Origin of the sequence: Cellulosimicrobium sp. XJ-DQ-B-000 (assembly GCF_031119065.1) — a bacterium.
Taxonomy (GTDB): domain Bacteria; phylum Actinomycetota; class Actinomycetes; order Actinomycetales; family Cellulomonadaceae; genus Cellulosimicrobium; species Cellulosimicrobium funkei.
Genome location: NZ_JAVHYN010000004.1, coordinates 169,173 through 226,843 on the forward strand (window position 1 = coordinate 169,173; position 57,671 = coordinate 226,843).

General features: G+C 72.6%; 44 protein-coding genes, 1 pseudogene and 1 other annotated feature (2 of these 46 cut by a window edge). Of the genes and pseudogenes, 25 read left to right on the top strand and 20 right to left on the bottom strand.

The genetic code is table 11. The annotated features are described in order from the left end of the window. From RDI86_RS08595 to RDI86_RS08635, 9 genes are all read right to left on the bottom strand, one after another. A protein-coding gene (locus tag RDI86_RS08595) for a carbohydrate ABC transporter permease (RefSeq protein WP_168945006.1) crosses the window boundary here: on the bottom strand, positions 1 to 947 show its 5' portion. It extends 43 nt beyond the left edge of the window; only the first 947 of its 990 coding nucleotides appear in the window; its start codon is at positions 945 to 947; its stop codon lies off the left edge, out of view. A 100-nt stretch (positions 948 to 1,047) separates the two neighbouring features. Further along, positions 1,048 to 2,331, bottom strand: coding sequence for an extracellular solute-binding protein (locus RDI86_RS08600; protein ID WP_308821174.1), 1,284 nt, complete (start codon positions 2,329 to 2,331; stop codon positions 1,048 to 1,050). A 292-nt stretch (positions 2,332 to 2,623) separates the two neighbouring features. Next, on the bottom strand, positions 2,624 to 6,220 hold the full coding sequence (locus tag RDI86_RS08605; RefSeq protein WP_308821175.1) for a family 20 glycosylhydrolase: 3,597 nt from the start codon (positions 6,218 to 6,220) through the stop codon (positions 2,624 to 2,626). 310 nt (positions 6,221 to 6,530) lie between these two features. Next, on the bottom strand, positions 6,531 to 10,856 hold the full coding sequence (locus RDI86_RS08610; RefSeq protein ID WP_308821176.1) for an endo-alpha-N-acetylgalactosaminidase family protein: 4,326 nt from the start codon (positions 10,854 to 10,856) through the stop codon (positions 6,531 to 6,533). 103 nt (positions 10,857 to 10,959) lie between these two features. Beyond that, a complete protein-coding gene (locus RDI86_RS08615; protein WP_251177207.1) occupies positions 10,960 to 12,783 on the bottom strand; it encodes a beta-galactosidase family protein in 1,824 nt (607 codons plus the stop codon). Continuing rightward, positions 12,780 to 13,724, bottom strand: coding sequence for a carbohydrate ABC transporter permease (locus RDI86_RS08620; RefSeq protein ID WP_168945010.1), 945 nt, complete (start codon positions 13,722 to 13,724; stop codon positions 12,780 to 12,782). The genes RDI86_RS08615 and RDI86_RS08620 overlap by 4 nt, the downstream gene beginning before the upstream one ends. After that, positions 13,721 to 14,671 carry a carbohydrate ABC transporter permease gene (locus tag RDI86_RS08625; RefSeq protein WP_076404189.1) on the bottom strand — a complete coding sequence of 317 codons (951 nt, stop codon included), beginning with the start codon at positions 14,669 to 14,671 and terminating at the stop codon, positions 13,721 to 13,723. The genes RDI86_RS08620 and RDI86_RS08625 overlap by 4 nt, the downstream gene beginning before the upstream one ends. Positions 14,672 to 14,760: 89 nt before the next feature. Then, entirely contained in the window at positions 14,761 to 16,068 is a 1,308-nt protein-coding gene (locus RDI86_RS08630) for an ABC transporter substrate-binding protein (protein ID WP_076404188.1), read from the bottom strand. A gap of 243 nt (positions 16,069 to 16,311) precedes the next feature. After that, a complete protein-coding gene (locus tag RDI86_RS08635) occupies positions 16,312 to 19,320 on the bottom strand; it encodes a family 20 glycosylhydrolase (RefSeq protein WP_308821177.1) in 3,009 nt (1,002 codons plus the stop codon). Positions 19,321 to 19,918: 598 nt separating this feature from the next. Between RDI86_RS08635 and RDI86_RS08640 the strand changes: the two genes are divergently transcribed. Both RDI86_RS08640 and RDI86_RS08645 read left to right on the top strand, forming a co-directional pair. Further along, positions 19,919 to 20,950, top strand: a complete 1,032-nt coding sequence (locus tag RDI86_RS08640; protein WP_241005657.1) for a LacI family DNA-binding transcriptional regulator — start codon at positions 19,919 to 19,921, stop codon at positions 20,948 to 20,950. 216 nt (positions 20,951 to 21,166) lie between these two features. After that, complete coding sequence (locus RDI86_RS08645; protein WP_009861914.1) at positions 21,167 to 21,598, top strand: hypothetical protein; 432 nt, start codon at positions 21,167 to 21,169, stop codon at positions 21,596 to 21,598. 67 nt (positions 21,599 to 21,665) lie between these two features. Here RDI86_RS08645 and RDI86_RS08650 read toward each other — a convergent pair whose 3' ends face one another. Beyond that, positions 21,666 to 22,325, bottom strand: coding sequence for a GntR family transcriptional regulator (locus RDI86_RS08650; protein ID WP_308821178.1), 660 nt, complete (start codon positions 22,323 to 22,325; stop codon positions 21,666 to 21,668). A 90-nt stretch (positions 22,326 to 22,415) separates the two neighbouring features. Here RDI86_RS08650 and RDI86_RS08655 point away from each other — a divergent pair, with 90 nt between their 5' ends. Beyond that, complete coding sequence (locus tag RDI86_RS08655; RefSeq protein WP_308821179.1) at positions 22,416 to 23,501, top strand: DUF1080 domain-containing protein; 1,086 nt, start codon at positions 22,416 to 22,418, stop codon at positions 23,499 to 23,501. On the opposite strand, the gene RDI86_RS08660 is transcribed toward RDI86_RS08655, so the two are convergent. The 4 genes from RDI86_RS08660 to RDI86_RS08675 form a co-directional block, all read right to left on the bottom strand. Beyond that, positions 23,498 to 24,313, bottom strand: coding sequence for an ABC transporter permease (locus RDI86_RS08660; protein WP_076404184.1), 816 nt, complete (start codon positions 24,311 to 24,313; stop codon positions 23,498 to 23,500). The genes RDI86_RS08655 and RDI86_RS08660 overlap by 4 nt on opposite strands. Next, positions 24,310 to 25,269, bottom strand: coding sequence for an ATP-binding cassette domain-containing protein (locus RDI86_RS08665; RefSeq protein ID WP_076404578.1), 960 nt, complete (start codon positions 25,267 to 25,269; stop codon positions 24,310 to 24,312). The genes RDI86_RS08660 and RDI86_RS08665 overlap by 4 nt, the downstream gene beginning before the upstream one ends. Before the next feature lie 119 nt (positions 25,270 to 25,388). After that, positions 25,389 to 28,805 (bottom strand): GH36-type glycosyl hydrolase domain-containing protein, encoded by a 3,417-nt coding sequence (locus RDI86_RS08670; RefSeq protein WP_308821180.1) that lies wholly within the window; start codon positions 28,803 to 28,805, stop codon positions 25,389 to 25,391. After that, entirely contained in the window at positions 28,802 to 29,539 is a 738-nt protein-coding gene (locus RDI86_RS08675) for a TetR/AcrR family transcriptional regulator (RefSeq protein ID WP_082774551.1), read from the bottom strand. Before RDI86_RS08675 ends, RDI86_RS08670 begins: the two co-directional genes overlap by 4 nt. 141 nt (positions 29,540 to 29,680) lie before the next feature. Between RDI86_RS08675 and RDI86_RS08680 the strand changes: the two genes are divergently transcribed. The 5 genes from RDI86_RS08680 (at position 29,681) to RDI86_RS08700 (ending at position 35,173) form a co-directional block, all read left to right on the top strand. Then, positions 29,681 to 30,970: an extracellular solute-binding protein gene (locus tag RDI86_RS08680; protein ID WP_061268126.1), complete on the top strand. Its 1,290-nt coding sequence runs from the start codon at positions 29,681 to 29,683 to the stop codon at positions 30,968 to 30,970. Positions 30,971 to 30,985: 15 nt separating this feature from the next. Continuing rightward, on the top strand, positions 30,986 to 31,909 hold the full coding sequence (locus RDI86_RS08685; protein ID WP_021481814.1) for a carbohydrate ABC transporter permease: 924 nt from the start codon (positions 30,986 to 30,988) through the stop codon (positions 31,907 to 31,909). Between the two features lies 1 nt (position 31,910). After that, the gene (locus tag RDI86_RS08690; RefSeq protein WP_168945015.1) at positions 31,911 to 32,804 is read left to right on the top strand and encodes a carbohydrate ABC transporter permease; all 894 of its coding nucleotides are present in this window, start codon (positions 31,911 to 31,913) and stop codon (positions 32,802 to 32,804) included. A 23-nt stretch (positions 32,805 to 32,827) separates the two neighbouring features. After that, on the top strand, positions 32,828 to 33,997 hold the full coding sequence (locus tag RDI86_RS08695) for a family 1 glycosylhydrolase (RefSeq protein WP_308821181.1): 1,170 nt from the start codon (positions 32,828 to 32,830) through the stop codon (positions 33,995 to 33,997). Positions 33,998 to 34,156: 159 nt separating this feature from the next. Next, positions 34,157 to 35,173 (top strand): LacI family DNA-binding transcriptional regulator, encoded by a 1,017-nt coding sequence (locus RDI86_RS08700; protein WP_308821182.1) that lies wholly within the window; start codon positions 34,157 to 34,159, stop codon positions 35,171 to 35,173. A gap of 36 nt (positions 35,174 to 35,209) precedes the next feature. Here the strand turns inward: RDI86_RS08700 and RDI86_RS08705 are convergent, their stop codons facing one another. Continuing rightward, complete coding sequence (locus tag RDI86_RS08705) at positions 35,210 to 37,162, bottom strand: glucoamylase family protein (protein ID WP_308821183.1); 1,953 nt, start codon at positions 37,160 to 37,162, stop codon at positions 35,210 to 35,212. Between the two features lie 213 nt (positions 37,163 to 37,375). On the opposite strand from RDI86_RS08705, the gene RDI86_RS08710 reads away from it, so the two are divergent. From RDI86_RS08710 to RDI86_RS08775, 14 genes are all read left to right on the top strand, one after another. Further along, the gene (locus RDI86_RS08710) at positions 37,376 to 37,678 is read left to right on the top strand and encodes an urease subunit gamma (RefSeq protein WP_043654671.1); all 303 of its coding nucleotides are present in this window, start codon (positions 37,376 to 37,378) and stop codon (positions 37,676 to 37,678) included. 43 nt (positions 37,679 to 37,721) lie between these two features. Then, positions 37,722 to 38,096: an urease subunit beta gene (ureB, locus tag RDI86_RS08715; protein WP_308821184.1), complete on the top strand. Its 375-nt coding sequence runs from the start codon at positions 37,722 to 37,724 to the stop codon at positions 38,094 to 38,096. A gap of 3 nt (positions 38,097 to 38,099) precedes the next feature. Then, the gene (locus RDI86_RS08720) at positions 38,100 to 39,818 is read left to right on the top strand and encodes an urease subunit alpha (RefSeq protein ID WP_308821185.1); all 1,719 of its coding nucleotides are present in this window, start codon (positions 38,100 to 38,102) and stop codon (positions 39,816 to 39,818) included. Position 39,819: 1 nt separating this feature from the next. Beyond that, the gene (locus RDI86_RS08725) at positions 39,820 to 40,617 is read left to right on the top strand and encodes an urease accessory UreF family protein (RefSeq protein ID WP_308821186.1); all 798 of its coding nucleotides are present in this window, start codon (positions 39,820 to 39,822) and stop codon (positions 40,615 to 40,617) included. After that, on the top strand, positions 40,610 to 41,455 hold the full coding sequence (gene ureG / locus RDI86_RS08730) for an urease accessory protein UreG (protein ID WP_308821187.1): 846 nt from the start codon (positions 40,610 to 40,612) through the stop codon (positions 41,453 to 41,455). The genes RDI86_RS08725 and ureG overlap by 8 nt, the downstream gene beginning before the upstream one ends. 20 nt (positions 41,456 to 41,475) lie before the next feature. After that, positions 41,476 to 42,306, top strand: coding sequence for an urease accessory protein UreD (locus tag RDI86_RS08735; RefSeq protein ID WP_308821188.1), 831 nt, complete (start codon positions 41,476 to 41,478; stop codon positions 42,304 to 42,306). A gap of 1 nt (position 42,307) precedes the next feature. Further along, positions 42,308 to 43,297 carry an energy-coupling factor ABC transporter permease gene (locus RDI86_RS08740; protein ID WP_308821189.1) on the top strand — a complete coding sequence of 330 codons (990 nt, stop codon included), beginning with the start codon at positions 42,308 to 42,310 and terminating at the stop codon, positions 43,295 to 43,297. 198 nt (positions 43,298 to 43,495) lie between these two features. Continuing rightward, positions 43,496 to 44,761: an urea ABC transporter substrate-binding protein gene (gene urtA / locus RDI86_RS08745; RefSeq protein WP_308821190.1), complete on the top strand. Its 1,266-nt coding sequence runs from the start codon at positions 43,496 to 43,498 to the stop codon at positions 44,759 to 44,761. Positions 44,762 to 44,962: 201 nt separating this feature from the next. Further along, the gene (urtB, locus tag RDI86_RS08750; RefSeq protein ID WP_043653602.1) at positions 44,963 to 45,847 is read left to right on the top strand and encodes an urea ABC transporter permease subunit UrtB; all 885 of its coding nucleotides are present in this window, start codon (positions 44,963 to 44,965) and stop codon (positions 45,845 to 45,847) included. Continuing rightward, the gene (gene urtC, locus RDI86_RS08755) at positions 45,844 to 47,067 is read left to right on the top strand and encodes an urea ABC transporter permease subunit UrtC (RefSeq protein WP_308821191.1); all 1,224 of its coding nucleotides are present in this window, start codon (positions 45,844 to 45,846) and stop codon (positions 47,065 to 47,067) included. Before urtB ends, urtC begins: the two co-directional genes overlap by 4 nt. Further along, positions 47,064 to 48,032 carry an urea ABC transporter ATP-binding protein UrtD gene (gene urtD / locus RDI86_RS08760; protein ID WP_021483531.1) on the top strand — a complete coding sequence of 323 codons (969 nt, stop codon included), beginning with the start codon at positions 47,064 to 47,066 and terminating at the stop codon, positions 48,030 to 48,032. Before urtC ends, urtD begins: the two co-directional genes overlap by 4 nt. Next, complete coding sequence (gene urtE / locus RDI86_RS08765) at positions 48,032 to 48,724, top strand: urea ABC transporter ATP-binding subunit UrtE (protein ID WP_061268117.1); 693 nt, start codon at positions 48,032 to 48,034, stop codon at positions 48,722 to 48,724. Before urtD ends, urtE begins: the two co-directional genes overlap by 1 nt. A 61-nt stretch (positions 48,725 to 48,785) precedes the next feature. After that, the gene (locus RDI86_RS08770; RefSeq protein WP_308821192.1) at positions 48,786 to 49,529 is read left to right on the top strand and encodes a GntR family transcriptional regulator; all 744 of its coding nucleotides are present in this window, start codon (positions 48,786 to 48,788) and stop codon (positions 49,527 to 49,529) included. A gap of 166 nt (positions 49,530 to 49,695) precedes the next feature. After that, positions 49,696 to 50,511, top strand: a complete 816-nt coding sequence (locus RDI86_RS08775) for a CPBP family intramembrane glutamic endopeptidase (RefSeq protein ID WP_308821193.1) — start codon at positions 49,696 to 49,698, stop codon at positions 50,509 to 50,511. Between the two features lie 736 nt (positions 50,512 to 51,247). On the opposite strand, the gene RDI86_RS08780 is transcribed toward RDI86_RS08775, so the two are convergent. Then, a complete protein-coding gene (locus RDI86_RS08780) occupies positions 51,248 to 51,769 on the bottom strand; it encodes a hypothetical protein (protein WP_308821194.1) in 522 nt (173 codons plus the stop codon). 91 nt (positions 51,770 to 51,860) lie between these two features. Here RDI86_RS08780 and RDI86_RS08785 point away from each other — a divergent pair, with 91 nt between their 5' ends. Continuing rightward, positions 51,861 to 52,649, top strand: a complete 789-nt coding sequence (locus RDI86_RS08785; RefSeq protein ID WP_308821195.1) for a hypothetical protein — start codon at positions 51,861 to 51,863, stop codon at positions 52,647 to 52,649. Here RDI86_RS08785 and RDI86_RS08790 read toward each other — a convergent pair. Then, positions 52,646 to 53,470 (bottom strand): DUF5677 domain-containing protein, encoded by an 825-nt coding sequence (locus RDI86_RS08790; RefSeq protein WP_308821196.1) that lies wholly within the window; start codon positions 53,468 to 53,470, stop codon positions 52,646 to 52,648. The two genes, RDI86_RS08785 and RDI86_RS08790, sit on opposite strands and share 4 nt — an antisense overlap. Before the next feature lie 108 nt (positions 53,471 to 53,578). Next, positions 53,579 to 53,692 (top strand) — a sequence feature (AL1L pseudoknot). Between RDI86_RS08790 and RDI86_RS13855 the strand changes: the two genes are divergently transcribed. Both RDI86_RS13855 and RDI86_RS08800 read left to right on the top strand, forming a co-directional pair. Continuing rightward, positions 53,621 to 53,845 (top strand): hypothetical protein, encoded by a 225-nt coding sequence (locus tag RDI86_RS13855; RefSeq protein ID WP_374990526.1) that lies wholly within the window; start codon positions 53,621 to 53,623, stop codon positions 53,843 to 53,845. (Overlaps the previous feature by 72 nt.) 432 nt (positions 53,846 to 54,277) lie before the next feature. Beyond that, positions 54,278 to 55,187 (top strand): annotated as a pseudogene (locus RDI86_RS08800) (ISL3 family transposase). 431 nt (positions 55,188 to 55,618) lie between these two features. Here RDI86_RS08800 and RDI86_RS08805 read toward each other — a convergent pair. The 3 genes from RDI86_RS08805 to RDI86_RS08815 all read right to left on the bottom strand — a co-directional run. Further along, a complete protein-coding gene (locus tag RDI86_RS08805) occupies positions 55,619 to 56,533 on the bottom strand; it encodes an ATP-dependent Clp protease proteolytic subunit (RefSeq protein WP_308821197.1) in 915 nt (304 codons plus the stop codon). Next, positions 56,533 to 56,709, bottom strand: coding sequence for a hypothetical protein (locus tag RDI86_RS08810; RefSeq protein ID WP_308821198.1), 177 nt, complete (start codon positions 56,707 to 56,709; stop codon positions 56,533 to 56,535). Before RDI86_RS08810 ends, RDI86_RS08805 begins: the two co-directional genes overlap by 1 nt. Before the next feature lie 355 nt (positions 56,710 to 57,064). Next, a protein-coding gene (locus RDI86_RS08815; RefSeq protein ID WP_308821199.1) for a Wadjet anti-phage system protein JetD domain-containing protein crosses the window boundary here: on the bottom strand, positions 57,065 to 57,671 show its 3' portion. 566 nt of this gene lie beyond the right edge of the window; only the last 607 of its 1,173 coding nucleotides appear in the window; the start codon falls outside the window, past its right edge; the stop codon is at positions 57,065 to 57,067.

Here is a 57,671-nt window from a genome sequence, read left to right on the forward strand (position 1 = left end):
GCGACGATGACGAGCACGACGATCGCGAAGTTCACGACCGACAGGGCGGACGCGAGGTCGACCCGGCGGTCGGACTGGATGAGCTTGAAGATGAGCGTCGTCGTGGTGTCGGCGTCGTAGCCGGGGATGGACCCGGTCATGATCCGCAGGATCGGGAGGGAGTTGAAGACGTTGATGATGTTGATGAGCGCCGCCACGGACAGCGCGGGCTTGAGCTGCGGCAGGATCACCGAGAAGTAGGCGCGGGCGCGGGAGGCGCCGTCCATGCGGGCCGCCTCGACGATCTCGTGCGGGACGGCCTGGAGCCCGGCGAGGATCGTGTACGTCGTGAACGGCAGGGACACGAACACCGCGACGACGATCGCCACGAGGAACGCCGACGTCGCGTTCTTCGTGAACCCGTAGTCGGCGACCTCGAGGATCCCGACGTCCGCGAGGAGCTGGTTGAAGATCCCGTAGTTGGGCTGGAGCCCGTAGTACACGACCGTCGTGGTCATGACGACGCTCGCCGCCCAGGGGACGATGACGGCGAGGCGCACGAGCTGGCGACCGGGGAACTGCTTGTCGAGGAGGTTCGCGAGCGCGAGCGAGATGACCACGGTCAGCCCGACGACCACCACGACCCACACCACGGTGTTGAGCAGGACGCGCGGGAGGGCTTCGATCGCGAGGACGTCGGCGTAGTTCTCGAGCCCCGCGCTCCCCCGGTCCACGCCGGACTGGGAGATGTCGCGTGTCGAGTTGACGATCATCACGCCCGCCGGGAAGAGCACGATCAGGGCGATGAGGGCGAGGCTCGGGCCGATCCACGGGAGGGCGGAGAGCGTGCCGCGCCAGGTGCGGCGCGAGCGGTCGGCCGCACCGGGCGGCGCGGCGTGCTGGTCCGACGGCGGCGCGGGGCTCGCCGTCGCGGCACCCGCCGGGGTGCCGGTCGTGTCGGTGGTCATCGGGGTGTCCTCCGGGTGCCGGGGAGAGGTCGCGGACGGGAGCCGACGGCGGCCGAGCGGCGGGAGGGTGTCCCGCCGCCCGGCGGCGGTCAGCGCGTCGTCACTGGTCGGCCTTCGCCTGGATCTCCGTCAGGACCGCCTGGGCGTCCTTGCCCTGCGCGACCTGGCCGACGAGGGACTGGACCGCGCCCTGCGTCGCCGACCACTGCGGGTTGGTCGACGGGTAGAACTGCGCGTCGGGCAGCAGGTCGAGGAACGGCGCGATCGACTCCTTGGTGGCGAGCTCCTCGCCGCCCGACTTCGTCACCGGGATGAAGCCCTCGGCGTCGACCCACGGCACGTAGACCTCGGGCGAGTAGAAGTAGTCGAGGAACGCCGTGATCGCGTCCTGCTTGTCGCCCTCGTTCGTGAAGGCCATGAGGTGGTCCGCGACGCCCAGCGTGACGGGCGAGCCGTCCTTCGTCGGGACCGGTGCCGTGCCGTAGCTCAGCTCCGGGTTCTTCTCCTCGATCTGCCCGATCGTCGGCGGGAGACCGACGATCATGCCGATCTTGCCCTGGATGAAGACGTCGATGAGCGGCGTGCGGTCGGTCGCCCCGGCGTCGGGCTGGGTGAGGCCGTCGACGGCGAGGCTCTGGAAGAACTGCGCGGCCTCGACGTTCTCGGGGGTGTCGACCGTGATCTCGGACGCGTCGCCGTAGCCACCGCCGTTGCCGAAGAACCAGATCGCCGTCTCCGCCTGGGCCTCCTCCGAGCCGAGCGGGAGCCCGTAGCCGTACGTGCCGCCGCCGAGCGCGGAGATCTTCGTCGCGGCGTCCTTGAGCTCGTCCCACGTCTTCGGCGGCGCCTCGGGGTCGAGGCCGGCCTGCGTGAACAGGTCCTTGTTGTAGAACATGGTGCGCGCGGACGCGATGAGCGGGAGGCCGTACTGCGTGCCGTCCATCGACGCGTTCTCGACGAACGACTCCTGGAAGTCGGCGATCGTGTCGGGCGAGAGCACCTCGTCCGCGGAGTACAGCAGGTCGTCCTCCACGAAGCCGGCGAACGCGTCGATGTTGAGGATGTCCGGCGCCTGGTCGGACTGGACCTTGGTGCGGACCACGTCGTTGATGTTGTCCCAGGACTGGACCTCGAGGTTGACCGTGATGTCGGGGTTCTCGTCCTCGAAGCCCGCGATGACGTCCTCCCAGAGCGACTTCGTCTGGTCCGAGTACGTGGGGACGAGCAGGTCGATCGTCGTGCCGTCGCCCTCGCTCTCGCCGCCGCCCCCCTGGCCGCCGAAGCCGCACGCCGAGAGCGCCAGCCCCGCCAGCGCCGTGAGAGCCACCAGACGCAGGGGCCGGCTCGCCGTCGAGGTCGTGCGCCGCGTGTTCGGGTCCTTCATGTCCTTGTCCTCCGCTTCGTTGCCATGAGGTCGATCGGTCCGGTCCGCGTGAGGCACACGGCCGGCAGGAGCGACCGGATCTGTCATCACCATTGATAGATCACGATCATTTCCCGCTCGTTACGATCACATAGAAGCACGTTACGGCAGATTGCGTCCAGAGTCGATCAGACTCCGTCATCGAACCGTCACCTTCGAGCAACTGCCTCGCCGCGGGCATGACGACGCCCCGGGCCCGCCGTTCTCCACGGGTCGCCGGGGCGTCGTCGGCGGCGGTGTCGGCCGCCCGTCGTCAGCAGCTCAGCGCGCCGTACGGCACCACCACCCGCGTGCCGGCCACGACGACCGCCGCCTCGCCCGCCACGACGGACGAGGAGCGCGTGCTGAAGGACCCGGACGCCGCACGGCCGGGCGCGACGGCCGCGACCTCGCGCGTGCCGTGGGCGGTCTCGATCGTCATGTCGACGGGCGCGTCGCCGTCGTTGTCCGCGCGGACCGCGACGTACGCGGTCCCGGCGAGGCACCGGGACACCGCCGTCGCGGTGACGGGGACGTCCCGGACGGGCACGCCGCCCACGGCGATCTCGGCCGCTCCGCCGAACGCGTTCCCCGAGACCGAGCTGAGGCCCACGAGCCGCAGGTACCGGCCCGTCCCCGTGAGGTCGACGGTCTGCGGCGCGAGCGTCGCGGTGAAGGACCCGCTCGCGACCGGGTCGCCCCACTCGACGCCGTCCGCCGAGACGTAGACCTCGTACGCCGCCATCCGGCCGTTCGCCGCGTCCTGCCGGGTCGTGTACTGCAGGCCCGTCACGTCGTACGCGGCCCCGAGGTCGAGCGTGACGTGGTGCGGGTACGGCTGCGCCGCCCCGGACCACCTCGTGTGCCAGAACGTGTTCGGGTCCCCGTCGATCGCGTTCGTCGCCGGAGCCTGCTCGGCCGCGGTCTCCTCGCTCGAGACGTCGTGGACCCGCAGCGTCGACCGGTCGATCGGGTTCGCCAGCGGCCGCTGGTCCGAGTCGACGACGCGCGTGGTCGAGACCTCGCGCTCGCCCTGCCGCGCCGTGAACACCCGGTCGCCCGCGAACGTCGCCGCGGGGACGGGCACGTGCCCGGTGAAGGTGCCGTCGGCGAGGGCGCGCACGGTGAACTTCACCGCGCCGTCCACGAGGAGCTCGACGTGGCCGGGGGCGAACCCGGTGAGCGCGAGCGACTCCCAGGCGCCGGCCTCGACGCTCGCGCCGGAGCCGAGCGACACGGTCGGGTCGCCGGGCTCCGCCGTCGGGCCCGGCGGCAGCGGGTGCCCCGGGTCGACGTCGACGCGCACCCTGCCCCCGTCGCCGCGGGACGTGACGAGCTCGCACTCGGCGTCCACGTCGAACGCCGCCGCGACCGTCGCGGTGTACACGCCCGCCGGGTGCAGCGCGTCGCGCGGCGCGTCGGTCGTGAACGTCACGGGCAGCGTCCGCGCCGGGCAGACGAGCTCGGCCGTGAGGGGCCCCGTGAGCACGCTGCGCGTGGCGGGGTCGCCGTCGGCCGCCGTCACGTCGGGCGCGATCCGCGCGCCGTCCGCGGCGAGCTTGGTGCCCGGAGCGGCGACGTAGCCGACCGGCCATGCCGCGGTCGCGCCCGAGCGCGCGTCGACGTCGGCCGAGACGCTGGTCGCCGCCCACGTGGTGCGGGGCGACTCGTAGAAGCCGTGCCCCTGCACCGTCAGGCGCGGACCGAGGTCGCCGAGACGCTGCATGAACGAGGCGACGTCCTTGTCCTCGCGGGCGGTCCACCCGGTCTCGAGGACGGACGCGGCGCGCGGCAGGAGCAGGAACTCGAGCTGGTCCCCGCCACGGACGGTCTCCGACCACAGCGGAGCCTCGACGCCCAGCACGGACTCCTCGTCGATGCCGCCCGGCACCGTGGTCGTGGGCTCCCAGTCGTAGTAGCGGTCCGCGTCGCACGTGCCGCCGCACGCCCAGCTCAGCCCGATCGGGGTGTCCGAGGTGTACTTCTGGTCGAGGTAGGCGCCCGTGGCGTTCGAGACGATCGCCTTGCCGCCCTTGGCCACGAAGTCGCGCAACGGGTCCGCGGAGCCCACCCAGTACTGGGCGATCGAGCCCTCCCAGAAGTCGTCCGGCTGCCCGGCGCCCGCAGCGGCGTACTCGTTCCAGCCGATGACGCCGCGGCCCGTGACCTCCTGGACGTCCGGGACGGCGCGCGTCACGAAGTCCACGAAGCGGTCGTGGCCCATGGCGTGGGTCTCGTCGCCGCCCATGTGCACGTACGGCCCGCCGGTCATCTCGGCGAGCTGGCGGAACACGTGCCGCACGAACGTGTACGACGCCTCGTTCCGCTCGTCGAGCGCGGAGTAGCCCACGTTGCCCGTGCCGTTCCACGGCACGACCCCGGTCGCCGGGTCGGGCGCCGGGAGCGAACGGCTCGTGTTGAGCTCGGGGATCGCGTGCAGGGCGGCGTTCGTGTGGCCCGGGACGTCGACCTCGGGGACGACGGTGACGAAGCGCTCGGCGGCGTACGCGACGATGTCGCGGTACTCGTCCTGCGTGTAGTAGCCGGTGCGCCCGACCTCGTCGCGGTAGCCGCGGCTGTCCATCGCGGTGCGGCCGGAGACGTCGACGAGCCGCGTGTAGTCGATCGTGTCGCCCTCGACGCGACCCTCGTTGGTGATCTCGATGCGCCAGCCCTGGTCGTCGGCGAGGTGCAGGTGCAGGACGCTGAGCTTGAGCTGCGACAGGACGTCGATCTGGCGCTTGATCGCCTCGACGGTCTGGAACGACCGAGCCGGGTCGAGCATCACGCCGCGGTAGGCGAAGCGCGGGGCGTCCTCGACGTGGATCGCGGGGACGGCCCAGTCGGCGGCGACCGGGACGTCGGACTCGACCCATGCCGGGAGGAGCTGGCGCAGCGTCTGCACGGCGTTGAACGCGCCGTGCGCGGTGGTGGCGACGATCCGGACGCCGTCCTCGTCGACGTCGAGCACGTACGACTCGTCCGCCGCGGGTCCGCCCTCGACGGTGTAGCCCGCCTCCGGGTCGACCGTGACCGCGATCGCACCCCGGTCGTCGCCGCCGTCCACGACGGGCAGGGCGTAGCCGGTGGCGGGACGCAGGAGCTCCGCCACGAGGTCCGCCGTGCCGCGCCCGGCACCGTGCGCGACCACCGCGGTCTCCGGGGTGATCCGGAACGCCGACGCCGTGTCGCCCTGCTCCACGAGCGCGGGCCGCGGGACGAGGGCGGGCTCGCGCTGCGGGGTGGGCTCCGTGCCGTCCCAGACCTCGAGCTCCCAGAGCGACACCCCGTACTTCTGGTTCCCGACCGGGGTCCGCTCGATCGTCTGCATCCGCACGAACCGGTAGGCGGCCGCCGGGTCGGCCTGCGCCCCGACGGTCTGCCGGTCGAGAGCGCCGCACGCGGGCGACACGGTCGGGGTCGCGTCCGTCCACGAGGTCCCGTCGTGCGAGACCTGGAGCACGTACCTCGCCGCGCACGCCGTCTCCCAGTAGATGTTCACGTGGTCGATCACGGTGGGCTCGGCGAGCTCGACCGTGAGCCAGGCCGCGTCGGAGGCGTCCGAGGACCACCGGGACGTGTGCTGCCCGACCGGTCCGCTCGTGATCCCGTCGATCGCCTTGTCCGGCGTCCAGCCGTAGGTGCCGCCGCCCTCGCTCCCGGACGCCGTGACGACGCCGCCCGCCGAGGCGAGCGCGACGTTCGACCCCGGCGCGGCAGCCGTCGCGGCGGCCGCGTCGTCGGGCGGGGCGACGGACCCCGTCGCCGGGGTGGCCGTGGCGAGCGCGAGCGCCGCCCCGGCGAGGGCGACGAGCCGGCGTCGGGCCCGGCCTCGGTTCGCTGGTGAAGGACTCGCTGGTGAAGGTGGCACGGCGTCGCTCTCCTCGTCATGGTGCGGTCGTGGTCCCGCTGCCTCGGGGGCCCGGCACGCCGTGCGGCGTCCCGGTGCGCGGCTCGTCGCGCGGGTCGTGGTTGCAGCGCCGTCGCTCCCCCTCCGATGTCCGGCAGCGCCTCGTCGCGCTCCCGTCCACGGCCCGTGCGTCCCTGGCAGACACCCCATCGTGGCATTTCATGATGTATTTGGGAAGGATCCAGCCAAACTCTTTCAGAAATCCTGCCGGGGAGACGGCAGAGCCCTGCCCCGCCGTCGCCGGCGGGACAGGGCTCCGGCCCGACGACCGTCAGGCGCAGCCCAGCGCGTCGTACGACGCCTCGACGCTGCGGGTGACCTCCCGCCCGCCGACCGTGCCGACGACGTCGACCGTCACGCTGCCGGCCTCGACCGCGCCGGCGCGGGTCGCGAACGACTGGTAGGCGGCCTTCCCCGGCTCGACGGCGTCGAACGCCTTCTCGCCGAAGCCCGTCACCAGGCGCGCCGACACCGCGACGTCCGCCCCGTTCGTCGCGCGCACCGCGAGATACGCCTTCCCGGCGAGGCACCGCGGCTGCGCCGTCACGTCCACGGGCAGCTCCGGCTCCGGCTCGCCCCCGCCCGAGCACGTGACCCGCGCGGACGCCCAGTCGGCGTGGTCGTTGCCGTTGCCGTCGCCGCCGTCAGTGACCTGGAGGTCCAGGTAGCGCACCCCGGTCACGTCGAGCGCGAGGTCCTGCGTCGCGCCGCCCCCGCGGAGCACGGGGGTCCGGACGAGCGACGTCCCGTCGCCGAGCACCTCGAAGGCGACCGAGCCCCGCGTCCTCTGGACGTCGTCGACGCCCACGGTCGCGGTGAACGACTCGCAGCGCTCGCCGAGGAAGAGCCGCACGGTGCTCGTGGCGTGCGTGCCCAGCCCCTTCTCGTGGACGGTGCCGCGAAGCGTCAGCGGCGTGCCGTCACCCTCGCCCTGCTCCCCGTTGGACAGGTCGCGCTCGACCGGCCCCCACCCGTTGCCGGACGACACGAACGGCAGGTCGGAGACCCAGTGCTCCCCCGCGGACGGCGGCACGACGACGTACACGTCGCGGGACGCGTCGACCGAGCGCCCGCCGACGGGGTCGGCGGTCGTGGCGTAGGTCGCGCCGGCGTCGAGACGGTAGGCCTGCGCGGACAGCTCGCCGCGCGGGGTGACCTGCCACGTCGTGGTGAGCACGCCGCCGGACGGCAGGCTCTCCGCGGTGGTCGCGCCGGTGGCCTCGACCTCCCAGCCCTCCGGCACGTCGAGCCGCACGACGACGTCGCGCACCTCCGCGGGCTCGAACACCTGGAGCCGCGTGGTCACGGTGTTGGCGGTGTCCGGCTCGAGCGCGGACGTGCCGCCCGAGACGGTGAGGGACGCGCACGCCGGGACCGTGCCCGCCGGGCCGAGGTCCTCGACGAGGAAGTCGTCGACGACCAGGTCGGCCTGGTCGCCGCCGCCGCTGCCCTTGCGCAGACCCACCCAGGTGTCGCCGCACGAGCTCGCCACGACCTCCTCGGAGAACCGTGCCGTGGTGCGCTGCTCGCCCAGCGGCGTCGCGCGCGTCTCGACGGAGACGGGCGTGCCGCTCGCCACCGAGTCGTAGCCCGTGACCCACGTGTAGAGGCCTCCACGCCCGCTCTGGTGGTCGAAGCTCACCCGGTAGCGGTGCCCCGCCTCGAAGCGCACGGTGTGCGGCACCGTCCGGTACACGAGGCCCTGGTTCTCCTCGTGCGCCTTGAGCGACCGGTCGCCGGTGATCACGTCGTCGACGAGCTTCCCGTTCCAGCCCGCCTGCGTGTACGGGGCGTTGCGCTTCGCGAGGTGGGTGCGCGGGTCGGTCACGCCGCCCGCGTCACCCTTGACGAACGGCCCCCAGCCCTGCGGGACGGACTCGAAGTCCTCGAACGCCACGACGTCGGCGCCCTCCTCCAGGAGGTCCGTCGGCACGTCGGCACGCACGGTCGGCACCACGCGCAGGTCGTCCACGCGCACGACGGCGTCGCCCGACCCGGCCTCGACGCTCAGGACCGGTCGGGTCGTCGCGGTGACGTCCACCTCGACCTGGACGCGCTGGAAGTAGCGGCTGTGCTTGTCGTCGGCCGCGACGAGGTTCTTCGCCGTCGACCGCTCGACGACGACGCTCGCCTCGACCACACCGTCGCCCCTCACCCGCAGCGTCGTCGGGCGGGACGCGCCGGGCGCGACCTCGACCCACGCGCTCGCGGCGTAGGTGCCGGGCTCGAGCTCGCCGAGCTCCTGCGACAGCGTCGCCTCGCCCGCCCCGAGCGCTGCGACGTGCTGGCCGTTGGAGAGCCGCTCGACGCTCACGGCGCCCGTCGTGCCGTAGGCGTCGAGGTCGCCCGCGTTGAAGCCCGGGTCGACGATGCCGGTCCCCTGCCCCCAGCCCGCGTCGACCGCGTCGGCCTGCGGCACCCCCACCGGGTAGAGCACGTACGGCTGGCCCGCGTCGGCCTGGACGGTGACCTCACCGTCCGCGACCGGGACGGACCCCACCTCGACGCGACCCGTGTCCGTGAGGCGGTACTGCACGAGCGAGGTCGCACCCGCGAGGGACGCCGGGAGCGTCCAGGTCGTCGCACCGCCGGTGGGGTTGTAGTGGTAGAGCTTCTGGCCGTCCGCGGCCTCGCCCTCGACGCCGGGAGCCTCGGCGGCCGACCACGGCAGCAGGTACGTCCCGCCGCGCGCGACGACCGCGTCGCCCACGAGGATCTCGCGGTCCGCGGCGCTCGTGCCGCGCGCGGTGACGTCGTCCGTGAAGGCGATCTCGTCGTCGGCCCACCGCAGGATCTCGTGATGCTGGAGGAACTTCGTCGGGACGTTCGTCTGCCACACGTTGCGGTAGAACGCGTTCCAGTCGACCTGGCCCGTCCAGCCCTCGAACTCGACGATGCGCGCGTTGCCCAGGAGCGGGTGCGGGTTCCACGTGTCCTTCTCCGCGTTGCGGACGAAGCGCACGATCTGCGAGTTCAGGCCCTTGTTCGTCGCGCCGCCGTAGTTCTCGTCCGCCGACCAGTGGCTCCACAGCGAGTCGGCCTCGAACTTGTCCGACCACTCCGTCGCGAGCTGGAAGTCGTTCGCCCGCGCGGTGTCCGCGAGCGCCCGGGCCTGCCAGCCGTAGTTGTAGTAGACGTCGACGTACAGCAGGTCGAGGTCGCCGCCCGTCTCGTCGGCGAGCTGCCCGATGCGCGCCGCGAGGTCGCCGCTGGTGATGTCCCGGCGCTGGTCGATGTAGTACGACTGCCCGAGCCAGTTCCAGCCCTTCGCGCCCGCGTCGACGAGCTCGTCGGAGAACGCGTCGGCCTCCGCGTAGGCCTCGGTCGCGTTGACGTGCACGCCGAAGTCCGCGTTCCACGCGCCGCCCTCGGCGAGCAGCTCCCGCAGGTCCTCGAGACCGCCCGCACGCTCGTTGTAGTTGCCGCCGTAGTCCGGGTGCGCGGAGTCGTGCCCCTCGGAGCCGTAGCCCTTGAGCAGCGCCATCTGGCCGAGGCCGTCGGTCGCGAGCGAGATGCGCTTCACGTCGTCGAGCGTGCGCAGGAACGGGTGGGTCGCCTGCGACGCGAAGTTGAACGGGATGTGCGACACGACGCGGTCCGGGACCTGGTCGGCCCCGAGCGCCTTCGGCGCCACCGTCCGGTAGGCGATCGCGCCGTCCTGCCAGTCGACGGCACCGTCGCCGTTCGCGTCGGGCGTCACGACGACCGTCGCGCGCGGCAGCTCCTCCGTCGTCGACGAGCCCTTCGCCCGGTAGGTCCACGCCCCCGACCAGACGCCGACGCGCACGCCGTCCGCGGTCGCGAACGCCTGCCGCTGGAGCCGGTTGCCCTCGTTGGCGGCCTTGCCGGACGCCTCGTCGTACACGCTGTTCGTGACGACCGACGCGGCGAGGCCTGACGTCGACACGATCGCGTACGCCGAGCCCACCGGGTTCGCGTTCGTCGGGGTCTGCGCCGACACGGGGGTGAAGGTGTCGCCCACGGTGTTGCGGTTCGGGCTGATGACGGCGCTCGCCACGCTCGCGCCTGCGTCGGTCGACGCGACGGAGAGCAGGTCGTGGCCCGGGATCTCGAGGCTCGCGACGCGGAACGTCTCGGTGTCCTCGATCCCCGTGACCTCGAACGTCACGGTGCGGCCCTCGACCGTGAGGGACGCGTCGAGCGTCACGCCCGGCAGGTCGGCGAACGTCAGGCGGTAGGACGTCGCGGCGTCGGACTGCGCGACGACCTCCCCGGTCACGGCGTGCGCCGTGCCGTTGAGGAGGACCTGCGTCACGGGGCGCGTCGAGCCGGCGAGGCTCGCCCCCGTCCCGCGGTCGGTGTAGGTGAGGACGCGCGGGAAGTCGTCCGCGACCTGGACCTCGAGCTCGTCGGACGCGATCGTGACCGCGCCGTCGACGGCGCCCTGCACCGCGAGCGCCGCGGCGGCGAGGCTCGAGCCCGCCGAGGCCGTGCCGGGCAGGGCGTGCGCGGGCAGCGCGACGAGCGGCAGGCCGAGGACGGGGACGGCGGCGAACGCGACCATCCCGCGCACACCGAGCGTGCGCCGTCGGGGCGGTGGCCCCGGGACGGGGGGTGGACCGGACTGTCGAACCATCTGAGCTCCTTCGATCAGGGCAGGCGGCACCGTGCCGCCGGCCGGTGGTGGTCGTGCGGTCGTGGGACGTTCTGGTGGCAGCGGGGTTCCGGTGGCAGCGGGGTCAGAGGACCTCGACGTACTCCTCCCGCTCGCCCAGGTCGGGCTCCGCGCGCAGCTCGACGTGCTCGCCCGGGGCGTGCTGCTCGAGCACCGTGACGGTGTTCGCCCCCGTGCGCAGCAGCGGCGCGGGGACGTAGAGCGTGCGCTGCGGTCCGCGGCGCCAGTACCGGCCGAGCAGCACGTCGTTCACCCAGACGAACCCCTTGGTCCAGCCGGGCAGCGCGAGGAACGTGTCGGCCGGCTCGTCGACGTCGAGCTCGAACGTCGCGATCGTGTCGGCGGGCCGCCCACCGGTCGTGGGGGGTGGAACCGCCCCGCGCCGCAGCTCCCCCGCGTCGAGCAGGTCGAGCGGGAGGGCCCGCGACTCCCAGGTGTGGACGATGCGCCGGTCGACCAGCACGTCGCCGAGGATCCCCTTGTGCTCGCCGAGACGTGGCCCGTAGTTGACGCGGCCGAGGTTCTCGACCAGCAGCTCGAGCACGACCTCGCGGCCGTCGCCGCGCACGCGCACGCCCTGCTCCGCGGTACGACGCTCGAGCGTGCCCACGAGGACACCGTCGACGTACACCGTGGCGCGGTCGTGCAGGCCGAGGACGCTGACCGTCGAGTCGCCCGGCGGCAGGACGGGGCGCGCCCGGTGGAGAACGAGCCCGGCGTCCTGGCCCAGCTCCTCGAAGGTGAGGGGGCCGGGCGCGGCGACCGCGTCCCCGAGCGTCCGCAGCACGGGCAGCGCCGGTCGTGCGGACGCGACCGCGAGGGTGCGGGGGGCGAGTCGCGGAGCCGGGACGGTCCAGCGCTCGTCGAGGGCGTCGGGCGGCAGGTGCGGCGACGGGTACCGCGAGAAGACGTCGCGCAGCGCCCGGAACTTGGGGGTCGCCGTGCCGTCCTCCGCGACGGGCGCGTCGGAGTCGTAGCTCGTCACCGTCGGCTGCAGGTCGGTGCCGTCGTGGTTGGCTCCCGCGGTCAGGCCGAAGTTCGTGCCGCCGTGCGCCATGTAGAGGCTCACCGAGCCGCCGAGCTCGAGGAGGCGCTCGACGTCGCGCGCGGCGTCGAGCGGGTCGCGCACGTGGTGGCGCTCCCCCCAGTGGTCGAACCAGCCGTTCCAGAACTCGGCGCACAGGAACGGCTCGTCGCGGCGCTCGCGGAGCATCTTCAGCGCCTGCTCGGGGCGCGACCCGAACGTCGCGGTCGTCAGCGCGCCGGGCAGCGTGCCGCCGTCGAGCATGAGGTGGGTGGGTCCGTCCGCGGTGAACAGGAGCTCGTCGACCCCGCGCGCCACGAGCGCGTCGCGGACCCACGCGAGGTAGGCGTGGTCGTCGCCGAAGCTGCCGTACTCGTTCTCGACCTGCACCGCGACGACGGGGCCGCCGCGGTTCGCCTGCAGCGCCGCGAGACGCGGCACCACCTCGTCGAACCAGCTCGCCACCGCGTCGAGGTACACCGGGTCCGACGAGCGCAGCCGCACCCCGGGCGTGCCCGTGAGCCACGCGGGCAACCCGCCGTTCGACCACTCGGCGCAGATGTACGGGCCGGGACGGACGATCGCGTCCATGCCGAGGTCGCCGACGAGGTGCAGGAACCGCTCGACGTCGCGATCGCCGTCGAACACGGTGCGCCCGCGCACGGCCTCGTGCCAGTTCCACGGGACGTAGGTGTCGACCGTGTTGAGCCCCATCGCCCGGACGCGCCGCAGCCGGTCCGCCCACAGGTCGGGGTGCACCCGGAAGTAGTGCACCGATCCCGAGAGGACGCGGTGCTCCGTGCCGTGCCGCAGGAGGCGGAGCCCGTCGGGGACGAGCGTGGGCCGTCGCGCCGGGCCGCTCACTTGATGGCCCCGGCCGCGAGGCCCGAGCGCCAGAAGCGCTGGAGGCAGAGGAAGGCGACGACGAGCGGCACGACGGCGACGAACGCGCCCACGATGACCATGTGGCGCTCGATCTGGCCGGCCTGGACGAGGGCGTTCCAGCTCACGAGCCCGACCGTCACGGGGCGCAGCTCGCCCGAGATGAGGACCTGGGACGGCAGGAGGAAGTTGTTCCAGATCTCGACGAACTGGAACAGGAAGATCGTCACGAGCGCGGGCGCCATCATGCGCAGGCTCACGCCGAAGAAGATCCGGCCCTCGTGCGCGCCGTCGAGGCGTGCCGCCTCGATGACCTCGTCCGGCACGGAGCTCGCGGCGAAGATCCGGCCGAGGTAGACGCCGAACGGGCTCACGACGCTCGGGAGGAGGACCGCGAGGTAGGTGTCGATGATCCCGGTCTGCGAGAACATGAGGAACAGCGGGAGGGTGAACAGGACCTTCGGGACGAGGACCGCGCCGAGCACGACCGCGAACAGCAGGTTGCGCCCCCGGAACTCGTACTTCTCGAGCGCGTACCCGCACGCGACGGCGACGAGGGTGCCTACCCCCGCGCCCACGAGCGAGTAGAGCGCCGAGTTCGCCATCCAGATGCCGAAGATGCCGTTCTGGTAGCCGAAGAGGTCCTGCAGGTTACCGACCAGGTCGAAGTGCGAGAACCACAGCGGGCTGCCCGCGAACGTGTAGCCGGCGTCCTTGGTCGCCGCGACGAGCAGCCACCACAGCGGGAAGAGGAAGTAGACGGCCGTGAGGACGAGGACGGACGTGACCGCCCAGCGGCTGCGCGCCGTCGTCTCGAGCGTGTCGGGGCGCAGGCCGGGCGTCCCGGCCGTCCGGTGCCGACGCGGGCCGACGGTGGCGGGCGCGGTCGTCTCGGCCTCGACGGGGAGGCTCCTCGTGGTCATGAGGCCCTCCGGGAGGTGAGGCGGAAGAACAGGACGGACAGCACGGCCACACCCAGGGCGAGGATCACGGACTGTGCGGCGGCGTAGGGGTAGTTCGCGGACTGCAGCGACGCCTGGGCGGCCATGATCGGCGTGAAGCTCGCGTCGATCGCTCCGGTGCTCTGCTTGAGCACGAACGGCTCGTTGTAGAGCTGCGCGGACCCGATGATCGAGAAGATCGTCGTGAGCAGGATCGCCGGCCGCACGAGGGGGATCTTGACGCTCCACGCGGTGCGGAACGCGGACGCGCCGTCGAGCTTCGCGGCCTCGAGCACCTCGCCCGGCACCCCCTGGAGGGCCGCGTAGATGATGATCATGTTGTAGCCCGTCCAGCCCCAGGTCACGACGTTCGCCACGGCCCACAGCGCGAGGTTCTCGCTGAGGAGGTTCACGTCGAGCCCGAAAAGCCCCAACGCTGCGTTGAGGGGGCTGCTGTCGGACGCGTAGAGGAACGACCACACGAGCGCGGACAGCACCGTGGGGACGGCGTACGGCGCGAAGCTCGAGAGCCGGAAGAAGCCCTTCCAGCGGGCCGACGCCGAGTCGACGAGCAGCGCGATGCCGAGCGCGAGCACGAGCATCACGGGGACCTGCACGACGCCGAACAGCAGGACCCGACCGATCGAGGCGAGGAACGCGCTGTCGCCGAACGCGTACGCGTAGTTGGCGAGCGGGTCGAACACCTCCTGCGTGCCCCCGAGGCCCAGCGCGTCGCGCTGGATGCGGAACAGGCTCTTGTAGATCGCGAACCCGATGGGCGCGACGTACATCGCGAGGAACAGCAGGACGAACGGCCCGACGAACCAGACGGCGTAGCGCGCCGTCCTGCTCCGCGGTCGGCGCAGCGGCGGCGCCTGCCGGTCCGGGTCGTCCGTGCCGGCGGCCGCCGGCAGGGTCTCAGTGGTCATGGCTCTTCCTCGCAGGTGACGTTCTCGTGGAGGGGGTCCCGGTGCCGCGCCCGGGTGCTGCGGGCACCCGGCCGCGGCACCGGCCGCGGTCACTCGTTGACCGCGATGCCCTGCTGCGCGAGCTCGGCGGCGGTCGCGTCGCCGGCCGCGGTCAGGGCGGCCTCGACGGTCGCCCCGGGCTCCTTCGCGAAGGCCTTCTGCATGTTCGTCGCGAGCGTGCCGACGAGCGTCGAGACGCCCGGGCCCCACGCCCAGTCGGGGTTGACCTGGCCGGAGGCGGTCTTGAAGACGTCCGCGACGACCTGGCCGCCGAAGTAGTCGTCACCGGTCGTCAGGAGCTCGGACTCGAGGCCCGCGACGGACGCCGGGTACGTCCCGGCCGCCTCGATCTGCGCGTCGACCGCCGCGAGGTCGGTGCTCAGCCAGTGCGCGACCTCCCACGCCGCCTCGGGGTCGTCGCAGCCCTTGAGGACCGCCGACAGCGACCCGCCGACGTTGCCCGTCAGCTCGTCCCCGGCCTCCCACTGCGGCAGCTCCGCCACGGCCCAGTCGCCGGCTGACGCCGCCGCGGAGTCCTTGAGGATGCCTGCGAACCAGGCGGCACCGACGATCGTCGCGATCGAGCCGTCGCCGAGCCCGGCGGACCAGTCGTCGCTCCAGATGTTGGACCCGATGAGGTCGGCGTCGATGAGGCCCTGCCAGTAGTCGGCGACCGCGACGTTCTCCGGGGAGTCCGGCGTGATGGACCATGCGCCGTCCTCGACGGCGTACCACGGGGCACCGGCCTGCCACGCGAAGCCCGTGTAGTCGTAGTCCTCGTAGGTGCCGGTGAGCTTCACGCCCGCGGCCTTGAGCTGCTCGCCCGCGGCCTGGTACTCGGCCCAGGTGGTCGGCACGGCGACGCCGTTCGCCTCGAAGACGGCCTTGTTGTAGAAGAGGACCATCGGACCCTGGTCCTGCGGCGCGCCGTACACCTTGTCGCCCACCGTCACGCCGGCCCAGCCCGCCGCGGTGTAGGCGTCCTTGTCCGGGGAGGCGTACTCGGTGACGTCGACGACGTTCCCCTCGGCCACGAAGCTCGGGAGCGTCTCGTAGCCGACCTGCGCGAGGCAGGGCGCGTTGCCCGCGGCGACGGAGTTGCGGATCTTGTCGTAGCCGCCCTTGTTGCCGGCCTCGATCTGCGTGTACTCGACCTGGACGTCGTCGTGCGCCGCGTTGAACGCCGCAGCGGCCTCGTCGTAGCCGGCGGCCCAGGTCCAGAGCTGGATCGTGGTGGGCTCGCCGTCGGAGGACCCGTCCCCGGAGCCGCCGCCGTCCGACGAGCTGCACGCGGTGAGGCCGAGGGCGAGGGCGACGACGGACGCGACTCCCGCGGACCGGACGATCGATGACTTCATGACACTCCTTCTGACGACGCTGTGCTGAGGGGGGGCGACCGTGCCCGGTTGCTCGCCACACTCTGGCACAGGTTGATATCCATAACAAGCCTCAGTTGCGAACGCGCATCGCGAGCACGGAAACGTGCACGTTTCTCGTGTTCGTGCTGACTGTTATGGTCAACAACAGGCGCCGGGACGCGCGCTCGTCACCCGGAGAGCACGTGCGGGGACCGGCCGGCACCGGCCCCCGCACGTGGTCCGTCAGCCGCAGCGCAGTGCGGCGAACTCCGCGCGCGCCGTGCCCGACGCGGACGCGACCTCGGCGCTGCCGGCGTCGACCGCCGTCGTGCGCGAGGCGAACGACTGGTAGGCGGAGGCCCCGGGCGCGACACCCGTGACGGTCCGCTCACCGAAGGCGGACCGCAGGGTGAGGTCCGCGGGTGCGCTCCCGGTGTTCCGAGCCGTGACGGCCACGTAGGCCTTGCCCGCGAGGCAACGGGCGCTCGCGTGCGCCGTGATCGTGGGCTGGGCGACGACGGGCGCGCCGTCGACCGCGATCTCCGCGGCCGTCGTCCACGGGTTCCCGTTCACCTCGCGCAGCGCCACGAGCTTCATGTACCGGCCGACGGTCGGGGCGAACCCGATCGTCGAGGGGGTCGCGACGTTCGGGAGCGACCCGGCCGCGACCGGCTCGCCCCAGCTCTCCCCGTCGGTCGACACGTAGATCTCGTATGCGCCGATGCGTCCGTTGGCCGCACCCGTGCCGGTCCCCGTGCGCGGGGTGTACGTGAGCCCGAAGAGCTGCTGCTCGGCGCCCGTGTCGAGCGCGACGTGGTGCGGCGGCGTGGGGGCGGACCCGCTCCAGCGCGTGTGCCAGAACGTCGCGGGGTTGCCGTCGATGGCGTTGGCCGCTCGGCCGTCCTCCCCCTGCGTCTCCTCGCTGTCGACGTCGATCACCGCGACCGGCCGCGACGGCTGGGCGGTGCTCACGGCGACGAGGTCCACGGTGGCGCCGGCGGAGCGCTCCTGCCCGCCGACGGTCCACGTCACCGCCACCGGCACGCGGCCGAGGCCCCACGTGCCCGTCGCGGGTGCGAGGGCGATCGTCACGGTGCGGTCGGCACCGGGCGAGAGGTCGCCGACCTGGGTCGCGGCCGGGGCCGTCCAGCCCGCGGGCGCCTGCGCCGCGACCGCGACGCCCTCGAGCGTGGCGTCCGTCGTGTTCTCGACGGTCACGGTGGCCGTCGCCGACGCGCCCGGCAGCACGCGCCGGGTGTCGACCGCGACGTCGACCGCCACGGCGGGCTCGACCGTCCAGACCGTGCCGGTCATGTCCGGCGGGAGCTGGACCACGGTGCCGTCCTCGTCGACGGAGAGCAGCTGGCGCGTCGACGCGTTGACGACCGCGAAGCCGTCGTCGGTCGCGAGGAGCTGCCACTTCTGGATGTTCGACGAGCCGCAGGCCGAGGCGACGACCGGCACGCCGATCTCGACCGGGACACCCAGGCGGCGCTTGCCGTCGACCACGTCGAGGCACAGGCCCGTGGCCGTCGAGCGAACCGTGTGGTACCCGTCGGCCGTCGCCGTGAGGACCCAGCCGTCGCGCACGTCCGGACCGGCCGCGAGGGACCCCGCAGGCGTCGCGCCGAGACCGTCGCCGTCCGTCGTGGTGAGCGTGTACGCCCCGTCCTCGACGGGCGTGCGGTCGACGTTCTCCCAGCCGGCGGGGCGGCCGATGGAGCGGGCCAGCGCCTCGAACTCGGCGTACGTGCTCTTCGCGTACCCCGCGGTCCACGTCGTCTGCGCGATGAAGCGCAGCGGCATGAACATCTCCTCCTCGACCGAGTTCTCGGTCTGCGCGGCGGCGCTGTCCGGCCACAGGCTCACCTTCGCGCCGGTGAGGCCGGGGTGCGCCGGGTCGACGGTCGAGCCGTAGAACCGCCCGACGTCCCAGCGCTGGTCGTACAGGTTCCTGGTGTTCATCTTGAGCCCGCCGCGCACCAGGTAGAGCGCGTAGGACGAGTTCATCACCAGGTGGCCGGCGTCGAGCAGCGCCTGCGGGCTGACCGGGGTGCCGAGCCAGTGCTCGACGACGATGTCCGTGTCGACCGGCTGAGTGTTGCGGCCCACGAGACCGTCGTTCCAGATGCGCAGCGTCTTGCCGTGCGTCTCCTTGACGTACGCGTTGACCTTGTTCACGAAGGCCACGAACGCGTCGTCCGGCGTCGCCGACGGGCCGTACAGGGACTTCGCGTACGCCTCGATCTGCGGGAAGTTCTGGAAACCGGTCGTGATCATGTACTCGTCCGCGCCCATGTGCCAGTAGTCGGACGTGAACACGTCGAGGTACTCGTCGAGCAGGTCGGTGTAGAAGTCGAAGGCCTCCGGCCGGGTGATGTCGAGCCGCACCTCGTCCCGGACCCCGTTGCGGTCGACGAGCTGCAGCTCCGGCTTGTTCTCGAGCCAGATCTCCATGTGCCCGGGCGAGTTGATCTCCGGGATGACGTCGATCCCGAGCGCGTCCGCCTTCTCCACGACCCGGCCCAGCTGCTCCGGGGTGTAGTAGCTCCAGGTCGCCGTCTCGGGGTGCGCGGTGCTCTTGAGCTTGAGCTCGACGAGCAGGTAGTTGAGCTTGAGCGAGGCCATCTCCTCGAGGAGCCGGTCGATCCACTCCTCGGAGACGTTGATCTGGCAGGCGCACAGCGTCACGCCGCGCTCGGCGTACCGCGGCACGTCGACCGTCGAGCCGGCCGGCAGCACGGTCTGCTGCGCGAGCATCTGGGCGAGGGTCCGGGTCCCGTAGAAGGCGCCCTGCGGTGTCGCGCCGACGATGGTGACGCCGCCCGCGTGGACGGTCAGCGCATACCCCTCCTTCCCGAGGTCGGTGCGGCCGTCGTCGACGGCCAGGTCGACGACGCTCGCGGCGGTGGGGTCGGCCACGACCGGGACGTCCTCGTCCAGCAGCGCGCCGAGCTCGTCCGCCAGGACGTCCGCCGCGCCGGCGAGCCCGTCGTCTCCCCCGGTGGCGACCTGGGTCCCGGCCGCGAGGCTCCACGACCCCGCGGCGTCGGCCCAGTCACGCAGCGACGGGATCACGTCCGGCAGCGGCGGGTCGGCGGCCGCACGCTCGACCGCAGCGGGTGCGGACGCAGGCGCCCCGGTGGGCGCCGCCGACGCGGCCGGGACGGTGAGCGCCCCGACGAGCGCGACCGCGAGCGCCGCCGACACGGCGACCCTCCTCGGCCGCTGATGGTGGGTTGGTCGGTGCATGTGTCGATCTCCTTCGATCCGGTGAGGCCTCGGCCGCGTGCGCGGCGAGGACGGTAGGGCGTCGGGAGGGTTATCTGACGTCAGACAACCTAGCGCCGACTGCGGTGTGGACGTCGTGCGGTGCGAGCAAGGATCGGGGCAGGTGCCGATCAGGGCGAGCCGGTGCCGGTCACCCCCAGTAGTGACCGGGACCGGCCCCGCCGGGACCGCGTGCGGTCCCCGTCCCCGGCACCCAGCGAGCCGGTGACGACGTGCGACGGCTCCTGGACGGAGCTCGGGGCGGCGCACCCTCGCCCCGCGACGCCCTCGATCCGGGTGGCCCGCGGAGCAGTCATGGCACTCCTTCTGACGACGTCGTGCGGAAGGGGGCGTCCGTGCCCCGAGTGCGCGGCTCACTCTGACACAAGGTGATATCCATAACAACCCCCGCAGCGAACCAAGAGACCGCGACCATCCGCCCAGCGACCTCACCCGAGCCCTCGTGCCTGTTATCGTCAACACGAGATCTGCGCGGCGTGCGGTGGCGCGGCGCAGAGGCACGGTCCACCGCGTCCACTACGCTGCCGGGCACGCGCCCGTGCACCGACGAGGAGGTCCCGTGGTCCCAGCGTCACCGCCCGAGCCGTCGCCCCGCGGCCGCGGGCCTGCGATGGCCGACGTCGCGCGCGTCGCCGGCGTGTCCGCGCAGACGGTGTCGCGCGTGCTCAGCGGGCACCCCAACGTCAACGCGGTGACCCGCGCCCGGGTCCGCGCCGCGATCGAGGAGACGGGCTACCGGCGCAACAGCCTCGCCCGGGCGCTCGTCACGGGCCGCACCCGCACCCTCGGCGTCATCACGCACGAGACCGACTTCTACTCCGCGAGCGCGCTCATGCTCGGCATGCAGACGGCCGCTCGCGCGGCCGGGTACTTCGTCAGCACGGCGTCCACCTCGTCCCTCTCCTCCGCCGCGATCGAGCAGGCCGCCGCACGTCTGCTCGACCAGGGCGTCGACGGCCTCGTCATCGCGGTGCCCGTGCGGGACGAGGGCGCGCTCGCGCAGGTGACGCGCGACGTCCCCACGGTCGTCGTGGACGGCATGCGGTCCCTCGCGACCGAGATCGTCGCCGTCGACCAGGTCGAGGCGGGCCGCGTCGCGACGGAGCACCTCCTCGGCCTGGGGCACGCGACCGTCTGGCACGTGTCCGGGCCGGAGTCGTGGAACGACGCGCTCGGCCGGTCCACGGGCTGGCGCACCACCCTGGAAGAGTCGCGTCGCGACGTCCCCCCCGTGCTCTACGGGGACTGGACCCCGGAGTCCGGCTACCGCAACGGGCTCCTCCTCGGTCGCCTCCCCGAGGTCACTGCCGTCTTCGTGGCGAGCGACGAGATGGCGTTCGGCGTCGTCCGCGGGCTCACCGAGCTGGGCCGACGCGTCCCCGAGGACGTGTCCGTGGTCGGCATGGACGACATCGCGCTCGCGCCCTACGCCGCCCCTCCCCTGACCACGGTCCGTCAGCCGTTCCACGACATGGGGCGGCGCGCCGTCGAGCACGTGGTCGCCCTCGTCACCGACCCGCAGGCCGTGCACGAGCCGGAAGTCGTGCACCCCGAGCTCGTCGTCCGGGCGAGCACCGCGCCGCCCGCCTGAGGGCACGGCCCGACGCCGCCCCCACCCGAGCGGGCTGTCGGGCGCGTCCGTCGCTCGGCCTACGCGGACGCCGTACCCGCCACCCGATCTCCTCCTCAGGGTGGACACGCGCGCGCGATCGGTACGCGTACGCTGCCCGTGGGTCGCCGGACACGGCAGGGGGGGAACTGCTCGACCGACGAGTGACCGACCGTCGTCCGACCCACCTCACCGCACATGAACATGCTCACCTGGACCGCCGTCGACCACCGGACCTGGCGTGCCCGCAGCGCCTCGCGCGAGTACGTCGTCCGGCGCGACGACACCGGCACCTGGACCCTCGACGGCCCCGGCCGCACGTGGGGCGCGCTGCCGAGCCTCGAGATCGCCCAGGAGGTCGCCGCGCTCGCCGACGAGGTCCACCACGACGACGACCGGATGACGAGCTATCGCGTCGTCACCGCCACGGGTGCGCGGCGCGGCGAGCCGTTCGGCGCGGAGACGGACGAGGAGGCGCTCGACGTGCTGCGGGCCCGGCGCCGGGCCGGCAACCTCCCGCTCGCACCGTTCCGCCTGGAGACCTCCGACGGCCGCCTGGTCGGCGCGTGGGACAAGGCCGTCCAGATCCCGGCCCGGTCGGTCGGCGACGGGACGTCCGGACCGGTCTGACGCGCCGGTCCGACGCGCGGTCCGACGCGCCGGGCCCGTCGGGTGCCGGGGAGGGGGCGCCCGAGGGTCAGGCCCGCGACGCGGCGCGACGCGCCGCGAGGGCGGCCCGCCGCCGTCGGCTGCTCTCGACGTGGGCCGCGGCGAGCTCCGCGGCCCGGTCGCCGTCCCGGGCACGGACCGCGTCGAACAGCGCCACGTGCTCGTCGGTGACGTCGGCGAGGTCGTCGTGCTGCGACAGCGCCCAGCGCATCCGGCTGCGGATGCCCTGCATCATGCCGTCGAGCAGCCGGTTGCCCGCGAGCGCCGTGACGATCTCGTGGAAGTCGGCGGCCGAGCGGCGCGACCCCACCGGGTCGGCCGCGCGCGCGCCCTCCTGCTCGCGGTCGAGCGCCGCGCGCAGACGCTCCAGCCCCGGCGGCTCGTGGCGCTCGGCGGCGAGGCGGAACGCGAGCGGCTCGAGCACGGTGCGGACCTCGTCCAGGTCGGCGAGGTCGGCGTCGGTGAACGCCCGCACGACGGCCCACGTGTGCGGGCGCAGCGCGACGAGCCCCTCCCCCTCCAGGACCTTGAGCGCGTCGCGCACGGGGATGCGGCTCACGCCGAACCCGGCGGCGAGGTCGCGCTCGACGAGGCGCGAGCCGGGCTCGCGCACGCCGTCGAGGATCTCGTCCCGCAGCCGGGACGCGACCCGCGCGGACTCCAGCACTCGCTCCTCGGCTCCGGCCACGCGTCGATTCTCGCACCGGCCCGGGTGCCGTTGAGAGCCCGCGCGGACCGTGCGAGGGTGGACGGGACCGCGTCGAACGAGGGAGTTCCGATGACGAGCACCACCCGTACCCCCGCCCGCGCGACCCAGGGCAGGGTGCGCAGCGCCCGGCTCGCCGGGGCGACGGCCCTGGCCGCGGGGATCGCGCTCGCGGCGCCCGCCGCGGCGGTCGTGCCCGCCGCGGCACCCGCCGACGACGGCTACGAGGTGATCCTCGACGGCACCCCGGAGTCGTTCGACGCGTGGGAGTACGCGGGCGACGGCGGGTTCGACCGTCTCGACGACGGCACGGTGCGCAGCCGCGCCGGAGCGGGCGGCGGGTTCGGGACCCTCTGGTACCCGGTGCGTCAGTACGGCGACTTCTCGATGGTGGTCGAGCTCCGCGACGACGCCCCCGGTGACGCTCGCGCGAACAGCGGGATCCAGGTGCGGTTCCCCGACCCGTCCGGTCCGGTCGAGGGCTGCCCCACGACGTTCAACGGCAACGAGACGGGCAACCTGTCGTGGATCGCGGTCAACTGCGGCCACGAGATCCAGGTCAACGACTCCCCCGAGGGCGGCTCCAACGACCCCCGCAAGACGGGCTCGGTCTACGGGTTCGCCGACCTCGGCCTCGACGAGGCCCGGCCCACCGCGAAGGGCACGTGGAACGAGCTGGAGGTGCGCGTCGTCGGGCAGCACTACACGGTGATCCGCGACGGCGTGGTCATCAACGAGTACGAGAACCTGCCGGGCGTGCCGTTCCCCGACCGCCCCCTCGACCCGGACTCGAGCTCGCGCGGGCTCGTCGGGTACGTCGGCCTGCAGGCGCACGGCTCCGCGCCGGACGTCGTGTCGTTCCGCGAGGTGCGGGTCCGCGAGCTGCCGCCCGTCCACGTCGAGGCCGACGCGCGGTGCCTCGGCGGGACGGCGCACGTCGCCGTCCGCGCCGAGAACGTCGGGAGCGTCCCGCTCGACGTCACGCTCGGCACGCCCGCCGGCGAGCGCACGTTCGACGCCGTGGCGCCGGGGCGCAACGCGTACCGCGCGTTCAGCGCCCGTGCGGCGTCGGTCGACGCGGGGACCGCGACGCTCACGGTCCCCGGCGCCGACGGCCCGGAGGTCGTGGAGACGCCGTACGAGGGCGTCGACTGCTAGCTGCGGGACGTGCGCCCGACGAGCGCGCGGAACGCGAGCGTGAAGCTGACCACCGCGACGAGCGCGATCGCGGCGACGCCCTGCCACAGCGCCGTGGCGTCCCAGCCCTCCATGATCAGCGAGCGCAGCGCGGCGAGGAGGTAGGTCACCGGGTTGTACCGCGCGATCGTCGCGAGCCATCCCGTGAGCGCGTCGAGCGGGAGGAACGTCGTCGTGAGGAAGGCGAACGGGAAGAACAGCAGGAAGCTCGAGTTCACGGCAGCCGGGTTGCCGGTGCGGAGCGCGATCGCGTAGGGGAAGCCCGTGAAGGCGAGGCCCCAGAGTCCGGCGAGCAGCAGGAAGAGCAGGACGCCGGGCACCCCGGTCGCGAACTCGACCCCCAGCGCGAAGCCGAGCACCAGCACGGGGACTGACAGCGCCACGACGAGCACGAGGTCGGCGACCATGAGCCCGAGCAGGAGCGCGGTGCGGTGCATCGGGGTGAGCAGGAGCCGGTCGAAGTACCCGTCGGTGATGTCGGTGACCAGCGCGCTGGCACGGGACACGCCGGTCACGGCGAAGACGATGGCCACCGGGATCTGGAACGCCTGGAAGTCGCTCACCCCCGTCGCGGTGGCGACGTCGGACAGCGCGCCGACGTTGACGACGAAGAAGAACAGGGGGATGACGAGCGCGGGGACGATCGCCTCCGGCTCCCGCGGGATCTGCCGCAGCGCGCGGATCGCGACCGAGGTCAGGTCGCGCCAGAACCCGGCGGGTCGCCCCGTGATGGTGCGGGCGGTGGTCGCGGCGCGCGACGTCGTCCCGGTCATGAGGGCTCCTCCTCGCCGTCGAGGATGCGCTGACCGGTGACACGGAAGAAGACGTCGTCGAGGGTGGGGCGGCGCAGCGTGAGCCCGTCGACCGGCACCCCTGCGCGGTCGAGCGCGAGGGCGACCGGGCTGATGGCCTGCGCACCGTCGGTGACCGCGACGACGAGCCGCCGCTCGTCGACGTCGATGGAGTCGATGCCGCCGAGACCGTCGAGCGCGGCGCGGGCGCGGTCCGGGTCGGCAGAGGTCTCGACGACGACGAGGTCCGTGCCGACCGTGCTCTTCAGCTCGGTCGGCGTGCCCTCGGCGACGATCCGACCCCGGTTGATGATGCCGACGCGGCGAGCGAGGGCGTCGGCCTCCTCCAGGTACTGCGTGGTGAGGAAGACCGTCATGCCGAGCTCGCGGTTGAGCCGGCGGACCTCCTGCCACACCGCGGCGCGGCTCGTGGGGTCGAGGCCCGTCGTCGGCTCGTCCAGGAAGAGGACCTCGGGGTTGTGGACGAGCGCGAGCGCAAGGTCCAGGCGGCGCTTCATCCCGCCCGAGTACGTGCCGACGCGCTCGTCCAACGCGTCCCCGATGTCGATGAGCTCGCGCAACGCCGCCACCCGCTGGTCGACCTCCCGGGAGGTCAGCCCGTAGAAGCGTCCTTGGAGGCGCAGCATCTCGACGCCGGTCTGCTTGTCGTCGAGCGCGGCCTCCTGGAGGGCGGCACCGATCCGCAGCCGGACGGCGGTGGGGTCGCGCGCGACGTCGTGCCCGGCGACGACCGCGGTCCCGGCGGTCGGGGCGAGGAGGGTGCACAGGATCCGGGTCACGGTGGACTTCCCCGCCCCGTTGGGGCCGAGGAACCCGTATACCTCCCCGGCCGCGATCTCGAGGTCGACGCCGTCGACGGCCTGGTGCTGGCCGAAGCGGCGCTCCAGGCCCCGCGCGGCGATGGCGGCGTCCGGCATGGTCTCCTCCTCCGTGCCCGGCGGCGGCCGCACCACGGACCCCGCACATCCCTCAGTCTGCTGAGGAATGTGCGGGAGCGCTCGGGGAGCGCACGGCGCGCGCGCCCCACGACCCCGGGTCAGATCTCCGAGCCCGCACCCACCGAGACCTCGACGTGCGCGGCGTCCCCGAGGTCGCGCGTCGCGACGACGACGCCGCGCTGCCGGTAGTCACCGGTGCGCAGGGTCGCCGGCACGGGCGCGAGCGCGTCCGGGCCGCTCCCGGCGCGCACGTGCACGCCGTCCCCGGTCGCCGTGACGCGGTAGACCACGCGGCGCGTGCGGCCACCGAGGTCCAGGTCGACGGCCAGGCCGTCCGCCGCCGCGGGCAGCACCGGGTCGACGACGATCTCCCCGCCGCGCTCCGTCAGCCCGAGGACGCCCTGGACGAGCTGGCGCAGGTAGATGCCCGGGCCGCTGGAGTACACGCGCCACCCGCCGCGCACCCCGACGCTGCCGTCGCGGAGCCCGTCGAAGTCGCGCGCGAAGCTCTCGCGGTCGGGGAAGTCCGCGTCGCTCGACGAGAAGTAGGCGTTGCGCTGGCGCGGGGCGGCGTGCGCGAGGCGCCGGCCGAGGTCGACCGGGCTGATGCGCAGCAGCTCGTCGAGCGCGCGGCCGCGACCCAGGGCCGCGAGCGCCTCGACGTAGCGGATGTGCGCGTGCACGTACATGAGGCCGATCTCGCGGCCGACGTTCGCGGCTTGCTCGGCGCGCAGGAACGTGCGCGGCACACCCTCGTCGAACGCGGCCGGGTGGTCCATGAGGCGCACGCCGTCGGGGAAGTGCAGGTGCTCCAGCACGAGGCGCTCGTGGTCCGCGGCCTCCTCGGGCGTGAAGATGCCCGCGATGATCGACTGCGTCATGGGGATGAGGCGGTACCGCATCCCGGAGACGGTGTCCGACGGGTGGATGACGAGCTCGTCGCCGTCGGCGCCGTGGCGCACGTACCCGGCGAGGACGCCGTCCACGAGGGCGCGCTCGCGCAGGTCCGCGCGGACCTCCGCCGCGAGCGCGCCCGCGCGCCCGGAGAGCGCGGCGAGTTCGTCGCGGCCCGCGGTCGTGCGGGCGAGCAGCTCCGCGGCCTGCACGAGCAGCGCGGAGGTCCACGTCGACGCCAGGTCGGTGCGCATCCGCGGGTCTGCGGGCTGCAGCGTGTCGTCCCAGTCGCCCTCGCCGTAGGCGGGCAGCGCGGTGCCGGGCAGGCGGTCGCGGTCGAGGTGGTCGAGCAGGCGGGCCACGTGGTCGCGGACCGTCGCCGCGGCGTCGGGCCCCGAGGCGGCCGGGCGGCGCTGCTCGTGGTCCCAGAACGGGACGTGCTCGTCGAGCACGGCGAGGTCGCCGCTCGCCTCCAGGTACTGGGCGAGCGCGAACAGCGGCCACACGACGACGTCGCCGTGCGAGGAGTCGTTGTACCGCTCCGCGTAGGCGTCGAACATGAACCACTGCGGGAACTCGCCCCACGTGTGCTGGTGGGCCAGGACGCGCAGCACGATCTCGCGCGCGACGTCGTGGCGCCCGCCCGCGAGCGCGAGCTCGAACGGGCCCTGGCACACGTCGCGCGTGCCCCACGCCGCGCCCGAGTACTGCTCCAGGCCGTGCGGCACGAGGAAGTGGATCAGCGCGTCGTGCGCGTACCAGGGCACGAGGAGGTCGAGCTCCTGCGTCTCGACCGTCGCGTGCGGCGCGAACCGCAGCCCGCGCACGACGCCACGGACGGTCTCGACGTGGCGCGCGAGGGTCGCGTCGACGTCCGCCAGGGGGTCGAGCGCGCCCGCGAGGAGCCCGACCGCGGCGTCGGTCCCGCGCAGCGAGCCGGTGAGGGCGAGCGTGAGCGACCCGGTGCCGGTCGTGCTCGTCAGGCGGCGGGTCGTGCCGGACGCGGCGTCCCCGGCGCCCGCGTCCTCGACGACGAGCCGCGCGGACGACGCCAGGGCGTACCGCAGGTCCGGGTAGTGCGCGTCGACGTCGCCGCCCGGCACGGGCCGCACCACGACGGCGTCGCCCGGGGCCGCGGGGACGTGCTCGGCGAGCCAGCCGCCGGCCTCGTCCTCGAGCTCGAGGGTCGCGGTGACGTGCAGCGGGCGCTCGCAGCGCACGGCGACGTCGATGCGGTTCTCGCGGTCGTGCGCGACGGTCCGCACGTCGACCCGCCCGAGCGGCGTCTCGTAGCGCCAGCGGACGCCGCCGACGTCGAGCACGAGCGCGGACGGCAGGCCGAGGAGCCGGGGCCCGCGGCCGTCGTCGACGAGCACGCGCAGGCCGCTGCTGCGCATCAGGTTGAGGTGGTGGCGGTGCACGGTCGCGAGGCGGTTCGCCGTGGTGTTGCCGAGCACGACGTGCGACGCGAAGACGCCGGGCGCGAACGCCGTCGTGGAGAGGACGTCGTCCGTGGGCAGCACGTCGTCGCCAGCCTTGAGCACGTGCCCGTGCGAGCGCTCGGTCACGGTGTCCTTGCGCGCGTCGACGACGTGCGTCCCCGTCGCGGTGAAGAACGACAGGAGCGTGCCGTCGGCGTCGCGCTCGGGCAGGAGCACGTCGTCGGCGGCGAGGCCGACGGCGGCGAGCAGCCCGGCCTCGTCGAGCTCGTCGCCCGCGAGGAGCGGCGCGTCGCGCAGCGCGGAGGCGGTCGGCGTGAAGGGCGCGGTCGGGCGGTCGGCGGCTGCGGCCGCGACCGCGGCGGCGGCCCAGCCGGCCACCTCGTCGAGGTGGGCCGCGAGCGGCCCGGGGGCGTCGGCGTCGACCACGGTCACGGCGTGCACGACCGCGGTCCCGGCCGTGAGGTCGAGCGGGTGCGAGACGAGCGTCGGCATCGCGTACTCGTACTGGAGCACGCCCGGCTTCACGGGCCCGAGCAGGCCGTGCGGCAGCCCGTCGCGGCGCGAGCGCGCGGTGAAGACCTGGAGCGAGTCCGTGAGGTGCGCAGCGGCGCCCTCGACGAGGAACGTGACCGCGAGCGGGAGGCGCGGCTGCGCGGACATGGTCTGCCGACTGACGAGCACGGTCCCCGCGTCGGGGTGCTCGAGCGCGCGGTGCAGCAGGTACTGGCACACGTACGGCTCGCTCGACAGCGCCGCCGCGGGCGGCGCGAGCGCGAGGTCCTGCGCGTGCACGACGTCGTAGCGCGTGCCGTCGTCCGTCGCGGGGCCGACCGTGAGGTCGACGCGCCAGACGAGCGCGCGCCCGTCGAGCGTGAGCGCGACGCGCGTGGCGAGCCCGAGCGCGGCGCCCGACCACACGACGCGGTCGGCGCCGACCTCGACCGCCGTCACAGCGGGGGCCGAGCCGGTGAGTCGCGCGACCTCGACCGTGCCGTCCGGGCGCGTGGCGCGCAGCAGGATCCCGCCGGGCATGCGGTCGTGCTCGCTCGGCAGGTACTGGTTCACGAGCAGTCCGTCCGTGCTGACGGCGCGCACGTCGCCGCCGCCGGTGAGCTCGACGGTCAGGCCGCCCGAGGTGAGCGTGGCGCGGGCGGGGGTCTCGGTCGCGGTGAGGGTCACGCGGTCTCCTGCTCGGTGGTGCGGGGCTCGGGTGCTGCGGGCGACGTGCCGTCGGGGCGCAGCAGCGCGAGGAACTGGTCGAAGAGGGCGACCATGTCGACGTTGTCGGGGTCGAGCAGCCACTGGAGCTGCAGGCCGTCCATGACGGCGGAGAAGAGCTGGCCGATCGCGGCCGGGTCGACCTCGGGGCGCAGCTCGCCCCGGGCGACGGCGTCCTGGAAGCGGGTGTCGTCCTGGTGGCGCAGCGCGCGGTAGCGGTCGCGGACGACGTCGTGCGCGGGATGGGTCGCGTCGGTCGCCTCGGCGGCGACCACCACGTGGAGGGACACGAGGCCGGGGGTCTCGGCGTTGCGGCGCACCTGGTCGCGGATGGTGGTCAGCAGGTCGGCGCCGGCCGCCTCGTCCTCGCCGCGGCGCACCCGGTCGCGCCGGTCGCGCTCCTCCAGGGTCGCCGTGAGGAGGCCGGCCTTGCTGCCGAAGTGGTGCAGCAGCCCGGCCTCGGAGATGCCCACGCGGGCCGCGATCTCGCGCAGCGAGCTCCCGCGGAAGCCCTGCTCGCCGAACACCTCGACCGCCGTGCGGAGGATCTCGCGCCGGCGCTGCTCGCCGCGGACGATGCGGCGGTCGGGGAGGCCGGCCGCCGTCGTGCCGCGAGCGCCCGTCGCGGTCGTCGTCCCCGGGCCCCCGGCCGTCCCCGTCGTGGCGCCACCACCTGCGGGGTCGCTCTCGTTCATCACCGTCTCCTTCGGCAGGTCTGTCGGCGCCAACGGTACGGCCTGGACGCCCCGGTTGAAAATACTAACCGAGCGCACGCTAAGGTAGTTTCCACAGCGGCTCACACGGACGAGCCGACTGCTCGATGAGGAGGATTGCTCATGAAGCTCGGACGCAAGGCGGTCGCCATCGGCGTCGTCGGACTCCTGGCCCTGACCGCGTGCGGTCGCGCGGACGACGACTCCACGGGTGGTGAGACCAGCGCCGGCTCCACCACGACGGTGGACGACGCGCCCGCGGAGGGTGACATCACGATCTGGGCGATGGGTGAGGAGGGCGAGAAGCTGCCCGACTTCGTCCAGGGCTTCACGGAGGAGAACCCCGACGCGAACGTCGAGGTCACCACGATCCCGTGGGCCGACGTCATGACGAAGTTCCAGACCGCCGTCGCCGCGGGCACCGTGCCCGACGCGATCATGATCGGCTCGTCCTTCATGCCGACGATGGTCGCGACCGGCGGCCTCGCCCCCGTCCCCGAGGGCCTCGTCGACAACGACGACTTCGTCGAGGGCGCCGCCGCCTCGACCGTCGCCGACGGCGTCGCGTACGGCGTGCCGTGGTACGTCGAGACGCGCGTCCTGTACTACCGCTCCGACCTCGCCAAGGCCGCGGGCGTCGAGGCTCCCACCAGCTGGGAGGAGCTCACCGCGTTCGCGGAGGCCATGAAGGCCAACGGCTCGACCTACGGCCTCCAGCTCCCGATGGGCGACGCCGAGGACTCGACGCAGGTCATCCTGCCGTTCTACTCGCAGGCCGGCGGCTCCGTCCTCAACGAGGCCGGCGACGGGTTCGACCTCGACAACCAGGCCATGGTCGACGCGCTCGACTACTACGCGTCGTTCTTCACCGAGGGCCTGTCGCCGCTGTCCGGCTACGGCGACTCGCAGAACAGCGCGTTCGTCGACGGCTCCGACCCGGCGTTCATCTCCGGCCCGTGGATGGTCAACGTGCTCGCCGACCTCCAGGGCGAGGACTGGGTCGAGCAGAACGTGGCCACCGTGCCCGTGCCCGCCGGCTCCGCCAACAACGACTCCTACATCGGCGGCGCGCACCTCGGTGTCTTCGCCGAGGCCAAGAACGCCGACGGCGCCTGGAAGCTCATCCGCTGGCTCTCCGAGCCCGAGACGCAGCAGGCGTGGTTCGACGCGACGAGCGACCTGCCTGCGCTGAACAGCGCGTGGGACTACGAGGCGCTCACCTCGAACCCCCGCACCCAGGTGCTCCAGGAGCAGCTCGAGAACACGATCGCCCCGCCGACCGTCCCGAGCTGGGACGAGCTCTCGGCCACCATCGAGACCGAGGCCGAGAAGGTCGCGAACGGTCAGGTGACCTCCGAGGACGCGGCGAAGGCCATCCAGGCCAAGGCCGACACGCTCGGGCTCGGCTGGTAACAGGGCCCGTCAGTCATGACCACCACCACCGAGGGACGGCGCCGGCGTACGGCCGGCGCCGTCCACCGGCGACGGCAAGCGCTCGTCGCCTGGCTGTTCGCGCTCCCGTTCGTCGCGGTCTTCACGGTCTTCATGCTGGGGCCGCTGCTCGCGTCGTTCGGGATGTCGTTCTCGGACCTCACGATCCGTGACATCAAGACCCCGTTCGCGGTGAACTTCGTCGGGATCGAGAACTTCACCGGCGTCTTCCAGGACGAGCTGTTCCGCAAGGCGCTGGTCAACACCTTCTACTTCGTCCTCGTCGGCATCCCGCTGACGATGGTGCTCGGCCTCGCCCTGGCCGTCGCGCTCAACTCGGGCATCGAGAAGTTCCGCAGCGTCTTCCGCGTCGGCTTCTACACGCCCGTCGTGACGTCGATCGTCGCCGTGGCGGTCGTCTGGCGGTTCATCCTCCAGGACTCGGGCCTCGTCAACACCGTGCTCGGCTGGGTCGGGATCGACGGTCCCGACTGGCTCAACGACAGCACGTGGGCGATGCCGTCGATCATCCTCATGGCCGCGTGGCGCAACATGGGCACGCTCATGATCATCTTCCTGGCCGGGCTGCAGGCGATCCCGCGCGACGTCTACGAGGCGGCCGAGGTCGACGGCGCCGGCTCGTGGCGGCGCTTCCGCTCCATCACGGTCCCGCTGATGCGCCCGACGCTGCTGCTCGGCGCGGTGCTGCTGTCGGTCGGCTTCCTCCAGGTGTTCGAGGAGCCCTTCGTCATGACCAAGGGCGGCCCGGTCAACTCGACGCTGACCATCAGCTACTACGTCTACAACCAGTTCGGGTACGGCAACTACGCGTTCGCCTCCGCAGCCGCGTACGTGCTCTTCGCGCTGATCGCCGCCCTCGCCGCCGTCCAGTTCCGCCTGCTGCGGTCGAAGGAGGATTGACATGACCGTCACGTCCTCGCGGACCCCCTCCGCGACGTCGGCCCCCCAGGACGCGCCGCGCCGTCGGGCACGACGCCCGATCCGCTGGTCGCGCGGCGCCACCTACACCGCGCTGGTCGTCGGGCTGCTCCTGACGCTCATGCCGTTCATCTGGATGGCGCTCGGCAGCTTCAAGACGCAGGGCGAGCTCCTGCAGCGGCCCATCACCTGGTGGCCCGAGAACCCGACGCTCGACAACTACGAGCGGTGGCTGTCCCAGCTCAACTACGGGCAGTACTTCACCAACTCGATCGTCGTCGCCGTCGTCGTGGTGCTCGGCAACATCGTCTTCTGCTCGATGGTCGGCTACGCCCTCGCGAAGATGCAGTTCCCCGGCAAGAAGGTGCTGTTCGCGCTCGTCATGCTCACGCTCATGGTCCCGGGCGTCGTCACGCTCGTGCCGATGTTCGTGCTCGTGTCCAACATGGGGCTCGTCAACACCTACCCGGCGCTCATCCTGCCGTTCCTCGCCGGCCCGCTCGGCGTGTTCCTCATGAGGCAGTTCATGCTCGGCATCCCGGACGCGCTCATCGAGGCCGCCCGGATCGACGGCGCGGGCGAGTTCCGGGTCTTCTTCCGGATCGTGCTCCCCCAGTGCGGGCCGCCGCTCGCGACGCTGAGCATCCTCACGTTCCTCGGGTCGTGGAACAACTTCCTGTGGCCCCTGGTCGTCGCGCAGACGGAGAACATGTACACCCTCCCCGTCGCGCTCTCGCTGTACTCGGTCGGCTCGAACGGCACCTACTACGGCCTGCTCATGGCCGGGTCCGTGCTCGTCGTGACGCCGATCCTCATCCTGTTCCTGTTCCTGCAGCGCTACTTCGTGCAGGGCATCGCCATGACCGGCATCAAGTGACCGGCGACCGACGAGGAGTGCCTGTGTCGATCACCTTCCCCGAGTCCTTCGTCTGGGGCGCCGCCACGGCGGCCCACCAGATCGAGGGCAACAACGTCAACAGCGACTGGTGGGCGCGCGAGGTCGACCCGGCCTCGACCCTCGCCGAGCCGTCGGGCGACGCCGCCGACTCCTACCACCGGTACGCCGACGACATCCGGCTGCTGGCCGAGTCCGGGCTCACCTCATACCGGTTCTCGATCGAGTGGGCGCGGATCGAGCCGGCCGAGGGCCGCTTCTCGCGGGCCGAGGTCGACCACTACCGCCGCATGATCGACTGCTGCCTCGAGCACGGGGTCACGCCGCTCGTCACGCTGCACCACTTCACGTCGCCGCGCTGGTTCGCGGAGGACGGCGGCTGGACCGACCCGCGGTCCGTCGAGCGGTTCGCTCGGTACGTCGAGCACGTGCTGCCGCTGCTCGACCGCGCGTCGCACGTGTTCACCATCAACGAGCCGAACATCCTCGCGATGATGATCACGGCCGCCAAGGGCACCGAGCAGCTCCAGGCCGGCACGATGCACGCGCCCGACCCGGTCGCGACCGAGCACCTCATCGCCGCGCACCGCCGGGCCGTGGAGCTCGTGCGGACCGTCGGGGTGCCCGTCGGGTGGCCCGTCGCGCCGCAGCAGTTCTTCGCCGACCCGGGCGCCGAGGAGGTCCTCCGCGAGTACGCCTACCCGCGCGAGACCGTCTTCCTCGAGGCCTCGCGCGGCGACGACTTCGTCGCCGTCCAGGCCTACACGCGCACGCGGATCACCGTGGACGGGCCGCTGCCCGCCCCGGAGGACTCCGAGAAGACGCTCACCGGGTGGGAGTACTACCCGCCCGCCATCGCGGAGGCCGCGCGCCTCGGGCACGAGATCACCGGCCTGCCGGTCCTCGTCTCGGAGAACGGCATCGCGACGGCGGACGACGCGCGCCGCATCGACTACACGCGCGACGCCCTGCGCGCGCTGCACGCCGAGATGGAGGCGGGCCTCCCGCTGCTCGGCTACCTGCACTGGTCGCTGCTCGACAACTACGAGTGGGGCTCGTTCGCCCCTACCTTCGGGCTCGTCGCGTGGGACCCGGAGACCTTCGAGCGCACGCCCAAGCCCAGCCTCGGCTGGCTCGGCGGCGTCGCGCGCGGGACCGTCTCGCTCGACGACTGACCGCACGCACGGCGGCCCGGTCCGGACCTCGCGGTCCCGGCCGGGCCGTCGTCGTCCGTGCCAGGCCCGGTCGCGACCCGGGGCCTCGCTACGATCCGAGGTCGGGGCACGCTCCCCGGCCGGACCGGCCGCGGGTCGCACGACGGACGGAGGGCTCGGATGGCAGCGTCGCGGCCGGGTCGGCAGGGCGTCCCCCTCGCCCGGGTCGCGGCCGACGCCGGGGTGTCCGTCCCCACGGTGTCGAAGGTGCTCAACGCGCGCCCGGACGTCTCGGCGGCGACGCGCGAACGGGTCGCGGCCGTCCTGCGGCGGCACGGCTACGAGATCCGGCCCCCGACGTCCCGGCGGACGGGGCTCGTCGACGTCCGGATCGTCGACTTCGAGGGGCCGTGGTCCGAGGCGGTCGTGCGCGGGGCGGTCGCCGAGGCGCGGCGCCTCGGGCTCGACGTCGTGCTGTCCGTCGAGCTGGACCCCGACGACTGCGGCGCCTGGGTCCGGCACGCGCTCGCCCGGGGCACGGACGGTCTCGTGAGCGTCGTCGCCGTGCCCGACGCCGAGGCGCGCGCCGCGCTCGCCACGGCCGGGGTGCCTCTCGTCGTCGTCGACCCGCGCCGCCGTCCGCCCGAGGACGTGCTCAGCGTCGGCGCGGCCAACTTCCAGGGCGCGCTCGAGGCGACGGCGCACCTGCTCGCCCTGGGGCACCGACGCATCGCGACGATCACCGGCGTCCCCGAGCAGGACAACGCGCTCGCCCGCCTCGCGGGCTACCGCGCCGCGCTCATCCAGGCGGACGTGCCCGTCGACGACGACCTCGTGCGCCTGAGCACCTACGGGGTCGCCGCGGGCTACGAGGAGACGCAGCGGCTGCTCGCCCTCGACGACGCCCCGACGGCGATCTTCGCGTGCAGCGACGACACCGCGCTCGGCGCGCTGCGGGCGCTGCGCGAGGCGGGTCGCTCCGTGCCGGACGACGTCTCGCTCGTCGGGTTCGACGACCTGCCCGTCGCGCCCTGGACCGACCCCCCGCTCACCACGGTGCGTCAGCCGCTCGTCGAGATGGGCGCCTCGGCCGTCGCGCTCGTGCACCGGGCACGCAGCGCGAGCGGCCGCACCCTGCGCACGGAGCTCGCGACGAGCCTCGTCGTGCGCGCGTCGACCGCCGCGCCGCGCGCCTGACGCGCGCGGCACGGCGGTCGGCCGCGGTGCGTGGGGTCAGCCGCAGGAGACGCCCGCGTAGCGGTACGGCAGCTCCTGGACGGTCGCGCCGTCGTCGGACGTCACCGTCACGGTCGCGGTGCCCGACGGGATCTCCGCCGTGCGCGCCGAGAACGCCCGGTAGGTGCTGCGGTGCGGGGCGACGTCGTCGTACGACCGCGTCCCGTACGGGGTGGCGAGCTCGACGGTCGTGCGGCCGTCGGACGTGCTGGTGGCGCGCACCGCGACGGCCGCCCGGTTGCCGAGGCAGCGCGCCTCGACCTCGACGTCGGCGCCCACGCCGGGCGTGAGGTCGGCGACGGCCGTGAAGGTCTCCGCCTCCATGAGCGGGCGCAGCGCCTGCTCGAGCCGGTCGTCGACGAAGTAGTCCTTGAGGCGCGAGTCGTCGAGGACGTTGCCGATCGCGGCGACGATCATCGCCTGGTCGAGCGACAGGTAGCGCTCGGCGACCGTGCCCGAGCGGACCGCGACCGAGTCGTAGAACCCGCCCGGCCCGTACGCGTCGAGGTCGTCCGCGAGGTGGGCCAGGTTGTCGAGCACGCCCTCGGTGTCGTACGCGAGCCCGAGGAACGACGCGTGCGGCGTCACGACGCCGTCACCGAACTCCGGCGCCGGGTTCGTGGCCTCGCGGCAGCCCTCGAAGCCGAGGTCGACGTCGGTCTCGCCGTCGGACAGGTAGCCGTCGGATCGCAGACCGATCGCGTCGACGCCGTACTCCGCGTACCCGCCGAAGGGGTTGCTCGCGGGCGAGAAGCCCCAGGCCCCGTACCCGGCCTCGTCGAGACCGTGCTCCTTGTGCGCGCGCACCACGAGCGGGTGGTTGACGCCCCACGACGTCGGGCCCCACTCCGCCTCGGGGACGAGCATGTCCGGCATGAGCGCCTCGAACATCGATCCGCCCCAGCCCGGCACGACCGCGAGGTCGCGGTAGCGGTACGCCCCCTCGAACACCGGGACGCCCAGGTGCTCGCGCGTCTCGCCGACCGGCTTCTGCTCCTGCCAGGACCAGTCGCACGTGTCCGGGAACGTCCGATAGCTCGCGTAGTAGGCCTCCGGCGGCACCTCGCCCTCGGCGATGCCGAGGTAGGTCGCGATGCGCGTCTCCGAGACCGTCGTGTCGTAGTTGTGGCACGTGTAGTAGACGTCGGTCCCCGTGCCGAGGTAGTCCCCGGCGACCGAGCACCCGGGCGGCTCCTCGTCCCAGAACCCGCCGCGCAGCAGCCCGACGCCGAGGTCCGGGCGCGCCTCCGCGTTGTAGAACGCGCCGAAGTGCATGCCGTCGTAGACGGCCAGCGCCTCCTCCGCGAGGCTCGGCTCCGCCTCCGCGACGACGCGCAGGCCCGCGGCGAGCCAGCCGTTGTCCACCGAGCTGAGGAACTGGTGCACCGGGTTGCCGTCGTCCGGCCACGTCTCCACCCGGTCGCCCGTCGCCGGGTCGTACCAGTTGTAGAACATGCCGCTCGCGTCGTGCCGGTCGAGGGACGCGACCGTGTCGATCGTCGTCGCGAGGCGGTCGCGCGCCTCGGCCTCGTCGACCAGGCCCAGGTCGCGCGCCACGACGGTGGACCACAGCCAGCCGCCGATGTTCGTCGGCGACGTGTACGCGCTGCTCGACGCCGGGTCCAGATCGCCCTCGATGTTGTCCGCGGGCAGGCCGGTCTCCTCGTCGGTCATGGCCTCCAGCGAGGTGTAGGTGTCCTCCAGGTACGTCTCCAGCGTCGCGCGCTGCGCGCCCGTCAGGGCGGGCTGCCCGACAGCGGGCGTCGCCGTCGCCGGGACGCTCGCCGTGCGCGGGGCGCCCTCGGCGGCGGCCGGGGCGCTCTCGGCCGCGGCCGGGACGGCGAGTCCCGCTGCGAGCGCCAGCCCGCCGACGAGCCCGCCGGCGACGAGGCCCGTCGCCCTGCGTCGGCGCCGTACGCCCTCGCACGCGCGGTCGGTCGATCCATCCATCAGGCACTCCTTCGTGTCGCGGCCCCGAAATTTCGGCCGAACTTTCCGAATGGGGGCGGAGAGAGTAGCCCTCGGTCGAGCAGGGGTCAACGGCTCGCCCGGAGCCGGCGCACGACCACGGAGGCGTGGCGGACGACGGGCCGCGCAGCGGGTACACGAACGTATAACGCGGGGTATACACGCCCGAAACGCGGGCGCGACAGGATCGCCGCCATGCACTTGACGCCCGCCGACACCGAGAAGCTGCTGCTCGCCGTCGCCGGCATGGTCGCCCGCGACCGGCGCGAGCGCGGCGTCCTGCTCAACTACCCGGAGACGGTCGCCCTCCTGACGACGTGGGTGATCGAGCGGGCCCGCGAGGGGGCCGCCGTGGAGGAGCTCATGGTCTCCGGGCGCGCCGTGCTGGGTCGCGACGAGGTGATGGAGGGCGTCGCGGAGATGCTGCCCGACGTCCAGGTCGAGGCGACGTTCCCCGACGGGCGCAAGCTCGTCACCATCCACCAGCCCATCGCCTGAGCCGGTCCCGGCGACGCGACGCACGACGAGAGGACGGCGAGGCATGGCAGGCATCAGCACCTCGGGACCGGGCGCGATCCGGCTCCGGGAGGGCGCGGAGGACGTGCCGCTCGTCCTCAACGCCGACCGCTCGGACGACGAGCGCGCGACCCTCGTCGTGACGAACACGGGCGACCGGCCCGTGCAGATCGGCTCGCACCTCCACCTGCCCGACGCCAACACGGCGCTCGACCTCGACCGCGCGGCGGCGCACGGCTTCCGGCTGGACGTGCCGTCCGGCACGTCGCGGCGGTTCGAGCCCGGCGCGTCCGCCGAGGTCCAGGCCGTGGCGCTGCGCGGCCGACGGCGCGTCCCCGGGCTCCAGCGCGGCAAGCCCGACGGCGGCGCCCTGGACCCCACCGCACCCGAGGAGGACTGACGCATGGTCGCGATCTCCCGCGAGCGCTACGTCGCGCTCTACGGCCCGACGACGGGTGACCAGGTGCGCCTCGGCGACACGGACCTGTGGATCGAGGTCGAGGAGGACCGCACCTTCGGGGGCGAGGAGGTCGTGTTCGGCGGCGGGAAGTCGATCCGCGAGTCGATGGCCCAGGGCACGACGACCCGCGCCGAGGGCGCGCTCGACACGGTGATCACCAACGCCGTCGTGCTGGACTGGTGGGGCGTCGTGAAGACGGACGTGGGGATCCGCGACGGGCGGATCGTCGCGCTCGGCCGCGCGGGCAACCCCGACGTCGCGGACGGCGTGCACCCCGACCTCCACATCGGCCCGAGCACGGACGTCGTGAGCGGCGAGGGCAGGATCCTCACCGCGGGCGGCATCGACTCGCACGTGCACCTCATCTCGCCGTCGCAGGTCGTCGAGGCGCTCGCCACGGGCATCACGACGGTCGCGGGCGGCGGCACCGGCCCGAGCGAGGGCACGAAGGCCACGACGGTCACGCCCGGCGCCTGGCACCTGGAGGCGATCCACCGCTCGCTCGACCGGCTCCCCGTGAACGTGCTGCTGCTCGGCAAGGGGAACACCGTGAGCGCCGAGGGTCTGCGCGAGCAGGCGATGGCCGGCGCGGGCGGCTACAAGGTGCACGAGGACTGGGGGTCCACGCCCGCGGCGATCGACGCCGCGCTCCGGGCCGCCGACGACTGGGGCCTGCAGGTCGCGCTCCACTCCGACTCGCTCAACGAGGCGGGGTTCGTCGAGTCGACCCTCCGGGCGATCGGCGGCCGCTCGATCCACGCGTTCCACGCCGAGGGCGCGGGCGGCGGGCACGCGCCCGACATCCTCACCGTCGCGAGCCACCCGAACGTCATCCCCGGCTCGACGAACCCCACCCTCCCGCACACGGTGAACACCGTCGCCGAGCACCTGGACATGCTCATGGTGTGCCACCACCTCAACCCGCAGGTGGCGGAGGACCTCGCGTTCGCCGAGTCGCGCATCCGCGGGACCACGATCGCCGCCGAGGACGTGCTGCACGACCTCGGCGCCATCTCGATCACGTCGTCCGACGCTCAGGCCATGGGGCGCATCGGCGAGGTCGTGACGCGGACATGGCAGGTGGCGCACGTCATGAAGGCGCGGCGCGGCCCGATCCCCGGCGGCGCCCCCGGGCCCGTCCTGCCGGCCGACAACCTGCGCGCCCGGCGCTACGTCGCGAAGTACACGATCAACCCGGCCGTCGCGCACGGGATCGACGCGCACGTCGGGTCCGTCGAGCCCGGCAAGCTCGCCGACCTGGTGCTGTGGGAGCCGAAGCTGTTCGGCGTGCGGCCGAGCGTCGTCATGAAGGGCGGGGCGCTCGTGTGGGGCGCGCTGGGTGACCCCAACGCGTCCATCCCGTCGCCGCAGCCCGTGCTCATGCGGCCCGCGCTCGCCGACGCGATCGGGGCCGACGTGTCCGTGTCGTTCGTGTCGCCCGCCGCGCTCGACGACGGCCTCGCGGAGCGGCTCGGCCTGGCCCGGACGCTCCTGCCCGTGGCCGGGACGCGCGACGTCGGGAAGGCGCAGATGCGCAACAACGACTACCTGCCCCGGATCGACATCGACCCCGAGTCCTTCGCGATCGAGGTCGACGGCGAGCTCGTCATCCCCGCCCCCGCCGACCGGCTGCCCCTCGCGCAGCTCTACTCGCTGTTCTGACATGGACGGCCTCCCCCGCCACGACGCCGACGGGCGCGCCGAGCTCATGCTCGCGCTCCTCGCCGACGCGCGGCTGCCGACCGGCGGCCACACGCAGTCCGCGGGCCTCGAGCCCGCGCTGCGCGCCGGGATGCCCGCCGCGCGCGTCCCCGACTACGTGCGCGCCCGCCTGGCCACCGTCACGCGCACCGAGGCCGCGACCGCCGTCGTCGCGCGGCACGCGGCGCTCACGCCCGACGACGACCTCCCGCCCGCCGCGGTCGCCCTCGCCGACACCTGGGTCGCGTGGGCGGCGCGGACGCCGTCGCCCGCGCTCCGCGAGACGTCGCAGCGGCTCGGCCGAGGCTACCTCCGGCTCCTGCGCCGCCTGTGGGCGGGGCACCCCGCGGTCGCCGCGCTCGACGCGGCGGCGGCGCTCGTCGCCGCCGCGCGCCCCGCGGACGAGGGCCGCGGCGGTCCGGGCGGCCGACCGCCGTCGGGCCGCCGGGCGCCGCAGCCCCCGCGCCCCCTGGTGCTCGGGGTGACGGCCGCCTGCGCGGGGCTGTCCGCGCTGCAGGTCGCGCGCCTCGTCGGGTACGAGGACGTGCAGACCGTCGCCGCGGCCACGCTGAAGCTCGAGCCCGTCGACCCGGTCGTCGCGACGGGCTGGGTCGTCGCGTCGCAGGCCGCGATCGACGCGCTCGCCCACGACGTCGCCCCCCTGACCGACCCCCGCGCGATCCCCGCGCACGGCGCACCGCTCGTCGAGCAGTGGGCCGAGACCCACGCCCGCACCACCGAGAGGCTGTTCAGTGCCTGAGAACCTGCCCGACGCTCCGACCGCCACGACCCCCACGACCCGCTCGCTGCGCCTCGGCGTCGCCGGCCCCGTCGGCACCGGCAAGAGCTCGCTCATCGCGCTCCTGTGCCGCGAGCTGTCCGAGGTGCTGCGCCTCGGGGTCGTCACCAACGACATCTACACGGACGAGGACGCGCGGTTCCTGCGCTCCGCGGGCGTGCTCGACCCCGAGCGCATCCGCGCGGTCGAGACCGGCGCGTGCCCGCACACCGCGATCCGCGACGACGTCACCGCCAACCTCCTCGCCGTCGAGGACCTCGAGGAGGACTTCGCGCCGCTCGACGTCGTGCTCGTCGAGTCCGGCGGCGACAACCTCACCGCCACCTTCTCGCCCGCGCTCGTCGACGCGCAGATCTTCGTGCTCGACGTCGCCGGGGGCGGCGACGTCGCGCGCAAGGGCGGGCCGGGGATCGCCCGGGCGGACCTGCTCGTCGTCAACAAGACCGACCTCGCGCCGTACGTGGGGGTGGACCTCCCGCGCATGGTCCTCGACGCGACGGCCGCGCGCGACGGCGCCCCCGTGCTCGCGCTCTCGCGCCTCGACCGCGAGTCGATCGACACGCTCACGACGTGGGTGCAGACGCTGCTCGCGGCGCACCGGGCCGGTGCGCACGTGCCGCAGGACCCGGGCCCGATGGCGCCCCACTTCCACGCCGACGAGGACGGCGGCGGGCTCCTCCACACCCACGGTGAGGGCGACGCCCCGCACGACCACTCGCCCGCCCACGACGACCGCTCCCCCGCCCACGTGCACGACGCCGCAGCCGCGGAGCCGGTGACCGCGCCCGGGCGCGGCTGACCCCGGGCGACGGGCCGCACGTGGACGACGTGACGCGCGTCGGGGCGTACCGCGAGGGCGGCCGCGTGCGCTGCGACCTGCGCCCCGGCGCGCTGAGCCCGCGCGTGCTGTCCGCGAGCCCCACGAGGGTGCGCGTCGCGCTCGTCGCGACGCGCGCGATGCTCCTGGGCGGCGACCGCGTCCGGGTCGAGGTGCACGTCGGGCACGGCGTCGAGGTCGAGCTCGTCGAGGTGTCGGGCACCGTCGCGTACGCCGGGCGCGGCCGGTCCGCGTCCTGGGACGTCGCCGTCCGGGTCGACGACGACGGCCTCCTCGTCTGGGACGCGCTGCCGTTCGTCGTCGCGGACGGGGCCGACGTCGACCGGCGCACCGACGTGCGCCTCGGCAGGAGCGCCGTCGCGCTGCTCCGCGAGACGCTCGTGCTCGGCCGGACCGGGGAGCGGGGCGGGCGCCTGCGCTCGCGCACCCGGGCCACCGACGAGACCGGGGCCCCGCGAGAGTCACCAGATGCAGGGGGCACGCCCCGGCAGGCGCGCGAGCTCTTCGTCGAGGACCTCGACCTCGGCGACGACCGGGCGCTGCCCGGGATCCTCGGTGACGCCCGCGTCGTCGACTCGGTGCTGTGCCTGGGCGCCCGGCCGCCCGCGGCGCACGCCGCCGCCCCGTCCGGCCCCCTGCGGCTCGACCTCGACGGCCCGGGCGCCGTCGTCCGCCACCTGGGGGCGAGCACCCACGACGCCGGCACCGACGGCGTCGTCACCGCCTGGGCGGCGGCCGTGCGCGCCACGCGCGGCCTCCCCGACCTCGGCCTCCCCGACCACCGCACCGCACTGCTGACGACAGGAGCCTGACATGCACGTCCCCGACCACTTCCTCGACGACCCCACGTCGGCGACCACCGCCGTCGTGTCCCTCGCCGCCGTCGCGTACGCCACGTACCGGGCACGCGAGGACCTCACCCCCCGGCGCGTCGCGCTCACGGCCGCGACGACCGGGTTCGTCTTCGCCGTGCAGATGCTCAACTACCCCGTCGCCGCCGGCACGAGCGGGCACCTCATGGGCGGGGCGCTCGCGGCGGCGCTCGTCGGGCCGTGGCTCGGCGTGCTGTCCGTGACCGCCGTGCTGCTCGTGCAGGCGCTCGTGTTCGCCGACGGCGGGCTCACCGCCCTGGGCACGAACGTGCTCCTCATGGCCGTCGTCGGGACGCTCGTCGGCTGGGCGGTGACGCGCGGGGTGCTCCGCGCGACGCGCGGCCGGGGCGCCGCGGCCGCCGCCGGCGCCGGCGCCGGCGCGCTCGTGAGCGTCCCGGTGTCCGCCGCGGTGTTCGCAGGCCTCTTCGCCGTCGGCGGGACCGTGCCGGTCCCGGTCGGCGAGCTCGTCGGCCAGATGCTCGGCGTGCACCTCCTCGTCGGGCTCGGCGAGGCGCTCATCACCGCCGGCGTCGTCGGCCTCGTGCTCGCCGTCGCGCCGGGCGTCGCGGCCGTCGAGGACCGCCGGGCCCCCGCGCTCGCGCCGTCCGCCCCCCTCGCCGCGGTGCGGCGCGCCGTCCTCGCCCTCGGCACCGGGGCGCTGCTCGCCGCCGTCGTCGTGTCGTCGTTCGCCGCGGCGACGCCCGACGGGCTCGAGGCGACCGCCGAGTCGGTCGGGTTCGCCGACGCCGCACGCGACCACGCGTTCGCGGGCGCACCCCTCGCGGACTACGGCGAGGTCGGCGGGATCTTCGTCGGCGTCGCAGGGCTCGTCGGCGTCGCGCTCGTCGTCGCGCTGACCGTCGGCGTGCTGGGCGCGGGCCTGCGCGCCGCCGGCCGTCGCACCGCCCGGGCCGGCGTGACCGGATCGTGACTGCCTGACACGCCCCGTTAACAACCCGGGCAGAACGCCCGAAACACGCCGTCACTAGCGTCGACGACCGTGGGCACCGCGCAGGGCGCACGGCCGTATACGCGCCCGTACCCGGAGCCCGCGAGGAGCGGCCGCCCGTCCGGCAGCCGTCGGCACCCGCCGAGAACCCCGCTGTGAGAACCCGCTGAAAGGACCCTCGTGACACCTTCACGCGCCACGACCCGTCTCGCCCCGGCCGCCGCCCTCGTCGCGCTCGCGCTCACGCTCACCGCGTGCGGCGCGAGGACGGAGGCCGGCGAGGGCGGGGGCTCCACGACCAGCACCGCCGAGAGCTGCGTCGACACCTCCGGCGACACCGTCAAGATCGGCTTCCTCAACTCGCTCTCGGGCACGATGGCGATCTCCGAGCAGACCGTCGCGGACTCGCTCGCCCTCGCGGCGGAGGAGATCAACGCCGACGGCGGCGTGCTCGGCAAGCAGCTCGAGATCGTCCAGGAGGACGGGCAGTCCGAGCCCACCGTCTTCGCGGAGAAGGCGGAGAAGCTCATCACGAGCGACTGCGTCGCCGCGGTGTTCGGCGGCTGGACCTCCGCGTCGCGCAAGGCGATGCTCCCCGTCTTCGAGGCGCAGGACTCGCTGCTGTTCTACCCCGTCCAGTACGAGGGCCTCGAGTCGTCGCCGAACATCTTCTACACCGGCGCGACGACGAACCAGCAGATCGTCCCCGCGCTCGACTACCTCAAGGAGCAGGGCGTCACGTCGATCTTCCTCGTCGGCTCCGACTACGTCTTCCCCCGCACCGCGAACAAGATCATCAACGCCTACGCGGAGGCCCACGGCATCGAGGTCCTCGGCGAGGAGTACGCGCCCCTCGGCCACACCGACTTCTCCACGATCGTCAACAAGGTGAGGTCCGCCGGGGCCGACGCCGTGTTCAACACGCTCAACGGCGACTCCAACGTCGCGTTCTTCAAGGAGTACAAGAACGCCGGGCTCGGCCCGGACACGATGCCCGTCGTGTCGGTGTCGATCGCCGAGGAGGAGGTCGGCGGCGTCGGCATCGAGAACGTCGAGGGCCAGCTCACGGCCTGGAACTACTACCAGACCATCGACAGCCCGGAGAACACCACGTTCGTCGAGGCGTTCCAGGCGAAGTACGGCGCCGACCGCGTGACGTCGGACCCGATGGAGGCCGCGTACACGTCGCTCTACCTGTGGAAGGGCATGGTCGAGAAGGCCGAGTCGTTCGACGTCGCCGACGTCCAGGAGGCCGCCGACGGCGTGACCTTCGACGCGCCGGAGGGGTCCGTCACCGTGAACGGCGACAACCACCACGTCGCGAAGACCGCCCTGATCGGCAAGATCGGCCCCGACGGCCTCATCTACACCGAGTGGAGCTCGGGCGAGCCGATCGAGCCCGACCCGTACCTCGAGGGCTACGACTGGGCCGAGGGCCTCTCGTAGGTGGGGAGGCCCGCCGGGCTCGAGCCCGGCGGGAACCGGGGTGTGAGCGCCGGGTCTACCATCCGCCCGCTCGTTCCTCGCGGGCTCCCGCCAGACCCGCCACGACCCGGCGCTCACACCCCGCTCCCCGCCTCTCCCGTCACGTCGCCGCACGCAGCACCCTGCCCACCTCGCACGCACCCACCGGAAGGCGTACCGCCCATGGACGTGCTGTTCTCGCAGCTCTTCGCGGGCCTGAGCCTCGGCTCGGTCCTGCTCCTCGCCGCCCTCGGGCTGGCGCTCACGTTCGGTCAGATGGGCGTCATCAACATGGCGCACGGCGAGTTCATGATGGCGGGCGCCTACACGGCGTTCGTCGTGCAGGGGGTCGTCGGGAACGCCGGGCTCTCGCTCCTCGTGTCGCTGCCGCTCGGGTTCCTCGTCGGCGGGCTGCTGGGCCTGCTGCTCGAGGCGACGCTCATCCACCGCATGTACAAGCGGCCGCTCGACACCCTGCTCGTGACCTGGGGCGTCGCGCTCGTGCTCCAGCAGGTCGCGCGCGACGTGTTCGGCGCCCCGAACGTCGACGTGCGCGCCCCCGCCTGGCTGAGCGGCGCGGTCGACCTGTTCGGCCTCGCCGTCCCGAGGACGCGCGTGTTCATCCTGGCGCTCGCCGTCGTCGCCGTCGTCGCGCTGGCCGTCGTGCTCAAGGTGACGCCGCTCGGGCGGCGGATCCGCGCCGTCGTGCAGAACCGGGACCTCGCCGAGGCGAGCGGGGTCTCCACCCGTGCGACGGACCGCCTCACGTTCTTCGTCGGCTCGGGCCTCGCGGGGATCGCGGGCGTCGCGCTCACCCTGCTCGGGTCCATCGGGCCCACGCTCGGCACGAGCTACGTCGTCGACGCGTTCCTCGTCGTCGTGGCCGGCGGCATCGGGCAGATCAAGGGCACGGTCGTCGCCGCGTTCGCGCTCGGGCTGCTCCAGGCCACCTTCGAGTACTCGACGACGGCGAGCATCGCCAAGGTGCTCGTGTTCGTCGTCATCGTCGTCTTCCTCCAAGTGCGACCCCAGGGCCTCGTGTCGGTCCGGACGAGGAGCCTCGCATGACCGCCGTCACGACAGGCAGGCCGTCGCGGCTCGCCGCCCTGTACCGCTCGTCGCGCGCCCGCGTCGTCGTCGGGTTCGCCGTCGCCGCGGTCCTGCTGTTCGCCGTCGCGCCCGCGACGCTCTCCACGTTCCGGCTCGGCCTGCTCGGGAAGTTCCTGTGCCTCGCCATGGTCGCCGTCGGCATCGGGCTCGCGTGGGGCCGCGGCGGGATGCTCACGCTCGGCCAGGGCGTGTTCTTCGGCCTCGGCGCGTACCTCATGGCGATGCACCTCAAGCTCGCGGACGCCGGGCCGGACGGCGTCCCGGACTTCATGATGCTCTACGGCTCGGGCGAGGTCCCGGGCTGGTGGGAGCCGTTCCGGTCGCCCGTCGTGACGATCCTCGCCATCGCGGTCGTACCCGCGGGCCTCGCCGCGCTGCTCGGGTTCGCCGTCTTCACGCGACGCGTGCGGGGCGCGTACTTCGCGATCCTCTCGCAGGCGCTCGCCGCCGCGTTCGCGATCCTCCTCGTCGGACAGCAGGCGACGACGGGCGGCACCAACGGCCTCAACGGGTTCCGCTCGTTCTTCGGGTACGACCTCGCCGACCCCGTGAACAAGCGGATGCTCTTCTTCCTCGCCGCCGGGGCCCTCCTCGTCATGGTCGCGGTCGCGCGCCAGCTCATGGTGTCGCGCTTCGGCGAGCTGCTCGTCGCCGTGCGCGACCAGGAGAACCGCGTGCGGTTCCTCGGCTACGACCCCGCGAAGGTCAAGGTCGTCGCGTACGCCGTCGCCGCCTTCATGGCCGCCGTGGGCGGTGCGCTGTTCGTGCCGATCGTCGGGATCGTCTCGCCCGCCGACGTGGGGGTCGTGCCGTCGATCGGCTTCCTCATCGGGGTCGCGATCGGCGGCCGGGCCACCCTGCTCGGGCCGGTGCTCGGGTCCGTCGCCGTGAGCTGGGCGCAGACGAGCCTGTCCGAGACGTTCCCGTCCGGCTGGATCTACGCGCAGGGCGCGCTGTTCATCCTCGTCGTCGCGTTCCTGCCCGGCGGCCTCGCCGAGCTGTTCACGCGACGGCGCCGGTCGCGCGCCACCCCCGTGCCCGACGACGGCCCCACCCCGGCCGGCGACGCCGCCTCGGAGGACGCTCGCCCGGGCGGCGGCACCACCGCGGGCGGGTCGGCCACCGCGGGGACGACCGCCGTCGACCACGACCCCGCGACCACCGGGAGGACCGCATGACCACCCGACCCACCGAGCCCACCGCGGACGCGGCGAACGCGGCGAACGCGGCGACCGACCTGGAGACGCTCGGCGCCGCCGTCCTCGAGACCGGCGTCGCGGGCGACGGCCTCGACCTGGAGGCCGCGCAGGCCGTCCTCGGCGTCGACGACTCGCGCTTCCGCCACGACTACCTCCAGGTCCGGGGGCTGCGCGTCGAGTTCGACGGGTTCGTCGCCGTCCAGGGCGTCGACCTCACCGTCACCGCGGGCGACCTGCGCTTCCTCATCGGGCCCAACGGCGCGGGCAAGACGACGATCGTCGACGCGATCACCGGCCTCGCCACGGCGTCCGGCTCGGTGCAGTTCGGGGGCGTCGAGCTCCTCGGGAAGAAGACGCACCGCATCGCGCGGGCGGGCGTCGGGCGCACGTTCCAGACCGCGAGCGTCTTCGAGGAGCTGAGCGTGCTGCAGAACCTCGACATCGCGGCCGGCGCCGGCCGGGGCCCGCTCACGCTGCTGCGCCGCCGGTCCTCGACCCCCGCGGCCGTCGAGCAGGCGCTGGAGACCGTGGGGCTCGCCCACCTGCGCGACGTCCAGGCGGGGATCCTCGCGCACGGGCAGAAGCAGTGGCTCGAGATCGGCATGCTGCTCGTCCAGGACGCGCGGCTGCTGCTCCTCGACGAGCCCGTCGCCGGCATGAGCCAGGCCGAGCGCGAGCAGACGGGAGAGCTGCTGCGACGCATCGGCGCCCAGCGGACCGTCGTGGTCGTCGAGCACGACATGGAGTTCCTGCGGGCGTTCGCGTCCTCGGTGACCGTGCTGCACCTCGGGCAGGTGCTCGCCGAGGGCACGTACGCCGAGGTGCAGGCCGACCCGCGCGTGCAGGAGGTCTACCTCGGCAGCGCGGGCGCGACCCGCGGCGCCCGACGACGGGGCGCTGCGCCGACGTCGTCGGCCCCGACGACCGACGAGAAGGAGGCGTGATGCTCGAGCTCACGGGCCTGCACGCCGGCTACGGCCGGACCATGGTGCTCCACGGCGTCGACGTCACCGTGCCCGCCGGTGGCGTCGCCGCCGTGCTCGGGCACAACGGCGCCGGCAAGACGACGCTCCTGCGCACCGCGCTCGGGCTGCTCAAGGCCCGGTCGGGGAGCGTCGTGCTCGACGGCGAGGACCTCACCCGCCTCCCGACCCACCAGCGCGTGCGGCGCGGTCTCGCGTACGTGCCGCAGGGGCAGCAGTCGTTCGGCGACCTCACGGCGCGGGAGAACCTCCAGCTCGTCGCCGACACGTCGCGCGAGGGGCCGCGCCGCCTCGACGAGGCGCTCGACCTGTTCCCCGCCCTGCGCGGGCTGCTCGGCCGGCGGGCGGGGCTCCTGTCCGGCGGGCAGCGCCAGCAGCTCGCCATCGCGCGCGCCCTCCTCACCGGCCCGCGCGTGCTCGTGCTCGACGAGCCCACCGAGGGCATCCAGCCGTCCGTCGTCACGGAGATCGAGGACGCGATCCTCACGCTCACCGACGCGGGCGGGCTGTCCGTGCTGCTCGTCGAGCAGCACGTCGGGTTCGCGCTCGGCGCGGCACGCGACTACGTCGTCCTGCAGTCCGGGCGCGTGACGAGCCGCGGCGCGGGCGGCGAGGCCGCCGAGCACAGCGTGCGCGCGGCGATGGCGGTGTAGGCACCGTGCTCGCGGGGCGGTGGGTGGCCACCGGCGACCGACGGCACGGCGCGTGCGGACGGTGAGAGCACGGGCCGGGGCCCGGGCCGACGACCCGGGCGCCCGCACGGACGTCGTCACCGCGTCGGAACGGGCCACCACCTCGCTGCGTGACGCCGTGTACGGACGCCTGCGGGGCGAGATCCTCGACGGGCGCGTCGACCCCCGCGAACGGCTCACCGAGCCCAAGCTCGGCCGACGGTTCGGCGTGTCGCGCACCCCCGTGCGCGAGGCGCTGTCCCGCCTGCTGTCCGACGGCCTCGTCGAGCGCACCGACTTCGGGTACGCCGTCGTCGTGCCGAGCCTTGCCGAGCTGCGCGACCTCGACGAGCTGCGCGCGACCCTCGAGCTCCGAGGCCTCGACCGCGTCATCGAGAACCCGGGGCTGCGCCACGACACGGACGTGCTGCGCGCCGAGCTCGCGCGGTGGGTCGAGCTCCGCGCCGCACCTCCCCGGCCGGACCCCGGCTTCGTGCTGCTCGACGAGCAATTCCACACGGCGCTGTCCCGCGCGGCCGGGAACGAGCGGATGACGCAGGCGCTCGTCGAGGTCAACGAGAAGGTCCGCGCCGTGCGGCGGTACGACTTCGTCGAGGACGAGCGCGTGCGCAGCACCGTCGACGAGCACGTCCGGATCCTCGAGCTCGTGCTCGCCGACCGGCTCCCCGAGGCCCGCACCGCCCTGCACCACCACGTCGGCGCGTCGCTCGCCGTCGTCACGGAGCGCGCCGCCCGGGCGCTCGCGCGCATGGCGGTCGCGGGCTGACGGCGGACGACGACCCGCCGTCCCGACCGCACCTCGTCCGCAGCAGCGACCGGACGGCCGCGCCCACCGACGACGTGCGGCTGTCGTCCGGGCCCCTCGCGCCGACGTCGAGCCGCGCTCCTGGACGAGCGGCGTCCGCCTGCGGTGCCGGCCCTATCGTTGCGGGGTGACGGACGCACGGATCGCTCGCCAGTTCGTGACGCTCACGTTCCTCATCGCCTACGGGCTCTCCGGCGGTCTGATCGTGGCGGCCCGCTCCGGCTACGAGGTGCACAACGTCGTCACCACGGTTCCCGAGCTCCTGGCGAACGTGCCGTTCGCGCTCTACATCCTCTCGCCCGCGATCGCCTCCTACGTCGTCCTGCGAGCGAACCGGAGGATCTCAGGCCTCCGGGAGTGGCTGCGGCTCGTCTTCGCCGTCCGTGGCCGTCCCGCGGGGTTTCTGCTCGCCCTCTCCGCGCTCGCCCTGTACTTCGCGCTCCACCTGCTGGTCTCCGGACCGTCAGCGCACGCGCTCCCGTGGTTCATGTTCTTCCTGTCCCTGCCGGGCAACCTCGTCATCGGCGGCATGGAGGAGGCCGGCTGGATGACCGCGCTGCAACCCGGGCTCGATCGGCGGTGGGGGTTCGTCCCGTCCTCGCTGGTGGTCGGGATCGTCTGGCTCCTCTGGCACGTGCCGCTCTTCTTCATCCCCGGCACGAACCACGAGTCCGGTCAGATCGACTTCTGGATGTTCGCGGTCCAGGTCATGGCGTTCCGCTTCCTCTACGGCGCGGTCTTCCGGGTGGCGGGCACGAACGGGGTGCTCCTGTGCATCCTCACCCACACGGCGTTCAACGCCGCCAGCTTCACCCTCGGCATCCCGCCGACGACCTGGGCGGGCACCCTCGCCGCCAACGCGGGGGTGGTGATCCTTGCCCTCGTGTCGGTGACGCTCTCCCGGAGGGCTCAGACGACTCGTCGATGGCGCGTCGAGCCCTGAGCGGCACTGTGGAGAGGCAGCCCAGCGACAGAACGCCACGGCCGCGGATCGCCGATCTTCTCTCGAACCACCGGCTTGAGCCCGCAGGTTGCGTCGAGAGGCGCCCTCGTTGTCGGTAGCTCCCGGCTGTGTTCTCCCGAACGAGGCGGAGCGGTGTTCCGACGAGCTCCATGGCATCTCGACACCCGGGAGCATCGGAGCGGCGGGAGGGTGTACTCAACGCAGGATCGATCAGAGTGGCCTACATCTCGGCAATGTCGACGTGCGGCGCAGATTGCACGGACACGCCGCTGTACCTTGCATGATCTCGGGCGCGGCGCCCGCGCCGTGAAAAGTTGGGTGGCTCAACATGGTGGCGCTTCGACAAGACTGCGAACGGGAAACAGCGCCGACCGCAGAGGCCATCGTCGACGTTCCGGGAAGCTACCTGGCCGGGCGAGTCCCTGCCGGTCGTCATCAACCGCAGGTCCGGGCGGTGGCCTCGGAGGGCCTGGCCGACGTCGGCGCGGTCGACTGAGCGGTCAACACCTGCGTACGGGTCTGCGCGTCGCACGCGGTCCGCGCCTCGCCTGGACCACGGCATCGACGCGTGCGCGCCTGGGAGCAACCGTTCGTCGCACACGTCTGCACTCGGGACGCAAGCGCCACTGGCCGTCGGTCGACGGCATCGAGAGCTCGACCCTCACCGACATGCCGATGGACGTCATGATCGCGAATCGCCCGTCATCGGTTGACCTCAGACGTCATTGCCTAGCAGCGTGCGCATGTGCTCGCGAAGCACAGTGACCGCATCCTGTACATCGGTATGTGTCGCGGTTCCGGCCACTCTGGCGGTCGGGTTCCAGCCCCAAGACAGCAGGTAGACCTGGTCTCGCAGCGCGCTGCCCACGGCGCCAGACGCATCGGGAACCTGGATCGAGAACTCCGCGAATGCGAGGTCCACATCGTTCTCGCTCATCTCCTCAGGGAAAAGATCCCCAAGTGAGGCACCGCCATGCTCGACCTCGAACCTTACTGCCGCGTCCGCACTCTTGAGCGCCGCAGCGATGAGGCGTGAAGCCGCGTCTGCGCGGCCTTCACGACGGGCTTCCACCCGATCAAAGTCTCGTTGGAGCGCGGCCTCGCGGCGCTGTACCCGGGCATTCTGCATACCGAGTGCGTATGCCAGCAGGCCGGTCAAGACCGTGCCGACGATGACGCCGAAGATGCTGGTGTCCCACCAGGGCAAGCTGGACTCTGCGGCTGCTTCGAGGATCACGACGATTAACCTACGGGATTGCCCCAGCATCGGTTGACTCTTCGAGTCAGGCTGACCTCTCAGTGTGGGTGCCGTCCATGACACTTGCCCCATGAGCTCTCGCGAGGTAGTTCTCGATCCGAAGGCGGTCGAGACGAAGTGGGCCGAGATGGCACCGCTCATCGACGTCATGATGAGGCGGGTCGGTACACGGGGCGAGTTCCCGGTAGAGGCCGGTTCGTCGCTTGCCGACGATGACCGGGCCTCGGATCCGTACCATGTCTCCTACGTTGTGATGCAAGGTCTGACGGCCGGTGTGGACCACATGCACGCCGTGAAGACGCTGGTCGTCGACCAGCAGGTGCTCCATCTGGCCGCGCCCTCGTCGCTGTCGCGTGGCGCCCTGGAGAACCTCGCCACTGCCTACTGGGTGCTTTCGCCCAACGGGCGGCAGGACCGGGTCGAGCGGGCGCTCCGTTGGCACTACAAGAACTACGACGACCAGCACAAGGCGCTCGACGTGCGCGGGTTGGCCATCGCAACGCGCGAGGAGCACTTCGCCAAGGTCGACCGCGTTGCGCTTCAGAACGGACTCGACCCGAAGAGTCTTCGCAAGGGCTACTTCAGCACGACAGTCGTGAAGTACTGCGAGGAGCAGCTCCCTGACGAGGTGCCCGAGGGGATCCTGTTCCCGTGGCAGTTGTGCTCCGGCTTCGCTCACGGACGGCCGTGGGCCTACTTGGGCGCCAGCAAGCGTGAGGTCGTTGGTGACGACGGCAATGGTGTCGCCAATGTCCGGCTCACAAGCGACCTCAGCATCGCCCTCTTCCCGCTACTCGCGGCGATGCACTTGCTGGAGGCGCTCCTGCGGCTACACCGGCAGCGCGGCCGCCAACCCTAGAGACCAACGCGTCGCCTCTCAGGTGGCACACCGTCGATGAGGTTCATCGGCAAGATCAGCGCGTCCGACTTCTTGTCCAGAACCGCGAGGAGGCCGTCGTCATTGGTGAGGTCCGCAAGGATCCAGCGCACCAACATGCAGGCGACCGCCACGGCGTACGTGACCTGATACGAGTAGGGGTAGTCCTGCTCGTAGTTGAGGTGCACCTGATCCTCATCGCCACCGAGGAAGGACGTGACGGCCGAATGGGTGACGTGCACCTGCTGAGACAGCACGTGGTATGTCGTCTCGAGGAACTTGCCCTCGTCGAGGTCCCTAAGCATATTCATGAATCGCGGGAGCCGCTTGCCTTCTGGCGCCGGCTTGAGCCGCTCAACTTCGGCAAGCAACTCGGCATGGTTGAGCCAGTCCGCGAGCTTTGCATAGTGGTCGCGCCGGTCCTGAACGACCGCCCGGTGATATCGCCCGACGCCGCCCTCCATGATGTACACCCACTGGACGGTGACAGCATGCTCCAGCGCAGCCCTCGCCAACGGGACGGCCTCGCTCATGAACCCGAGCTCGCACAACTTGAGGTATCCATCCGCAAAGCGAACCGTCCGTCCGACGACACCGAAGAGCAGCAGGAACTCATCCTTGTGGGCATCTGGCATCCTGAACTCTCCACGGTCGCGGACGTCCGCGATGCACTCCTCGATCCAGGCGAGCAACTCCCCTTTGGCAGGTCGGGCGTGCGCCGCCGCGGTGACGGCTTCGCCGTCGGTACCTCTCTCGCTGGGGACAGGCGTGGCTGCGTCGAAATCGAACTCGCGGCTGAACATGGCGCGATCGTGGTCGCATCTGCACGGCAAGTCAAAGCCTCGCGGGAGACAGGTCGCTCCCCGACATCGGCTGGCCGCGCGTAATCACGCGATTCTGCGTAGTGCGTCGGCATTCTTCGCGGCGGAGCTCGACCGCCCACAACGGTCATCGTGGACTACACCGACGCCCATCGTGGCGAGTTCCGGGTCGAGCCGATCTGCAGCCAGCTGCAAGTCGCTCCGAGCACGTACTGCGCGGCCCGGTCCCAGCCACCGTCGGCCCGCTCGATCAGTGATGCGGCCAGGCTGGAGACGATCCGGCAGGTCCACGCCGACGACTGGCTCTTCGCCGATCCGGTGGGGAGTGATGGCGGCGGCGTGATGGGCTGGGCGTAGGGGTCGAGGTCCCCGATGATCAGGAGCGACCAAGCAACCTGATCGACTTTCGAGGACCTCGACGTTGTCCAACGCTACGGGGTGCGCTGTCGCGCCCACCACCACTGACCCCTGTTCACGCTGTGACATCCTCCTCGGCCTGCCCGAGATCCACGTCGAGATGGTCGAACGTGACGAGGGTGTGATGACGGTGACGGTCTCTTGGTCTCTACGCCCTGGCGGCTCGAAGGCTGTCCGGACTGCGGGGTCGTGGCTCCGAACCGAGGACGTCGCCGGCGGGTCCTGCACGACGTCCCGCATGGTGATGCCCGGGTCCGACTGGTGCGGCGTCAACGCGTGTGGCGGTGCCCGGAAGCGGCGTGCTCGCGAGGGGCGTTCGCCGAGCAGGTCCCGGAACTGGTCGCTCCGCGCGGCTCGATCACCGGCCGGGCGGTGGCGTGGGCGATCGGGCAGCTGCGGCGTGAGCACGCCACCATCAGCGGGCTGGCGCGCCGCCTCGGGGTGTCCTGGTGGGCGCTGTGGCGGGCCGTGAAGCCCGAGCTCGAACGCCTCGCCGACGACGAGTCCCGCTTCGCCGAAGTCACGAGCCTCGGGGTTGACGAGCACATCTGGCACCACGGCGACCGGCGCACGAAGGGACCCAAGGAACTGACCGGGATGGTCGACCTCACCCGCGATGCCGACGGGCGGGCGCACGCCCGCCTGCTGGACCTCGTCCCTGGTCGGTCGAAGAAGGCCTACGCCGGCTGGCTCGACGCGCGCGGCGACGACTTCAAGTCCTCGATCGATGTCGCGGCGTTGGACCCGTTGGGGGGCTACAAGTCCGCGATCGACGACCAGCTCGCGTCGCGGTGCTCGACGCGTTCCACGTCGTCAAGCTCGGCACCGCCGTGGTCGACGAGGTCCGTCGCCGGGTCCAGCAGGACATCACCGGCCACCGCGGCCGCAAGGGCGACCCGCTGTTCGCCATCCAGACCATCCTGCGCGCCGGGGCCGAGAACCTCACCGACAAGCAGCGAGCCCGACTCGCCCGCGCGATCGAGGCCGACGAAGCCCACGACGAGGTGTTCGTCGCCTGGCAGTCGCCCAACAGCTCCGCGCCGTCTACAGGTCCAAGGATCTCGCCGAAGGCGCACGGACAGCCGAAACTATCCTCGCCTCGTTCCACACCTGCCCGATACCCGAAGTCGCTCCCCTCGGGCGAACACTGCGCCGCTGGCGCGAAGCGTTCCTGGCCTACGTCACCACCGACCGCGCGAACAACGGCCCCACAGAGGCCATGAACGGCATCATCGAGCTCCATCGCCGCCTCGCCCGCGGCTACCGCAACCGCGAGAACTAACGCCTACGAATGCTGCTCGCCGGCGGAGGACTCACACCCTAATCCCCACCGGATCGGCGAAGAGCCCGGTAATCAGACAGACCCTCGCCTCGACCGTTGCCGCCGCGCTCCGGTGCCCGAGGGGTGAGGTCGCCGGCAGCGATCGCGTGGGGAACTCGCCGGAGAGGCCCACTGCGGCGGCGGCCCTCTCGAGGTCATGCAAGACGGGCGTGATCGACCGATCGACGAACTATCAGATAGGTGTCACATCGGACGACATGATGATTACGCTACGACGACGCAGTCGTCTGAGGACCCTCGAGCGACGCACCCCCCGATGACGGCAGAGTACTGACTCCATCGGGGGGCAGGCGAAAGCCCTGGCCAACGGCCAAGAATCTGGCGGTAAGCCCGAGCGGACTGTTGGGTTGCCGTGCAAGGATCTCCGTCGACTAGTGCAGAGGGCGAGCCTGAACCGCGCTGATGTACGAGATGCCGTTCTGGTTCTCGATAATCTTGAACGCGGCGGTCTCTCCGAGCGTCTGGGCGGCAGCGTGATGGAGGCTCAAGACGTGCTCCTGAAGATCAGGGTCGTCCTCGAGCATCGAAATCTTGAGGCCCAATTCACGAGCCTTCTCGGCGGAAATGTGCCGTTCGTGCGAGAGTGTTAGCGCATGGCTCGCAAGCTCGCTCAACACCGTGTCGGCCGCAGTAGCAGGATCATCCTTACCGGAGAACATGCCCTCGGTGAGCCACTTTTTTACCATGCTGTCCGCCCAGGCGATAGCCTTCTGGCACTCGCCAACAAAGGTGGGCGGGTACTTCGCGATGATCGGCTGCCAGATGGCCATCGTGCTCGGATCGGCACTAATTTCGACGCGGGCCCTCTCGAACTCTTCGACGATGCCGTGGGCCGCCATTCCGCCGATCTGCGGGTCAATAGGTCCCAGGCTGGAGTGCTTGCCCATCACGATTTCCGCCGACGAGAGCGCAATCATGGTGCCAGCAGACATCGCAAGTTGCGGGACGATCACACGGATGTCAGTCCCAAACATCGCACGCAAGTAGTCCACCAGTGACTCGGTGGCCGCCACATTTCCACCAGGAGTGTGGAGGATGAGGTCGAGCCCCTTCGAACGATCGAGCCCATGAATCGTCGCCATGAACCCGTTCTTGTCACCGTCGTTCACTTCTACGCCGGTGAGCCCCTGACGGACCATCGCTTCCTTCTCAAGCCAGCCGGAGTAGTAGATAATGACGTTTCGTCCGGTGTACTCTGCAAGGGCGGCGACATACCGGCGCCGGATGACGTCGTGGACGGTCCCTGCCGCCTGAATCTCGCCCTGAACGTCGTCCCAACTACCCATCAGTGACTGAACGGTTGAGACGTCGTGGTGATCACCACGTCAAAGTGCATCGTGGGACGCGGCGCGAGGTCAAAGCGCAGAAACTGAGCGCGAGACTCCATGGTGCCAAGACCGAGCTGACGGTACGTCTCGTCGATCTCACCCTGCTGCAGAGTCTCGTGGGCGACAGTGTCCACTGTTCCTCCTGTTGGTGTGTCGGACTACAAGAATGCCCCGGCACCAGTGCTGGCGACGGGACCTCGTCACTTGGAGCGTAGCGGAACTAGGGCTCCGCTCCTACCATCTTGAGGGTGATCTCGGCTACGAGCGCGCCGGTGGACGCCGCGGGATCGTCCGGATCACGTCCTCGCACGCAACCAGACGATGAGCTCGTGCTGGTTTGAACGGCGGGGTGAGGGGCTTGATGACGACCATGGCGTGCGTGTCGGTCCACCGGATCGCACGCGCCGGCAGCAGCTCGAAGTAGCGGCCGTCGCCTTCGACCTCCATCAAACCCGGGGCGAGACATTGCGCAGCGCCCTGGCAGGTTCGTTACATGTCGAGGAGCCGGTTCAGGGCGTCGAGCGCGACGGGCAACGGAATACGCTCTTGCTCGACGCGGCGGTGGCTGGTGAGGTCCGTGGATGTCAGGCGCCGATACAAGGCGCGCTCGGCGTCCGTCAGCGCCAGGTCTGGGTTCTCCGGCGACGCGGCCAGCGGGCGTCCGAACTTGTCAAGGTTCGTCCCGTACTTTTCCCAGACCTCGTAGGTGGGCTCGTCCATCAGCATCGAGGTGCGAGCCACCCGCGCCGCCCGGAACTGCGACAGGATCCTAAGCCCGTCAGCGTCCATGTCGCCCCAGTAGATGACCCTTGGCGAAGCAACGATCCACGGCGTCGCAGCGAACGCCGTAGCCCCAGACCCGGCACCCTCGACGGCGACACCACCACGAACCGGCGGGAACCCGACCACCGTGTCCTTGTTCTCGCAGATCACCACCACCTGCACCTGGTACGGGGGCGTGAAGGTGTCCCCGACGCTGTACGAGTCGTGGCGGCGGCCACCACCGGCCAGGTGCTCCGGATCCAGGTAGGTGAAGTGGATGCGTGACGGGTGCCCCGGCGCCAGCCCCAAGGTGTCGCGCCCGGCCAGGTCGGCG

What these genes read in the sequence shown, in the direction of transcription:
- RDI86_RS08620 (WP_168945010.1), bottom strand. Translation starts at nt 13,724, where the DNA reads ATGACCACGAGGAGCCTCCCCGTCGAGGCCGAGACGACCGCGCCCGCC.
- RDI86_RS08630 (WP_076404188.1), bottom strand. Translation starts at nt 16,068, where the DNA reads ATGAAGTCATCGATCGTCCGGTCCGCGGGAGTCGCGTCCGTCGTCGCC.
- RDI86_RS08655 (WP_308821179.1), top strand. Translation starts at nt 22,416, where the DNA reads ATGACGAGCACCACCCGTACCCCCGCCCGCGCGACCCAGGGCAGGGTG.
- RDI86_RS08725 (WP_308821186.1), top strand. Translation starts at nt 39,820, where the DNA reads ATGGACGGCCTCCCCCGCCACGACGCCGACGGGCGCGCCGAGCTCATG.
- RDI86_RS08705 (WP_308821183.1), bottom strand. Translation starts at nt 37,162, where the DNA reads ATGGATGGATCGACCGACCGCGCGTGCGAGGGCGTACGGCGCCGACGC.
- RDI86_RS08680 (WP_061268126.1), top strand. Translation starts at nt 29,681, where the DNA reads ATGAAGCTCGGACGCAAGGCGGTCGCCATCGGCGTCGTCGGACTCCTG.
- RDI86_RS08665 (WP_076404578.1), bottom strand. Translation starts at nt 25,269, where the DNA reads ATGCCGGACGCCGCCATCGCCGCGCGGGGCCTGGAGCGCCGCTTCGGC.
- ureB (WP_308821184.1), top strand. Translation starts at nt 37,722, where the DNA reads ATGGCAGGCATCAGCACCTCGGGACCGGGCGCGATCCGGCTCCGGGAG.
- RDI86_RS08710 (WP_043654671.1), top strand. Translation starts at nt 37,376, where the DNA reads ATGCACTTGACGCCCGCCGACACCGAGAAGCTGCTGCTCGCCGTCGCC.
- RDI86_RS08785 (WP_308821195.1), top strand. Translation starts at nt 51,861, where the DNA reads ATGAGCTCTCGCGAGGTAGTTCTCGATCCGAAGGCGGTCGAGACGAAG.
- RDI86_RS08685 (WP_021481814.1), top strand. Translation starts at nt 30,986, where the DNA reads ATGACCACCACCACCGAGGGACGGCGCCGGCGTACGGCCGGCGCCGTC.
- urtD (WP_021483531.1), top strand. Translation starts at nt 47,064, where the DNA reads ATGACCACCCGACCCACCGAGCCCACCGCGGACGCGGCGAACGCGGCG.
- RDI86_RS08690 (WP_168945015.1), top strand. Translation starts at nt 31,911, where the DNA reads ATGACCGTCACGTCCTCGCGGACCCCCTCCGCGACGTCGGCCCCCCAG.
- RDI86_RS08610 (WP_308821176.1), bottom strand. Translation starts at nt 10,856, where the DNA reads ATGGTTCGACAGTCCGGTCCACCCCCCGTCCCGGGGCCACCGCCCCGA.
- RDI86_RS08805 (WP_308821197.1), bottom strand. Translation starts at nt 56,533, where the DNA reads ATGGGTAGTTGGGACGACGTTCAGGGCGAGATTCAGGCGGCAGGGACC.
- RDI86_RS08720 (WP_308821185.1), top strand. Translation starts at nt 38,100, where the DNA reads ATGGTCGCGATCTCCCGCGAGCGCTACGTCGCGCTCTACGGCCCGACG.
- RDI86_RS08635 (WP_308821177.1), bottom strand. Translation starts at nt 19,320, where the DNA reads ATGCACCGACCAACCCACCATCAGCGGCCGAGGAGGGTCGCCGTGTCG.
- RDI86_RS08600 (WP_308821174.1), bottom strand. Translation starts at nt 2,331, where the DNA reads ATGAAGGACCCGAACACGCGGCGCACGACCTCGACGGCGAGCCGGCCC.
- RDI86_RS08625 (WP_076404189.1), bottom strand. Translation starts at nt 14,671, where the DNA reads ATGACCACTGAGACCCTGCCGGCGGCCGCCGGCACGGACGACCCGGAC.
- RDI86_RS08790 (WP_308821196.1), bottom strand. Translation starts at nt 53,470, where the DNA reads ATGTTCAGCCGCGAGTTCGATTTCGACGCAGCCACGCCTGTCCCCAGC.
- RDI86_RS08675 (WP_082774551.1), bottom strand. Translation starts at nt 29,539, where the DNA reads ATGAACGAGAGCGACCCCGCAGGTGGTGGCGCCACGACGGGGACGGCC.
- urtC (WP_308821191.1), top strand. Translation starts at nt 45,844, where the DNA reads ATGACCGCCGTCACGACAGGCAGGCCGTCGCGGCTCGCCGCCCTGTAC.
- RDI86_RS08740 (WP_308821189.1), top strand. Translation starts at nt 42,308, where the DNA reads ATGCACGTCCCCGACCACTTCCTCGACGACCCCACGTCGGCGACCACC.
- RDI86_RS08645 (WP_009861914.1), top strand. Translation starts at nt 21,167, where the DNA reads ATGAACATGCTCACCTGGACCGCCGTCGACCACCGGACCTGGCGTGCC.
- urtE (WP_061268117.1), top strand. Translation starts at nt 48,032, where the DNA reads ATGCTCGAGCTCACGGGCCTGCACGCCGGCTACGGCCGGACCATGGTG.
- urtB (WP_043653602.1), top strand. Translation starts at nt 44,963, where the DNA reads ATGGACGTGCTGTTCTCGCAGCTCTTCGCGGGCCTGAGCCTCGGCTCG.
- RDI86_RS08700 (WP_308821182.1), top strand. Translation starts at nt 34,157, where the DNA reads ATGGCAGCGTCGCGGCCGGGTCGGCAGGGCGTCCCCCTCGCCCGGGTC.
- RDI86_RS08660 (WP_076404184.1), bottom strand. Translation starts at nt 24,313, where the DNA reads ATGACCGGGACGACGTCGCGCGCCGCGACCACCGCCCGCACCATCACG.